This window comes from Ligilactobacillus sp. 110_WCHN (assembly GCF_030518115.1).
GTDB lineage: Bacteria > Bacillota > Bacilli > Lactobacillales > Lactobacillaceae > Ligilactobacillus > Ligilactobacillus aviarius_C.
In genome coordinates, this window is the sequence record NZ_JAULLI010000014.1 from 1 (window position 1) to 48,718 (window position 48,718).

Consider the following 48,718-nt stretch of genomic DNA (forward strand, 5'->3'; position numbering starts at 1 on the left):
GTGTTTATACTTAACCACAGCTAATGAGTAATAGTAATTTAATGCACGAAATCTAAATTCAATCATTACTCTTTCAATAGGATTTGCAACATATCGAAATAGACTATTTTGAGGGTGACGAAATCTAAAATATCTTAGGCTCAAATCTAACTGCCTTCTCCACCTGTTGTTCATTGTCCCCTATCCCTCTTTTCTATCTGCTTCAATATCATCAATAGTCTCTTTCAAAACCTCAAGATGATTTTTTAACAGCTTAATGTCTAATTCTTCTAAGTCCTTTTTGGCGTCCTCAATAAACTCTTTAACCGAACTTATTAAGTCATCATCATTTTTTTGTGTCGCCGACTTCTGGGTTAGAGTTTTCCTTTTGAAAATTTTCAATAAATCCCAACAAATTGTCCACAGCTTTTTCATTAGTCATTCCGCCACCAACACCTAATGTTTGAGTATCATTAATAGCAACTAAGAAAACATCTCCACTCGCTTTCAAAATGTTGTCTAAATCTTTCTTTGTTAACGTTGTTCCTTGTCCGCTATCGTCTAAAATAGCGTAATAACGTTCTTTAGTTCTGATATATCTAATATGTTCAACATTTACATAATCTCCGCTTTCCAGCTTCACAAATTTAGCCATTTTCTTCACTCGCTTTCTATAACCTTTTTAAAACGTCTTTTCCATTTCGAGTTTCATAATTAATGCCAACAATTTTTCTTTTGAAGAATTTCTTGAATAATCAATGCCTTTCTCATCAAGCCATTTATAAATTTCTTCAATCGGACTATCAGATGTTGGTATATCTTCTGAAACGTCATCGGTATCTGATTTAAATTTCATCGGCTCGTTAGCAACAAATAAGAAACCTTTTGAATTTGCTACTCCGCGTTCTTCGGTAGCCCATTTCAGATAAATTGCTTTGTGACAGAATCGGCATTTTGTAAATGTATTCGTTGAACGTTCTTTTGTGATATATGATTTCCCACAAAAAGGACACTCAACGTCTGTTTTCCAAAGATCATATTCAATATTTGGGCATGATTTTGCTTTTTCGCTAGGAATAATCATCTTATCTACATCATGAGTATTCTTTTCATCTTTACTTTCATTAGGTAAATCAACGTCATTTTTGATTTGAGAAAGTTTTCTAATTGAATTTAATTCCTCTGGCTTTCCTTCAAAAATAATTGTGTATTTTTCTGATTTGATCTTTAGTTTCATAAACGTGTTATTCCTCTTACTTTCTTAACTTTTGACCACATACTTCACAAAAGTTGAAATATGGTTTAACTTTTGCTCCACACTGATTGCAATATCTCTTCTCTTGTAATGATTCAATCTGTTCAATTAACCTAAAACATTCTTCGCGAACATCATTAACGGTCATCTCTTCACCTCTAAAATGTGCTGTATCAAATCCAATGACTTCGATATTTTCATCAAACGTTTCTAGTTGATCTAAATTACCAACAAAGGTTATTCCTCCGAAAACATCAAAATCTTCGCTGTCGTGTTCTGTGGTTGGATCGTATTCAACATAGCCGCAGTACCATTTATGAGGAAGTAAACTTAATTCTGGAAGTTCTTCTATTTCGTGTTTAGTAATCCAAAAGGTCCGTCCTTTATATGTGCCTTTCATAACAAGTTCAATCATTGCTATCACTCCATAAATTTGATTTTTTATCCGGATAACAGCCGCTCACGGAGTCGAACCGTGATAAACCAATGCGGCTACTCTTTTCGTTGGTCGATTTAAACCTGATTTGCGTTTCCCAATCGCTTGAGATTGCTAAAATGTAATACCCATGCTCCCAAGTCCGAGGAGCAATGACTTAACAGCCTGCGAAAGCTGCTAAGCCATGGAAGTTTATAATTTTTTTACAAAAGGAAATTTGAAAAGCGAATAGCGAAAAATCATAAGGTAAGTTGTTAATTTTGCGTTATTCATTTTTCAAAGAGCTAATTTAATTTCATGCTATATTTTCGTTTCTAAGAGATTTTAATTCATTTCAATGTAAATACACCCCATTTCTTTTAAAACGCCTATACGGTGAAAATATCCACCATATAGTTAAAGTCAACGTGTCAGAATGTATGAACCGATGTTGTTGAAAAAAACGGAAAGAAAGATTCCTACTTTCTTTATAAATTTGTATCAGCTTGAAACTAATCGGCTCACGTTGTTTCTCGCTGAATGACTTACTGACCTTTGGTAATCAGCAAGCCTGCTTGTTAAGAGAGTTTGAAGGGAGACAACCCTCTTGTGTTATATTTTCTGCGGTTTCCCGCAAAGGCTTGCTAGCCTTTGACAACTAGCAAGTCGAAAAAGACAAATAGGTTAGTATGAATAGGTTCCGAGAATCACTTCTCGGAATAACCTGCCAGCCTTTGACAACTAGCAGGCTCTCGTATCATTTTGAAAGTTTATTAAATTGTCGCTTGAGTGCTGATTAATATTGAAAAAGAGTTGTTTTTTCACTTCACTTTCATTTTCTGATTTCATTTCTTACGAAAAACTTGCACTCCTAAGCTTTTCGCCGGTTTAAAAGTTGATGACTCAATATCCGTTGTGGAATGCGATAAGAATAAGCACTTAAAGGAGATTTTTCATCTCTCTTCTGTATAAATTTTGGTTGTGGTTGCATTCCCTAACCACATGTATTAGACCGGTGTATTTTTTTAGCAGGTACACCTTAAACCTGCAAAGGCTCAACGACCTTTCACAGTCGTTAAGTCAGAGTGTAAATTTTTTGAATGAGATACAGCAAAGACTTTTTTGTGGAGATGAAATCATCTCCTAAATTTAAATTTCACAGCCCGTATCTCAAAGGCTGCAAAGCCCTGCCGGAGACTCGAACTCCGGAAACCATACAGGACTCTGTCAGATTAATTAACCGCGCTTGTATATCTTTCCTAAAACCAATAAAAAGAAGGTGAAATATGAACTACAATCTCTTCTGCCGTTCTGACAGCAACGACAACATCTAGCGGCGGAATCGAACCGCCAATACCAAACTAGATTAATCTTCAACGTATCCTTGAATTTTGAATAGATGAATCATTTCATTAATTGCCATTCTTGCCTTACAAGCGTCATCATACGCATTAACCGGCGAATCAATGTCCTGCTCAAAATCTTCCATATGTTCATCAATATTTTTCTTAAAAAACATGATTTGCTTTCGATCTTCGGCTTTCATCATCTCATCTCCTTAATGGCACATTCTGTTTTCTGCGTCATTAACGATTTCTAACGCACTAATTAAATCTGTTCGCATATCGCAAACTGTATTGTGCATGTTCAAATTGTCATTGCACATATAGAAACTGCGCACATCTTCGTTAAATTCGCTTAGTTCATTTAAGATTGCGTCTAAGCGATCAAGTTCTAATTTATTCATGAAATCATCTCCTAATCTTTCAATTCAGGGTATTCTTTGCCCAAAATCTCATACAATAAATCTCTGTTTTCTGGGATACTAGCCCATTTATCAAAATCTTTAATCATACTGTTATCTCCTTGCTATCCGCTTATCTTCCAAACTTTCAGGAAAGTTAAAGATATGCGCTGGATTCTTCGTCAGCAACCGACTTGTGATTTTCGGGTTATACATCTCTTGGAAATCACTACTACTGTTGTTTGTTGAGATAATCAGGCCTTTCGTTTGAATGATTTCGCCAATTTTGAAAAGCGTATCTTGGAAAGTTTGATTAGCTTCAACCACTTCACTTTTCAAACTTGTTTCCGAACCTAAATCGTCAAGTGCAATCACGTCAGCTTCTTTGACGTCGTTCATTAAGTGATATAGCCGGTCTTGTTTCTTCTTGATATTCTTATCCGAATCTTTGGCAAACTTGCTCATTACTAGGTCATACATGGCAGGCACTGAAACGAACAAACAACGCAAATAAGTTTCTTGGTTGAGCTTGTTAAGCATGCAAGATGTCAGCATTGTTTTCCCCGTCCCTGCTTTGCCCGTTAAAATGACCGTATACATATTTTGATTAACAAAGTCTCTAACTACATCTACTGACCTTTTAGCAAGCTCTCTGAACGTATCAGGGCTATTCTCGTCAATGCCTTTGTATTCACTTATCAGAGCATTTTCCTGATTAAACAGTGAGCGCTTTTTAAGAAAGTTCTTAGTTTCAAACTGATAATATTCAAGATTCTTTTGCCTTTCGTATTCCGCTTGGCGTCTAGCATTTTCTTCCGGTGTTTCCGCCTTAATGTCGCCTAAACGGAATCGTTTAATGATCTTACTGATTGTGTCAGCTACTGCTTCCATTCCTACCAACCTCCCCATTCTTCACTTGGCTTGCTTTGTCGCTTGACAGCTTTCTTCTTTGGTTTTTTCTTGGCTTGATGTTCTTTCTCTAATGCTTCGGCTTTTTCGACAGTATTTATTCCAAGCTGTTCGTACTTCATCAAAATTCTATTCAGATAATTAAAGCTCCGCTGTTCTGTTTGATTTGCCATTGCATTGATAGCAAACTTAACAACGTCGTCAGATAACTCACGAATGTATTCGCTCAAATTCTGACTTTGCATAGGTGTCAAAATTCCAACGACTATCTGATACAACTCAAAAGCATTCTGATCGGTTGTGGCTGTTGATGATGATTTATTAATTCTTGTATTATTAATACTTGTATTATTCTCTTTAACCTTTTTGTTAATAGGGCTATTAACTTTTTCATTAATAGGGGTATTAATCTTTTTGTTAATAGGGTCAACAACTGGAAACAAATGTCTTTCTTTTATTTCCTTTCCCTCTTTAATCATTTCAACTTTTATATATCCAAGTTCCTTTAAATGATTAATCCATTTTGAAACAGTAGGAGTAGCAACATCGTATAATTTTGAAAAATATTTATTTGTTGAGTAGCAATATCCTTTTATATTCGATAAAGCCGTGATTTCCCCAAATAACAACTTTTCATTAGGCTTTAACCGATTGTCATATCTCACTGTTGCAGGAGTTATTGAATAGTAATTAGGATATTCTTTCATCTTGAGTCCTCCTTTTTATAGAGGAAAAAGTCTGCAGGAGTTATATTTAAGCATTCGCAAAGTTTATTAAGAGTGCTATTTGAAACGTTACTGTAAGGATTATTTGCTATATTGCTAATTGTGTTTCTTGATAAGCTGGTATTTTGAGCAACGTCCTTTATCTTCAAACGCTTTTCAGCAAGAATAACTTTTAGTCTGTTTTCTATCATCGCTCATCACTTCTTCCTACAAGATAGTCGATTGAAACGTTAAAATAATCGGCTAGGTTTATTAATGCCTTTACGCCTGGCTCTCTTTCTCCGCGTTCATAAAAAGAAATACTTTGAAATGACATTTCCGTTTCCCTTGAAAGTTCTCTCTGAGTAATGCCTTTCGATTTTCTCAGTTCTTCCAATCTTGCTAAGTAATTAACTTTTCCTGCATTAATCAACTCATCACAGCTCACTTGAAATAAGGTTGCTAATTTATTGAGTTTATCCATACTTGGAACGGATTGACCTCTTTCCCAACTATTAACCGTTGACTTACTTCCTGCTCCGACAAACTGCGCTAAGTCGTTCATAGTCCAATGATTTTCAATTCTTAACGTGCGGATCTTGTTTCCAAGAGCTTTTTTATTCACTCCGTTCATCGTTTATCACTCCTTCCAACTAGATAATCGATTGAAACATGAAAAAAAGAAGCTAAATCTAAAGCCTTATATACATTTGGCTTTCTTGCACCGACTGCCCATTTTCTCAAAGCGTCAGGAGTTACGCTGATATTCTTTTCCTTTAGCCGGTCGGAAAGTTTTTGATATGTCAATTCATTTTCAATCATTAGTTCTCTAAGCCGTTTCATCGTTTGTTGCTCCTCACGAAAAAGTAATCTAGCGAGCAGCCAAAGTAATCGCAGATTTTTAAAACGATATCCAATCGAAACATTGAACAGCGTTCGTAATAGTATGATGTCAATGTGTTTCGTGATACTTTCAGTTCTTCAGACAGCTCCGAAATTTTCATTTTCTTTTCTGCTAGTAAGATCCGCAATCTATTCTTCATGGTTTTTTACCTTTCCTAAATGCAATTCATTAGCGATTTCTTTCGTAACTTTGATTGGCTTTAAATGATACGTATTCATAAAATTGTTAATTCCTATCTTGTGCTGCTCTGTATGATGCTCTCGACATAACGTCATGATGTACATTCCAACATGATTAATTTTGTTTCGGTTTCTTCCAGTTCCAACAGCATTGTAATGTGCAATATCAGCAGGCTTTCCACATATCACGCAACGCTTGTTTTTGATACATAACATTTGCTTAGGAAAGTCGTTTGGTATGCTGTCCCATGTTTTGGTTTTGAATGGTATATCATGCTGAAACAAAAATTCTAAAATCGTCAAAATCATGTAATTGCCTACTGTAACCGAGCAGTCAGACAAACTAAACTCATCAATTCCGAAAATCGTTTCAACCATGAATTTGAATTTTTCTTTCCAGTATTCGGGAACGTCCCCCGTATACTCGCAAAGGTCATTAATCAACGCGTATATCTTTTTCCGCTGACTTGGTGTGATTTTACGTCCGTCTGAAATATCAAGCTCTACGATTGGTTTTTTGCCACCTGACAGCCTTTGAACCTTGTACATGTCGATTTCATCGTCAAGCGTGATTAAAACTTGCTTTCCTTGAATTCTGTCTAACGTTCCAAACATTGCTAAACCTCGTCAGCGTGAGTAAGTTTTAAAATATGTTTAGTAGCTCTGCAATACTCACATTGTTCGCAGCGCTTAGGTTTCTCGTTGCCTTTAATCACGTTCCAAATATGCGGTTGCTTTTCGATGATGTCGTTCATCGACTCTTCAAGCAGTTCTTGCGATTTTTCAGTGTTGAAATCAATCAATGCTTTATCGGGTGGAGTTTGCTTTGAAACGGCGAAAATAAATGGCTGGCAATCAACGCCGAAAGTTTGCTTAATCAGCTCAATGTAAACTGCCATTTGATAGTAATATCCGTAAGCCTGAATGAAGTTTTCTTTCTGCCGTGTATCTTCATTCCAAATCTTTTGTCGAATATCACGAGTGGTTTTCAAATCGCAGAAAAAGCCCTGAACTTTCGATAAACTATCAATTTTACCTTTCCATGGATAACCGCCGATTTCACCAGTAACAATGACTTCTTTTTCTCCCGGTTCGTAAAATGATTTGAAAAGTTTTTCTTCCGAAAGACTGGCAATCATTTCATCAGCAATTTTGTAAGGTGCTTTAAGCTGACCGGTTGTTTTACCACGGGTTGAAAGCATTGCAGTTTTATTTTCTTCAATGAACTTGTTATGGCTTTCTTCACTCTCAAAATATGAATGAATGTAGTTGCCAACCAACAAAGCTGTTTTATCTTCTTCCGGCTTCCATTCATCGTTTAGCTTTGCTAAAGCGCAGGCTTCACATTTCAGAAAATCTTTGAATAAGGAAACAGACATATATTCCTTATCAGTTTCGTGAGTGTAATAATTATTCGCCGTCAATCGGCATTCCGAAATGGTCGAGCAATTCTCCTTGTTCACTGCCTTGTTCCTCCTTTTCTGAATTTTCTTCAACTTGTTTTTGTTCAGGTTCTTCGGCTTTAAGTGCCTGTTTTACAAGTTCTTGAGCTTTTTCTTCTTTAGGTGTTACATCTTTACGAATTTCAGTATCATCAAATTCATTGCTTGTTGTACGATTGATTGCATCCGTTAATAAATCACTGTCATCAGATGTGTTGATATACATTTTGGCTGCCCGATTTAACACCGTTCGTTTTGCCATTTCATCTCCAAAATTCTTTTGGACTTGGTTATTATGTTGACGTGTTTGAGACCAACTTTTATCGATTTGTTTCTTGGTCATAATCGTGTAATCCAATTGCCCGTCTGTTCGTTTGATAATGGCAAATGCTCCAACCAATTCGTTATCTAGGTTTTCAAACTTAGGAACAAATTTACTTACTACTGTTTCCATATCTTGATTAGATCCAATCTCAAACTCATCTCCTTTATGAATTACTTCAGCTTTGACATCAGCAATATCATTCAAGCGTTTAAGTACTGCGACTGTTCCAAAATATGAACGCTGCATTTGCAATTTAGTTCCATATGGAATGAAATAACATTGGTTCTTTGCTGGGCTTAGTCCTTGAGTAACCATATCCAACAAAGTATTAGCGATTGATGCTTTATCGCATGCAACAAGTACTGGTTTCTTATCTCTAGTCATTGTTTCGTTCAAAGTAAAGAACGCTGCTTTCAAAGCATTTTGAGCATTGTAATTTTTTGGCAATTGCAACCCCGTTTTTTCAAGTTCTGTAATCTTTGTACTTACCGTATCTGTAATATCTTTTTGAATTTGTACTAAATTATTTGTCATAGTTTTTACTCCGTCCTTTCTTGTATAATTGAGCTATCTCCTTATGAAAGGAGGTGAAGTTATGGCTACTAATCCACCGAAAAATAACAGCCGTAAAGGTGCTGTTCGACATCGGTCACAAGTCTTTAATCCTAAGACACAAAGATTTGTCAAACGTGACACATCGACCGGGAAATTTATGAGTGTCAAGAAAGATGGATCTAAGTACAAAGGGATCAGACAAGAGAAGCCTTAGTTTCTATTAACCTCGTCAAATAATTTGTCGAGGTTATTTTCTTTAATAAAGCTGTACAGAAATGGCGTTAATCTATCTACCATCTCTTCACTATGCTCAAGGTATCCCGCTTCAAAAAAGATTGCATGGAGAACTTCATGGATTAAAGTTTCTTCTTTTCTAGTTTTATTTAACGGACCCAATAACGTAATTAAACATCTTGGATAATCAACTTCTCCCATAACAACTCCTCGAGCTGCTGGATCAATAACTTGTAAATTTGCTACTACTTTGTATTTGGTTGCGCCAATTTTTATCTCACACATCTACCATCTTTCCTTTCTAAATACCAAACTGCGATATATGCATCTTGAAGCTGTCTTGCAAAGATTGCCATTTGTTTAACTTCAATCTTAGGTATCATCTTTTCTAACAACTCAATGCGTTGTTCTAAAGGTATTCTTCGCAGAATTAGCGGCAACTCTTTACGAAAGACTTGAATTTGATGGATTTTTTTGAAATAATTAACTTTGTTAAAGTTATTTGTCATGGTTTTTGCAAGCTCGGTTTTACCGGGCTTTTTTTGTGCGATCATTCAACATCTTCCTTTCTTTGACTTCGTCGTTGCTCTTCTTGCAAACGTGAATTAATGGTAAAACCATCGCCAACCACATAACCCAAGAAGCAACAAGCGAAGCATTCAAAAGACTTGTGATGATATAAACCCAAAGACCAACATCAACGACCAACCAATTTACTTTCATTTCGATACCTCCTAAAATTTTGCTGCGGTTAATGCAGCAGCTTTTCTTTCTTCATAATTTCGCCGTGATTTCTCAATCAAGAAATCTTGATACCGTCTTTCGTTGACAAAGATTTGATTGTAGTAAGGTTTGATAAACACGTCTGTGTAACCCATGTCCAAACAATCTTGTTTCTTACGAGCAAAAGCCTGTTTCTTTTCTTTCGTATTCGCAGGAATGTATTTCCTGATGAACTCTTCTTCTGTGATTAGTTCCAAGCTCATTCGAATCTTCCTTTCTGATATAATTTGCTTATTCCCTATGAAGGGAGGTGTTGAACTTGAGAATCAAATTAAAAAATTGCGCTATTATCGCTTCCCACAAAGCCATTGAAAGAACATGTAAAGAATTCAATTTTATTGGTGGAGAAGGTGATAAAGCTGTTGAAAATTCGATTGCTGAATTTATGAAAAAATATCATCTTGTCTTTGATAACGAATTAAGAAAAGTCATTGAAGATCAATTCAACGATCATTTTTCGAACAAGTAGAACTCGCAATTTCTTTTCCGTCTAACGTTAAGTCAATTATTTCTTTTCCAGTTGCCAAGTCGTTAATCAATGACTTGGCTTCTTTTAATGTTTCAACCAATTTATCGGCTTTACGTTGAAGTTCATCAATGTTCAATGTGATCTTCCTTTCTATTTAAGATTTAGAACTTCAAAAATCTTGCTACGAATTTCGATACTTCTTGGCGTGGTGTCGCCTTTAATAGCTCGATTTACCATTGCACGATTTTCTCCGATAAGATCAGAAAGTTTTTTCTGAGTCCAACCTCTTTCTAAAAGTTCAATCTTGATTCGCTTTTCAACCTCGTTTTTTTGAGTTTCGAGAAGTGCTTCTAATTCTGGCAACTTTCTCACTCTCCTTTCTAAATTTGTTACAAACTTATTGACGTTTTAACAGTGTAGCTGTAAAATCAAAACGTATAAAAACACTTACTTTACAATCTAGCGTTTCGATTTAATAAGTTTTAAAATAGTTATTAACTTGTTTACGTCTATTATAATAACAGCATAGCTGTAAAAAGTAAACAAAAAATACTGTAAAAACTGTAATTTTTTTTGTGAAAGAGTGAAAATTATTGATATGACAGCATTTGATAATATAAAAAAATACGCAACAATTCGTGGATATAGTCTACAAGAGGTAGCTGAAAAAGCTGGATTAAGTAAAAATATGATATATCAATATAAAAAAGTAAATCCAAAATTAGAGACTCTTAAAAAAATAGCAAACGTTCTAAATGTTTCGACTAACGACCTTATAGAATATAAAAGTAATCACAGTCAAGAACAAACCGTAGATATAAACGACGACGATGTCATTTTTACATATGAAGGAAGAAAAATTCCAAAAGAAGATATAGAACTAATGAGAAGATTATTACGTGGATCGAAGAAATAATACACGGAGTGATTTATTTGAACGAATACATCATTGAACAATTAATGCACATTACTAAGAAAATGAATATTAGAATTGAATGGTCTAATCTATTTGATTCGTACACTCCTTCTGGTGCTTCGGCTAAATATAATAGCATTGTGATTAATACTAATTGGCATAATCCAAAGGAGTTGCCTTTTCAGTTAGCGCATGAAATTGCGCACATTATGAATCATGATGATTGCGAAATGGCATTTTATCACGCTTCCTATTCATCACAAGAATTAATCGAAAAAGAAGCAAACGTTGAGGCAATCAAATTATTAATTCCTATATTTAAAGATATGGGATATGAAGACAATCCTGTGACGTTCATGCAAGTATTTAATGTGCCTAACTACTTGTTCGATAACGTTACTAAAATTATGAAATTGAGTAAGTGAAATAAAAACCGATTGGAGAAGCATTATGAATATTAATGATTTAATTACAAAAATCAAAAATATAAATAAAAACGAAATTTGTAAAAAGAAACGACTATTAAAACCATTATCTAATTTAATAAGTGACAATGAACAGATCATAGACATAATTTTAGGACAGCAAGGAGCTGCAATGGGTGGAATAAGCGTTATTGTTGCATGTACTAATAAAAAAATAATTATTTGCGGAACAACAACTAATAACGTTATTTTATTAGACAAATTAGATTCAATTTCCGGAAGCAAAGGTATCTTACATGACCAATTGATGATTACCAGTGGAAAATATCAAACATATATTATGAAAATAAAGAAAAATCAAATTGACAGTTTTATATCAAATGTTAGCAACGCACAAGTACAAAAGATTTAATTGTACGAAAATGTCGCAACATATTGACTAATCATCAAAGACATAAAAAGCTAAAGATTATATATTTAGGAGTGTTTATATATGACAATTATTGCTAACTTAGCAGGGTTCATAGCCTTTGTTTTATTTTTTAGGTTATTTTATCTGATTTTTAAATGCACGAAAACAAAAGACTGGTCATTATTCAAAAAGGATGGGATCATCTTTATAATTTGTTTTATCCTTACTGGCATTTTTGGCGATACCTCTTCAAATAAAAAAGACTCAACAAGTAAATCGAACAAGACTGAAAAGGTATCAAAGAAATCAAGTAGGTTATCCTCATCCTCTACAAAATCTAGCAAAGTATCAAGTAAAATTTCATCTAAAAATGATAGTTCGGCTAGTTCTTCATGTATCAGTAGTGAAACCAGCATAAATAATGACAACGGTGCACAAACTGATAATAACGATAATAATAATAATCAAACTGCTACCGATGATGGTATGGATCATACTGCACAAGCAGGAAAAGTCATTGGAGACGCCAAAACCCACATTTACCACACAGCAGACCAGCATAATTACAGAATCAGTCCTAAAAACGAAGTTGTGTTTGATAACGAACAACAAGCTATTAATGCAGGTTATCGAAAGGCTTTAAGATAGGAGAAGTATTATGAAATACGGAATTAGAAAGCCTAGCTTTAGAAAATCAATTTCAGCTAGAACAACTGGGAGAGCTAAACGCGCTGTAAAAAAAGCACTAATTCCCGGTTACGGAAAGAAAGGAACTGGAATAATCAAGAATCCCCAAAAGGCGCTATACAACAAGGTTTATCACAAGACAACTTTTTCGATTTTTGATTTATTCAAATAATAATTGCCCCACTTTCGGGGTTTTTATTTAGCAGCCAAAGCGAACGTATATTCTAGAAAGGAGAACTGGAGTTGTATATCAAAGAAAGAAATGGGAAATTCAGATATTTTCAAGATTATAAAGACCCACTGACAGAAAAACGTAAAACCGTGTCCTGCACCTTGAATTCCAAATCAAGAGCAGCACAGAAACAGGCCCGGATAATCTTAACAGAACGCATTGAAAAAGCATTAGAGAAAAGCACTCTTTCCCCTGTTCAAAAAACAATCAGGCTCGGAAATGCGGTTGATGAATGGGTAACGTTCTACAAGAAAATTGTTAAGTCGTCAACCTTTAACGGCTTGAAAAATGTTGGCGCTAAAAAAATAAAACAGTTCTTCGGCGAAAATGCCTTGCTCAATAAGATAACACCAAAATATATCGAAAACGTTGTTGACTGTATGCAGTACGACTCGGGATATAAGCTATCCACTGTTAAGACGCTCTATTCATATATTAGAGTGTTCTTCACGTGGTCGACCAAAAAGGGATACTTTGAACATAACCCAATCAATGACGTTTCAATTAGTTGGAAAAAGAACACCGGACCACGAAAAATCGAAAATAAATTCTTAGAAAATGATGAACTGGAAGCCGTATTGAGTTACGCATACAAACACGCCAAAAGAGTTGCACCCTTGATTGAATGGCTGTATCTAACCGGAATGAGATTAGGCGAAGCTGCTGCCCTCTCGTTTGATGATATAAAGCAAACTGACGGCGTATATATTGCCAGCATTACCGGTACACTTAATTATTTAGGTGTTCCAGCAAGTGAGAGAAAAAAATCATTATCTCCCAAAACTCAAGGTTCTTTCAGAAATATTGAGCTTTCAAATCGTGCTGTTGAAATCATCAATCATCAGAAGACTATTGAACATAGAACAAATTTCATTTTTGAAAATCGGTTTGGATATGCTTTTGTTCCGGAAAACGTGAACAAATCTTTGCAGGTCATTCAGCGAGAATTAAACTTGGACAAAAAATTGACATCGCATATATTCCGCCATACTCATATTTCCAAACTTGCAGAATTAGGCGTTCCGTTATATGTTATTCAACAAAGAGTCGGTCATACGTCCAAAGTTACCGAAGAAATATATCTTCATGTAACCAAGAAAGCCAAACGAAAAATGATTGACAAATTGGACGAATTGTAAAAGCATTGCGACCATTCGGCGACCATAACATATATTTAAGCGAACAAAAACCGCTAGAACGTTGATTCCTAGCGGTTAATTTTATACAAGTCGTAAATATACCACATGTTTCAGGTCTATCTTGGTAAGGATAAAATCACGGGTAAAGAAGTTAGAACCACACGGCGCGGTTTTAAAACTAAAAAAGAAGCACAGAAAGCCCTTCGTCAAGTTCAGGCAGATTTTGAAAGTGGAAAGTTTTCAAAACAATTAAACTCTCCTAAAACATTTGGAGAGTTGTTTGAACTCTGGTTCGATAATGTATACAAGCATAAAGTGAAAGAAGCCACACTAAGCACTGCTAAAGAAAGATATAAACTCTATTTGAAGAAATATGAGAACATGAATTTCAAGAAAATGGACGTTGCTTTTTGCCAGCAAATCACAAATCAGTTCGCCGAAAAATATGCCGGATATAAAGCAATCACAAAGTTTATTTCAATGCCACTAGACTATGCCGTTAAGCTTGAAATTATCGACAGCAATCCATTTAGGAAAATAACCTACCCTAAATCTCACGGAAACAGTCGACCAAGAAGAAATAAAGATAGCAACTTTTACAGTAAAAAAGAATTAAAAGAGTTTCTCAAAATTTTAGAAAACTATTCCAAAGATCGTACTTACTATCTTTACCCTTTCTGTCGGTTGCTTGCCTTTACTGGAATACGGATAGGAGAAGCTACCGCCTTAACATGGAGCGACATTGATTTCAAAAACAAGAAATTAGATATTTCTAAAGGAAAAATTTATATCGTAGAAACCAAAGAATACAAAATATCAGACCCTAAAACAAAAAAATCAAAACGGACGCTTTACCTTGATGACAAGACGTTGCATATTTTAAAAGAATGGCAAATCATGCAGCAAAAATTATTTTTTGCGAATGGAATTTCTCGTGATAGCACAAACTTAATGTTTACCAAACTAAGAAGCCCTAAGATTTTAAGTAACTCAAATATTGAGAATGATTTACATTATTTCTACAAAAAACACCCTAGTTTAAAAGAAATCTCTCCACATGGATTTAGACACACTCACGCTAGCTTACTTTTTGAAGCAGGAGCAACCTTAAAAGAAGTTCAAGAAAGATTAGGACACTCAAATTCCAAAACTACTTTAGAAATATATACTCACGTTACAAAATCTAAGCAAAAAGAAACACCTAAACTTTTTGCGAATTACATCGATTTATAACAAAACGTATTCAAACTCGTATTCACTTTTTATATCTTACTCAAAATTAAATTTGGAAGATTAATTTGAAAGTAAAACAAAAAAAGCCTATGAATATTGATTTCATAGACTTTATATACAACATTAAAGTATATCATCAAATAGATTTAGTTGATTTTCATCTGGCAAATCATCAAGTACGTGTTGTTCGTTCATAAATTCGATGATCGATTGGGAAACCTTTCCGCGCTTAGCTAAGTCTTCCTTTGAAAGGAAGGTTTTTTCTTCCCGCGCCGCGATGATTTGTTTAGCAACGTTTAATCCTAATCCTGGAATGGCTGAGAACGGTGCCAGCAAAGTCTTCCCGTCTTCCATGATCAACCAGTCAGAAGCATCCGACTTATTGATGTCGACCATCTTGAACTTGAAACCGCGTTCGAGCATTTCGTTCGCAATTTCAAGCACCGTCAACAGGTTCTTTTCCTTCGTTGAGGCATCCATTCCCTTGTCGTTAATTTCCTTCATCGCATTCTTAACGGCTTCTTTTCCATGAGCCATTGCGACCAGATCAAAGTCATCCGCCCGCACAGAGAAGTATGCAGCGTAGTAGATGATTGGGAAGTAAACCTTAAAGTACGCAATCCGCAACGCCATCAAAACGTAAGCTGCCGCGTGGGCCTTCGGGAACATGTACTTGATCTTCAAGCATGATCCAATGTACCAGTCAGGCACATCAGCTTCGCGCATTTCCTTTTGCCAATCATCTGGAATTCCGCGTCCTTTCCGCACGTGTTCCATGATCTGGAATGACGTTTCTGAATTTACGCCAAAGTGAATCAGATCCATCATGATATCATCACGACATCCGATAATTTCACTCATCTTCGCCGTGCCGTTTTCAATCAATTCTTCAGCATTGCCTAACCAAACATCCGTCCCGTGGGAAAGCCCTGAAATCTTCAGCAATTCCGCAAAGGTTGCGGGATGCGTCTTTTCAAGCATTCCCCGAACAAACCGCGTTCCAAATTCAGGAACCCCTAACGTTCCGGTTTTTGATTGAATTTGTTCCGGCGTAACACCTAAAACATCCGTTCCGGAGAACAGGGACATCACGCCGGGATCATCAGTTGGAATCGACTTCGGATCAATTCCGGAAAGATCTTGCAGCATCCGAATCATCGTCGGATCATCATGCCCCAGAATATCAAGTTTCAAAATGTTATCGTGAATCGAGTGGAAATCAAAGTGAGTCGTCCGCCATGGCGCATTCAGATCGTCCGCCGGGTATTGGATCGGTGAAAAATCATAAATTTCCATGTTATCCGGAACAACCAGAATTCCGGCCGGGTGCTGGCCCGTCGTCCGCTTAACGCCAGTTGCGCCCTTTGCTAAGCGGTCAACTTCAGCGCCGCGGAAGGTTTGTTCCGTATCCCGTTCATATGCTTTAACATATCCGTACGCCGTCTTGTCAGCAACCGTCCCAATCGTTCCGGCCCGATATACGTTATTTTCCCCGAACAAAACCTTCGTGTAATTGTGCCCGATTGGCTGGTAGTCTCCTGAGAAGTTCAAATCAATATCCGGAACCTTGTTTCCTTTAAATCCAAGGAACGTTTCAAACGGGATCTCTTGGCCGTCCTTGATCAACGGCGTGCCGCATTCAGGACAGTCCTTATCCGGCAAATCGTAGCCCGAACCGTATTCACCCTTTGTAAAGAACTCCGAGTACTTGCATTTTGGACACCGATAGTGCGGCGGCAACGGGTTAACTTCGGTGATCCCGGTCATCGTAGCAACAAAACTTGAACCAACGGATCCCCGGGAACCTACCAAGTACCCGTCTTTGTTTGACTTAAATACCAGTTTTTGGGCAATCAGGTAAATAACCGCAAACCCATTCCCGATAATGGACTTCAATTCCTTATCAAGCCGGGCCTGAACTAATTCCGGCAACGGATCACCGTACCATTCATGCGCTTTGTTCATCGCTAATTCGCGAATTTGGTCATTCGCTCCTGGCATATTTGGCGTATACAATTTATCCTTAACCGGTGAAATCTCATCGCACATTGCTGCAATCTTATTCGGATTGTCGACAACGATTTCTTTGGCCGTGTCTTCGCCTAAGAAATCAAAGGCTTCAAGCATTTCATCCGTTGTGCGGAAATGCGCATCCGGCAACTTGCGTAACCGGTTCAACGGGTTAGCCCCACCTTGCGAGTGGATCAGAATCTTGCGGTAGATTGCATCTTCCTTGTTCATGAAGTGCACATCGCCCGTAGCTGCAATCGGAATATTCAATTCATGCGCTAACTTCACCATGTCAGCAATAATTTCTTCAAGGTTGTGTTCATCTTTGACCAATTCCTGTTCGATCAACGGTGCATAAATGGCTTTTGGTTGAACTTCAAGATAGTCGTAATATTTTGCTTTTTCCTTCGCAACGCCATAGCCTTTTTGCATCATCGCCGTGAAGACTTCACCGTCAGCACATGCTGAACCAACCAGCAAGCCTTCACGGTATTTATCCAACACTGACCGCGGAATTCGCGCAACGCGGTAGAAGTACTTCGTCATTCCATCCGACATCAGCTTGAAAAGATTCTTCAATCCTGCTTGCGTTTGTGCTAGGATCGTTGCATGGAATGGGTGTTCATGCTTGTAGGCGTCATTTTGGCCCATGTACTGGTTAAATTGGTCATGGAATTTAATATCATACCGCTCTTCCGCATCCTTCAGCATTGCATAGTAGATATATCCGGTGGCTTCAGCATCGTAAATTGCCCGGTGGTGGTGTTCCAGGTTAACATCCAACTTCTTGGCCAAAGTATTTAACCGGAACCCCTTCATTTCAGGATACAGGAACCGCGCTAACGGCAACGTGTCGATCCATGGTTCGCTGATCAATGGCAAGCCATGCCGTTCGTAGCCGGTATTCATAAAGTCAACGTCAAACGTTGCGTTATGTCCGACGATCACACAGCCCTTGCAGAAGTCTTGGAACATCTTGAAGACTTCTTCTTCCGACTTTGATCCCCGAACCATATCGTCCGTAATACTTGTTAAATTGATCGTCGTTTCTGAAAGCGGGTGGCCCGGATCAATAAACTGTTCAAATTGATCGATGACCGTCCCGCTCTTCATCTTGACGGCCGCCAATTCAATGACCTTGTTATACCGAGCAGACAGCCCCGTTGTTTCGGTATCGAAGACAACATAGGTGGCATCTTTCAAATTAACGTGCTGTTCGTTGTATGCGATTGGAGTGCCATCTTCAACGATGTCCGCTTCAACGCCGTATAAAATCTTAACGTTGTTCTTTTGCCCCGCCGTGTGCGCTTCAGGGAAAGCTTGCAGGCCACCATGATCAGTAACCGCAATTGCCTTTTGGCCCCACTTAGCAGCTTGCGCCACGTAATCTGAAATGCTGTTGGTAGCATCCATTTGACTCATATTGGTGTGCAGGTGCAATTCGACCCGCTTCTGATCTTCCGGCGCAGTATCCTGGCGTTCTTCATGGTGAACTTCCATTATGTCATACGCATTGATCGTCAAATCCCGCATGTAAGTATCTTCTTGAACGCTTCCGCGCGCCTTGATCCACTTTCCCGGTTTCAGGGCGTCAAACAACGCTTCATCATTTTCATCCCGTGAAAACTTCTTGATAACAAATGATGAACTGTAGTCCGTAACTTTCAAAATCAGCAGTTTGCGTTCTGAACGCAGCTGCCGAATTTCACGGTCAAAAATATAACCTTGAACAACCACTGACCGTTCTTCTTCATTGATATCGATCATTTGCCGGACCGGAATGTCATCAGCAATTTTCCGTCCAATTACAACCGGGCCGTCAACTGGAGCGGCCTTTTGCGCAGCTTTCTTGCGCTTTTCATTTTGCTTTTGGATCGCTGCCATTGCTTTTTGCGCTAATTCAGCATCGCTTTTGGCTTTACGTTCCTTAAATTCGTTGATTTTTTCTTGAGATTTGGAATCATCAACGATCGTCGCAAACGTCATCTTTGGGAATCCCAGCCGTTGATATTCCTCTTCAATCGGTCCAAGGGCTTTCGTTGTCAAAAAGTCCTTAATAACCTCGTTTTCCGCAACGATTATTGGTCGTTTATGATCCAGGTATGGCACTTTGCCGCGAAAAACTTCGTGGATCATCGGTGAATGAACTTCACTGTGCGTCACCGCCCATTCCCAGTAATCCGCTAAATTGTGATCCGTAACTTCGGGATCCTCTGTTTCAACAATTAGCCGGGTTGCGGCAATTTCCTTAAAAGCAGCGGCAACATGGTTCGCTAAATCTTGATAGGCATTAAACGGCAAGATATCATTGACCTTTAAATGAAAATCCCACCGGTGCGAATTCACATGAACTTCAACCTGGTCGATGGCTGCATCCTTGAATGCTTCTTGAAATTCCGCATCCGGTTGCCAATCAACCTGTTCAAGCAACTTTTCAAATAATTCTTGTTTACTAAGTGCCACGCTTTTGGTCCTCCCTCGTATTTATGTGCTTGTTCTATCATAACAAAAATAAGACCGGGACAAAAGAACCCAGTCTTATCTTTCTTCAGTTTTTACCGGTTTGTAACGGTTTAAAAATTAATCGACATTCTTCAATAAAATTGCAAGCGAATCAACTAATTCGTCAACCTTAACTTCAACCGTTTCGCCAGATTTCCGTAATTTAATTTCAACAATACCGTCATCAGCCTTCTTGCCGACCGTGATCCGCACTGGCAAGCCCATCAAGTCTGAATCAGCAAACTTAACACCGGCCCGTTCCTTCCGATCGTCAAGTAAGACTTGGTAACCAGCATCTTGCAACAGCTTTTCAATATCTTCAGCCAATGTCCGCTGAGTTTCGTTCTTCACGTTAACCGGAACAACGTGGATATCAAATGGCGCAATGCTGCGTGGCCAAATCATTCCATTGTCGTCATGGTTTTGTTCAATGATTGCTGAAAGCAACCGTGAAATTCCGATTCCGTAGCATCCCATGATCATTGGAATTGAACGCCCGTTGGCATCTAAGACATTGGCACCCATCTTTTCTGAATAACGGGTTCCTAACTTAAAGATGTGGCCGATTTCGATTCCGCGAGTAAACTTCAACTTGCCTTCGCCGTCCGGAGAAGTGTCGCCTTCACGAACCGTCCGTAAATCAACGAATTGATCGACCTTAAAGTCACGATCAAGGTTAACGTTGATATAATGATGACCGTCTTCATTTGCACCGGCACTGGCATTGACCATGCCTTCAACATCAAGGTCAGCGTATACTTTCAAGTTTTCATCGATTCCGACTGGACCTAATGAACCAAAGCTTGCTCCTAAGTACTTTTGGGCTTCTTCTTCAACGGCTGGCCGTAAGCTGTCAGCCCCTAAGAAACTCTTCAATTTCGTTTCGTTTAATTCGTCATTTCCACGCATTAAAACTACGATTGGTTCGTCATCAGCGACAAACAACAACGTCTTGATTTCATCTTGCGGATCAACGCCTAAGAATTCAGCAACTTCGTCAATCGTCTTTGCATTCGGCGTTTCAACCTTCTTCAGTTCTTGTGGTGTTTCGTGTGACTTTTGAACCGTGCGCAGATTCGTTGCCTTTTCAATGTTAGCGGCGTAATCACTGCTGTCAGAGTAAACCACGGTGTCTTCCCCGATTGGAGCAATTGCCATAAATTCGTGGGAATCTTTTCCACCCATTGTTCCTGAATCCGCAATGATTTCCCGGAATGTCAATCCAACACGATTAAAGATGTTCCGGTAAGCATTTCCCATGTCATTGAAGACTTGGTCAAGGCTTTCGCGATCAGCATGGAATGAGTATCCGTCTTTCATAATGAATTCGCGGCCCCGCAATAAACCGAACCGTGGCCGGTTTTCATCGCGGTACTTTGGTTGAATTTGGTATAAAACCAACGGCAATTTCTTATATGATTTCACTGAATCCTTCACAACTTCCGTAAAGGTTTCTTCATGCGTTGGGCCTAAGATAAAGTCGCGGTCATGGCGATCCTTTAGCTTGAACAATGTTTGACCATAGGTGTCGTACCGGCCGGATTGTTGCCATAATTCGGCTGGAATTACAGCCGGCGCAAGCATTTCAACGGCGCCGATCTCATCCATTTCTTCGCGAACAATTGCTTCGATTTTTTGTAAAACGCGGTTCGCTAACGGTAAATATGTATACATCCCGGCTGAAATTTGCTTAATGTAGCCGCCCCGCAGCATCAGTTGGTGACTGACTGCTTCCGCGTCGCTCGGGACTTCCTTCATTGTCGGAATTAACATCCGTGTTTGTTTCATTAATATCCCTCTTCCTTCGAACGATTTATTTTAATTCTAAGTCTACCATAAACTTTTAAAAGAAGTAACGGCGAATATCATTCCAGGTAACCAGAACCATTAAGATCATCAAGAACGCAAAGCCAATCATCGTGATGACGACTTCCTTATTCGGATCCATCGGTTTCTTGCGGATTCCTTCAATGATATTCAGTAAGATTTTTCCACCATCAAGGGCTGGGATTGGTAACAAGTTCATGATTCCCAGGTTGACTGATAACAAGCCCATCAAATTGATAACGGTAATTGCCCCGTGGTGGGCCGCTTGCGCCGTCATCGAATACATTGCGACCGGGCCGCCCAAGTCATTCAGGCTGAACCCGTGAGTGATCATGTGTCCAATTGCACTAAAGACTAACATGGTGATATTCCACGTTTGGGTAAATCCAAATGCAAGGATCGCCCCAATTGAGTGATCGTTCTTAATTTTTTCAGTAATCCCAATTTGACCGGTCTTTTGCCCGTTTTGTTTGACCGTCTTCGGAGTTAGCTGAATTTCCTTAGTCTGCTTAGCCTGTTTCACTTTCAACGTAGTCTGCTTACCGCCGCGATCACTAAGATCACTTACAAGATCTTGCCAATTCGAAACTTGGTGACCATCGATGGCAACGATTTGGTCCCCCGCCTTTAAGCCGGCCTTCGCAGCAACGGAATCCTTTTGAACCGTTCCAATTACATTTGAATTTGTTGGAATCTGAACACCGCCTTGAAGCATTGCGACCAGGCCAAAGGCGATGATTGCTAAGATAAAGTTATTAAACGGACCAGCAAAGTTCGTCACGATTCGCTTTGGAACACTGACGGATTGATATTGAACGTCTAACGGTGCAACCTGAATTTCCGTTCCATCTTCTTCGGTGATCATTGCATCGCGTTTAACATTGAACCGTTTAACCTGACTTTCGTCACCATTTTCGTAACCTTCGATCCACATTTCCTTTTGCAGATCCCAGTCAGTTACGATCAACGGCAACCCGCCCTTTAACATTTTCTTTTGACTGGTGTTGATTTTAGTAACCTGGTCCTGCTTATCAAGCAACAAGGTTACCGGCGAACCCTTTTTTAGTGATTCTTCATCATCTTCAAGGCCGGCCATTCGCACGTAACCACCTAACGGCAACAACCGCCACGTATATGTCGTGCCGTTTTTATGATATGCAAAAAGTTTCGGCCCCATTCCGATCGAAAATTCACGTACCAAAATGCCGGATTTCTTTGCTGCATAAAAGTGACCAAATTCGTGAACAAACACCAGCACGCCAAAAACGATCACAAACGCAATAATTGTTACAATCATTGTTTTGGGTTTACCCCCTTCTTTTTAAAATTAAATCAAACCGGCAAAGTGCATTAACGGTAAGACAAATAATAATGAATCAAACCGGTCAAGAATGCCGCCGTGACCTGGAAGGATCTTACCTGAATCCTTTACACCGTAGTGCCGTTTAAAGGCTGATTCGATCAAATCGCCGAATTGACCCCCAATTGAAAAGACAAGAGTCAAAACAAGCATCAATGCGAAATTGTACTTGAAGTACGGCTTCATAAAGAAGACATATACCCCCACAATGACAACTGCGGCAAGCGTTCCGCCAATTGAGCCTTCCCAGGTTTTATTCGGACTGATTTTTGGAGCCAACTTATGCTTCCCGATTTTCCGGCCAATCAAGTATGCGCCGCTATCAGTGATCCAAACGATCAGTAAAGCATACAAAAGCATCCATAAACTTTCGGTCCGCGCTTGGATCATAAAGTGGAAGCCGAAACCGGCATAGACTGCCCCTAATACAAGCGCACCGGCATCGTCAAAGTTGAACATGTTCTTTGAAATCACACTGAATGCTAACAAGCACAGTAAGAAAACAAAGAAAAGATCCATGTAGCTTTCATCCTTGGGCAAAAACTTCAACCATGTCCGTGGAACCAGTAAACTGGCGATTGCAAAGTAACTAATAAATGCCGCTGGTGAAACGACAAATAATTTTTTCATTGAAACAAATTCAGTCATTGCAACGATTCCCATTGCAACAACTAAAATATTAAATGGTGTTCCGCCAATAATTAAAGGCGGAATAAAAATAATTAAAGCAATAATTGCGGTTGTCACGCGTTGCTTCATTTCGATTTTCCTCCCTTAGTATCCTTTACGCCACCGAAACGCCGGTCGCGTTGTTGGAATTCATAAATATCATGGACCAGATCATCTGGTTGATATTCCGGCCATAATTTATCGGTAAAGACTAATTCGCTATATGCAATTTGCCATAACAAGAAGTTTGAAATTCGTTCTTCACCGCTTGTCCGGATTAGCAAGTCTGGATCATTGTATGGCGCAACTTCTTCTGTCATCAAAGACTTCGAAAGCACCTCTTCATTGATCTCATCAACGGCTAAATCGCCATTTTGAACTTCAGTGGCGATTTTCTTTACCCCCGTGATGATTTCAGCCCGACTGCCGTAATTCAAGGCAAAGTTCAGCACCATTCCGGTATTATTTTTCGTTTGTTCGATTGCATCATTGACCGCCTTTTGCGTTTTTTTCGGTAAGTATTCCGTGTAACCCATTACGTTGACCCGGACATTGTTTTCGATCAATTCCGGAACAAACGTATCAAAAAATTTAACCGGCAGATCCATTAAAAAGCTGACTTCGCTTTCGGGGCGTTTCCAGTTTTCGGTTGAAAAGGCATAAAGCGTCAATACTTTGACTCCTAAGTCGCTTGCTGCTTTCGTAATATCCTTAACAACTTCCATTCCGCGTTTATGACCGGCAACCCGCGGTAATCCGCGGCGTTGAGCCCACCGGCCATTGCCATCCATAATAATGGCAATGTGTTGCGGCATCTTTGCGGGATCTAAGTTAACTTCTTCAGTTTCGCCCGCCGTTGTATTCTTAAATAAGTTCTTAAACATTGTTCTTCTCCATTCACTGATGACAATAAAAAAGGGTAAAAACAGCCACTGTCTGTTTTACCCCAAATCTGTTGATCTTAGCCTTCAAGAATTTCCTTTTCCTTGTCAGCAACAATTTCGTCAACCTTTTTTACTGCTTCGTCAGTAACTTGTTGTGCTTGATCTTCTAAATCATGTAATTCGTCTTCTGACATTTCGCCGTCTTTTTCAGCCTTTTTCAAAGCTTCGCGAATGTCACGCCGCGCATGCCGAACTGAGCCCTTGGCCTTTTCACCAACAGCTTTAACTTCCTTTGCCAATTCTTTCCGGCGTTCTTCAGTCAATTGCGGAATGACTAACCGAATAACGGTTCCGTCATTGACCGGATTCAATCCAAGATCTGAAGCCAATAATGCATGTTCAATATCATCCAATGATGACTTGTCGTATGGTGAAATCAACAATACCCGGGCTTCAGGAATTGAAATTTGAGCAATTTGATTCAATGGCGTTGGGGCGCCGTAGTAATCAACCGTTACCCGGTTAAGCAAGCTGGCATTGGCCCGGCCGGCCCGAATGCCGCCAAGTTCGTGTTGTAAGGCTTCTTCAGCCTTAACCATCTTTTCTTGGCCTTCTTTAATAATTTCATTTGTAATCTTCATGATTATTTTCCTTCCACTGTTGTTCCGATATTTTCACCTTGAACAACTTTCTTGATATTTCCACGTTTATTCATGTTGAAAACAACCAACGGAATGTCATTATCCATTGACAATGTTGAAGCCGTTGAGTCCATGACATGAAGACCCTTGTTGATGATGTCTAAGTGGGTCAATGTTTCAAACTTGATTGCACTTGCATCCTTCTTCGGGTCAGCTGAGTAAATTCCGTCGACCCCGTTCTTTGCCATTAAGATCACATCAGCGTTAATTTCTGATGCCCGCAAAGCAGCGGTTGTATCCGTTGAGAAGTATGGTGAACCAGTTCCGGCAGCAAAGATTACGATCCGGCCTTTTTCAAGGTGCCGAACTGCTTTCCGCCGAATATATGGTTCAGCAACTTGCCGCATTTCAATCGCGGTTTGAACCCGGGTTGGAACACCAAGTGATTCCAAGGTATCTTGCAATGCCAATGCGTTCATTACCGTTCCAAGCATTCCGATATAGTCTGCTTGAGCACGTTCGATTCCAAGTTGTTCACCGGTAACTCCGCGCCACATGTTACCACCGCCGACAACGATGGCAATTTCAACGCCAAGGTCATGAACGTCCTTGATTTCTTCAGCAACTTTCCGGATTTCAGGCGGGTTGATTCCCTTGCCTGCATCCCCTGCTAAAGCTTCGCCACTCAATTTTAATACGACACGTTTATACTTAATAGCCATGTGGACCCTCCTACTTGATTGAAAATGATACATTCATGTAATTAATCTCAATATATTCTATCATATTACAATCAATGTTACAAAAGGGATTATTCATTTAATGCGCATCGTTTTTTAATGTTGATGTGCAATCAATTCGATCACATCGTTGGTTGGAATTCCATTGAAGAACTTGTTCAAGTCAAATGATCGCAACACCTTGGTGATCGCATCAACGTCGTATGGCTTACCGATCAAGGCTTTTTCCAGCTGGTGGACATCTTCAACGCCAAAGAAATCGCCATAAATCTTCGCCATTTTAATTTTCCCGTCTTGAACCTCAAACCGTGCATCGATCGTTCCGGCATCAAAGTGCTTCCGCTTTTTGACTGTAAAGGCTGGCGATTGCCCAAAGACCCAATCCCAATCACGGTAACGCTCAGTTTCAATTTGGTGAATGGCTTGCTGATCCTTTGCCGTTAATTGATATTCATTAATTTGGGCCTGACTAAGGTCATCAACGTGATAAATGCGCTTGATCAGTTCATCTCGAAAACCAGCTGTATCAAGTTTTTGGAATTCCGGCTTCAAATACGGCTTTAAATTTGTAACCCGGCTGCGAACCGATTTGATCCCCTTGGATTCAATTTTATCCTTCGGAACCTTTAATGCTCCAGCAACCGCATTGGTATCAACATCAAACATCAGCGTTCCGTGACAGAAGGTTTTACCATTGCGGGTGTACATTGCATTCCCCGAAAACTTCTTCCCGTCGATCACGATGTCATTCCGGCCAGTGACTTCAGCCCTCGTTGCCCCCATTTCGTGCAACGCATCAACAATTGGCTGCACTAACGTCTTAAAATCGCCAAACCGCTGCCGGTCAGCCGGAACAATAAAACTAAAGCATAAATTGCCTAAATCTTGGTACATTGCGCCGCCACCGGACAACCGCCGCGTAATCGTAATTCCATGTTGGCGACAGTAATCTTCATTGATTTCTTCGACCGTATTCTGATTCCGCCCGACAATAATGCACGGCTTTTCAATGTAAAAAAGCATAAACGGCGGCGTCATGACTCCCGAATTCATTAAATATTCTTCAGTTGCCAGATTTGTTCGAATATCGTGAGTTTGCATTGCTAAGTATTGCATTTCTTCATCTCCATTTGAAAAAGAGGTTGCGACGATGATTGTCTCAGCCTCTTAAATAAAATTGTTAAATATTTGTTGGATATCCAATTGCGATATCGGCAGCATCCCAAACCGCCTCCGTCAGCGTTGGGTGCGGGTGAATCGTCAATGCTAAGTCGTCAACGGTGTTGCCCGATTCGATCGCCAATGTTAATTCACTGATCATATCCGCAGCATTTCCGCCGACAATTTGAGCACCGACTAAAATTCCTTCATCTTTTGTATATACTAACCGGACAAAGCCGTCAGTTACATTCATTGAAATTGCCCGTCCGTTTGCAAGGAATGGGAATTGAGCCGTCTTAACCGCTAATCCTTGTTGCGCAGCTTCTTTAGCTGTTAAACCAGTCGTTGCTAACGGAATATCGGTGTAGCAGACCGCTGGCATTGCATGATAATCAACGGTTGCCTTTTCTCCAGCGATGGCTTCAGCAGCAACTTTACCTTCATATTCGGCTTTATGAGCAAGTGAAAAGCCTGGCACAACATCCCCGATCGCATAAATGTTTGGAATCGTGGTCCGACCTTGGTTATCAACCTTGATCAAGCCATGTGAATCAAGTTGGATTCCTGCATGTTGCAAGCCGATGCCCTTCGTATTTGGACGCCGACCAACTGAAACTAAGCAATAATCTGCAACTAACTGCTTTTCTTCACCGTCAACTTCAAAGGTTACCTTGACGCTTTGATCGTCCTGTTCAGCCTTTTTGGCCATTGCATTCGTATAAATGTCAACGCCTTGTGAACTGAAATGTTTTTGAATGACACGAACCATGTCGGCTTCATAGTTTGAAAGGATCTGGCCCGTTCCTTCGATAATTGAAACGTGCGCGCCAAGGTTTGCATAAACAGATGCCAATTCACAACCAATATAACCGCCACCGACAACGATCAAGTGTTTCGGAACTTTCTTCAAATCAAGGGCGCCAGTCGAATCAATTACGCGGCCTTCATACTTGAAGTTGGGAATTTCGATTGGGTGGCTTCCGGTTGCGATAATCAAGTTCTTAAACGTATACGTTTGAGCCTGATCATCCTTAATAACCCGTAAAGTGTGGTCATCTTTAACATAAGCACTGCCCCAGATCACGTCAATGTGATGTTTCTTAAACAGGCTGGCAACACCGCCCGTTAACTTATCAACTACACTTTGTTTCCAAATTTGAGTTTGTTGAAAGTCAAGTTGGGCAGCCGTTACTTGCAATCCCATTTTTTGTGAATTCATCGCACTTTGATAATGATGAGCCGCTTCAACAAGTGCTTTTGATGGAATACAGCCAATGTTAAGGCAGACTCCTCCAATAAATTCACGTTCAATGACCGTTACCTTTTGTCCTAATTCAGCCGCCCGAATCGCAGCAACATAGCCGCCGGGGCCGCTGCCGATGACAACCGTATCTAAATCAATTGCAAAATCACCAACAACCATTACTATCCCTCCATTAATAAGAGTTCTGGATTACCTAAAAGTTCCTTCAACCGGTTAAGGGCTTTTTGAGCAGTTGCCCCATCAATTGCCCGATGATCAACTGAAAGTGATAACTTCAAGACTTTTCCAACCGTGACACTTTCATGATCTTTTGGATCAATGATCGGTTGATCAGTAATGCGGCCAATTCCTAAAATCGCAACTTCCGGGTAATTGATAATTGGGGTAAAGTATCCGCCACCGATCGAGCCGATATTCGTGATCGCAATCGTGCCGTTTTGAGCCGTTGCCGGATCAAGACTACCATCTGCAATCTTTTGCGTGTGATCTTCAATCTGTTTAGCAATTTCAAACATGCTTAACCGATCGGCGTTTTTAATATTCGGCATGAATAATCCGCGTTCCGTATCAGTTGCAATTCCCACGTTAATGTCGTTTTTATATACAATCTCGTGTTGATCCATATCAAGCGATGCGTTGAAAATCGGGAATTCTTTGGCAACCACTGCCAATGCTTTCACAACATACGGCATAAACGTTAAATGGATTCCCTTATCAGCCGCCATCTTCTTGAATTTGTTTCGGTGATTCCATAACTGATCCACCACGACTTCATCAAATAACGTAACGTGCGGAATTTCTTGAACCGAACGACTGACTGACTTGGCCGTTGCCAACCGAACGGAACTCATCTTTTCCCGTCGTTCGCCACCGGATACCGACTGACTTGAACTTGATGAAATTGATTGATTTTCGCGTAAATCTTGTTGCGGAACGATCTTTGATGCCGTTCCGTTTTGATTACTCAAGAAGAGATCAACATCGGCCTTCAGAATTTGACCGTGATTTCCGGTTCCCTTGATCTGCGTTAAATCAACCTGCTTTTCACGTGCATATGCCCGGACTGATGGCATTGCCAACACTGGCAAACTGTGATCTTGCGGGGTCATTTGCCGTGGAGCTTGTGCTGATTGTGAACTTGATTGTGAAGTCGACGTTGATGCAGCCTTCGCTGGTTTGGATTCAGCTTTTGAATCCGTTGGTGCTGGTTGGGCATCTTCCGGAACGTCACCTGCAGTCTCGATTTCGATTAATGGATCGCCAACGTTGGCGGTATCGCCTTCTTGAACAATGATCTTTTTAATTTTCCCCGTGACTGGTGAAGTTAGATCTTCAACTGACTTATCATTTTCAATTTGGACTAAGTCAGCATCCTTTTTGATTGAATCGCCTTCATGAACATACCATTTCCCAATTGTTCCTTCGGCCATTCCTTCACCGACATCGGGAAGTTTAAATGCATAAACACCCATTAATTTTTCCTCCTAAAAATTAACAATTTCCTTGGCTTTCGCTACAATGTCGTCCTTCGTTGGCAGCCAGCGTTCTTCGGCTTCACTAAATGCGTAAACCGTATCAGGCGCACTGACCCGTGCAACCGGAGCATCCAAGCTTAAAATTGCCTTTTCAGCAATCAATGATGCGACTTGATTACCAACGCCGGCCATATTTTGGGCTTCTTGAACGATAGCAACTTTCCCTGTCTTTTTTACACTTTCAAGAATCGTCTTTTCATCTAACGGTGAAACGGTTCGTAAATCAACGACTTCTGCATTGATGCCTTCTTTATCAAGTTCATCAGCGGCCTTCAAGCATTCTTGAACCATGTACCCGTATGAAATCAACGTGATATCCGTTCCTTCACGCTTAATGTCAGCCTTATCCAATGGCAAAGTGTATTCCTGTTCCGGAACTTCTTCCCGCATTGAACGGTAAAGCTTCATGTGTTCCAAGAAGACAACCGGATCATCAGACCGAATTGAAGAAATTAATAATCCCTTTGCGTCATACGGTGAGCCCGGAATTACGACCCGTAATCCTGGAACTTGACCAACGATTCCTTCAAGACTGTCAGAGTGCATTTCAGGAGTATGCACCCCGCCACCGAATGCTGACCGAATCGTGATCGGCATTTTCTTTGTTCCGCCAGTCCGGTAGTATTCACGGGCAATTTGGCCGACAATTTCGTCCATTGCTTCATATAAGAAACCAAAGAATTGGATTTCTGGCACTGGCCGGAAGCCTTCATATGCAAGCCCGGCAGCTAACCCGGCAATTCCGGATTCAGCTAACGGAGTGTCAAAAACTTGATCTTCACCGACATCAGCTTGTAAACCATCCGTTGCCCGGAAAACACCGCCGTTTTTTCCAACATCCTCACCGAAAACTAGCACTTTCGGGTCACGTTTCAATTCTTGGTCAAGCGCTTGGTTGATCGCCTTGATCATTGTTAATTGTGCCATGTTACTTTCCCTCCTTTTCACATTCATCAATCTTTGCTTGAATTGATTCTGGAATTTCTGAGTAGCTTAATTTATAGAAATCACTAACTTTTTGTTGCGGGGCATTTTCAGCCTTTTCCATTGCAGCATCGATTTCCTTATTGACCGCTTCTTCCCAATTCTTTTCCATGTCTTCATTCCATAAGCCTTTGTGATCCAAGTATGTTCTGAACCGAATCAACGGATCTTTCTTCCGCCATTCCTCTTCTTCGTCAGCTGTCCGGTAACGTTTTGGATCATCACCTGATAATGTGTGCGGGCCATACCGGTAAGTTAACGTTTCAATTAAAACCGGCCCATTTCCGGCAACTGCCCATTCACGGGCTGCCTTGGCAACCGTGTAAACGGCTAAGGCATCCATTCCGTCGACTTGAATCCCAGGAATTCCAACAGCAACGCCTTTTTGGGCTAACGTTTGGGCTGCGGTTTGCTTGCGCCGTGGAACTGAAATTGCATAGCCATTATTTTGAACAAAGAACAACGCTGGAACTTTAAATTCACCCGCAAAGTTGATTCCTTCATAGAAATCACCCTCAGATGTTCCGCCATCACCCGTGTATGTATATGCAACGGTTGATGATTTCTTCTTCTTCAAACCCAATGCAACGCCGGCTGTTTGAACGGTTGCGGATGCAACAACGATTTGCGGCGTCGTTGCGTGGACATCATCTGGAATTTGACCGCCCATATAGTGTCCAATTGACCATAAGAATGCACGGTCTAATGGAAATCCATGTTGAATTAACTGTGGAATATCCCGATAAGCTGGTAAAAGGAAATCTTCCTTTTCCATTGCGTAACTTGATCCCATTTCACTGGCTTCTTCACCTGCTGTTGGAGCATAGAATCCTAAACGTCCTTGACGGTTTAATTTCGTTGACCGTTCATTTAAAATCCGTTCCCATAACATTTTTTTAAACAGATCAACTAATTGGTCATCCGTTAAACCTGGAAATAGATCCTGATTTACAATTTCACCTTTTTCATTCATTACTTGAATTGGTTTCATATTCGGTTGATTCATATAATTATTAAAATCAATTTTCGTCATCAATGTCCCCTCCTTCTGAGACTGCTTCGATATATCGCTTACACTCTTTATTCTACTTAATTTGTCATTGATTGTTAATTGATATGGTATGCGGGATTTTGCTTATGATTTGACTACTCCGGAAGTTTTTAATGATAAATTAATTTGGAAAGGATTTCATTCGTACTAATATTATTCTTTTATCATTTTTAGAAAAAAGCATCATAAATTATATTAGAATAATTTAGTACTTTAATATTCAATTCTAGATATGTACAAAATGGGTACAACATAGATACAAGATTTGAGGAACTAATTAAGCCCCTCTTTTTGTTTATAAAAAAAAACCTACCTAAACCTACTTCAGCATCAAATGATGGCACAAAAAGTAAGGTTGAAACAAAATAATTAATTAGAGATTAAAAGAGGTTGTGGCCTATGTTATGCCACAACCTCTTCATTTTTAATTTATTCAATTTGGTAATAAAAAAATAAGACTTTCCCCAAAGCCTTATCCCTAACGAAAACTAATTTTTAACACTTAGTCCTTTTCTCTCTAACACTTACAAGTTTATACTACTCCGTGACAGAAATAGCGGACTAAAGTTTCCTCAATCATGGATTTTCATTCCTGAATGAAAATAAATGTTGTACACAATTTATATTCAAAATACAAAAAAAACAGCTGTGTCATAACACAACTGTTCTTTTATTATTTACGACGACGTTCTGGAATACGTGCAGCCTTACCTTGACGATCACGTAAGTAGTACAACTTAGCACGACGAACGCGTCCTTGACGTACAACTTCAATCTTTTCAACCCGAGGTGTGTGAACTGGGAAAGTCCGTTCAACCCCTACACCGTTACTGATCTTACGAACAGTGTAAGTTTCTGAAACGCCTTCGCCGCGACGTTTGATAACAACACCTTCAAAGATTTGAATACGTTCACGCTTACCTTCAACGATCCGTGCGTGAACCCGTACTGTATCCCCAGCACGGAAATCTGGAATATCATCACGTAATTGTGATTCAGTGATTTTCTTGATCAATGGATTTACTGACATGTTTTTCTTCCTTTCCCCGATATTCATGTCCAGTTGCAGCGGAATACCGTTAATATGGCAACTAAGCCAAGTAAAATATTATCATATCTGCTATTAGTTTGTAAAGCTATTTTTGAGTTTTAAATTCTCGCAGCCACTTTCGATCTTGATCTGTCAGCGGAAAATCTTGAAGCAGATCTGGTCGCCGTTCAAATGTCCGCCGTAATGATTCTTTCCGGCGCCACTCAGCAATCTTTTGGTGATTACCGCTCGTTAAAACTTCAGGAACCTTCATTCCGCGAAAATCAGCAGGCCGCGTATATTGCGGATATTCAAGCAATCCGGTTGAAAATGAATCACCAACCGCTGACTCATCATTTCCAAGAACGTTTGGTAATAACCGCACCGTTGCATCAATGATGACCATCGTTGCTAATTCGCCCCCGGTCAACACATAATCTCCCAGCGAGATTTCATCCGTTACCCGGGTCCGAATTCGTTCATCATACCCTTCGTAGTGACCGCAAATAAAGGTTAAATGTTTTTCTTGGGCCAACTCTTCCGCAACTTTTTGATTGAATTGCCGTCCAGCCGGATCAAGCAAAATCACTTTCCCCGGTTCCGGATGTTTTTCCTGAACCGCATCAAGCGCATCAAAAATCGGTTGGGCCTGCAATAGCATTCCAGCACCGCCACCATACGGCGTATCATCCACGTGGTGCTGCTTATTGGTCGTGTAATCCCGAAAATCCGTGACATCAATGTTTAAAATTCCGTTTTCCTGAGCTTTACCGATCATTGAGGAATTCATCGGGCCATCGAACATTTCGGGAAAAAGGCTTAAAATATCAATTTGCATTAGTCATCCAACCCATCTAACATATCAATAATCACTTGCTGGTTTTCAATCTGAACGTCCTTTACAACGTCCTTAATTGCTGGAATCAGCAAATCTTTCTTGCCTGCGCGTTGAATTACCCAGACATCATTGGCACCCGATTCCATAATTTCCTTGATCTTGCCGATCGAATTTCCGTCCAAATCAACAACGTTTAATCCCACAATCTGATGGTAATAGTATTCACCATCTGCCAAATCATCTTGCTGGTCTTCAGCAATTTTTAAATCCGCCTGCTTTAACGGTTCAACCAAATTAATGTCTTCCATTCCTTCAAAGCTTAACAAATCAAATTGTTTGTGCTTGCGGTGACTTTTAACCGTTAATGCGACTGGATCCTTTCCCTTTTGAAAAGCATAAACCGTTGCTCCCGGTGCAAACCGTTTTTCAGGAAAGTCCGTAATTGCCTGAACGCGAACTTCGCCTTTAATTCCATGAGTATTAACAATTTTTCCAATTTGGTAATAATTCATGCTTATCCCTTTCTAATAAAAAAACCTCCACAAAACATCTCTGCTTTATTGGAGGTTCGTTAAATAGTCAGTCAATAACGTTCAATTTAATCCGACGATCATCGTCAATGCGAATTCCATAGATCAATGACCGAATTGCTTGAACGACCGTTCCATTTTTTCCAATAACCCGGCCGACGTCCTGCGAAGCCACTTTCAAATTAAAGTTCACAAACTGATCGTCATTTGCCACTTCAATTGAAACTTCATCAGGGGTCATAACCAACGCTTTGACAATCGTTAATAACAATTGCTTAACCGTTTCTTTTGTCATTGAACTTTACCCTGCTTATTTCTTTGAGTATTTTGCTTCGTGGAACTTCTTCATTACGCCTTGACGTGAAAGAATGTTACGAACTGTGTCTGATGGTTGAGCACCATTGTTTAACCACTTCATAATTTCTTCTTCCTTAAGGGTAACCGTTTCTGGGTTTGTTAATGGGTTGTATGTTCCAACATTGGCGATGAAACGACCATCACGTGGTGAACGTGAGTCAGCAACAACGATCCGGTAGAATGGACGCTTCTTTGAACCCATACGCTTTAAACGAATTTTTACTGACATGTTTGCACCTCCTATTAATCTATCAACATTAATAATATACCAAGTTTTGAATTAGCTGTAAAGGAAAATTTCTTGACAGTTAATATTTTTTATCGTTTCCGTCTTCTGCGGGCTTTTTGAAGCTTCCGGAGCTTTTTCTTTTTATTCTTCCGAACCATCTTCGACATTGACATCTTAGCTAACTTACCGCCCATGCCGTTGCCAAAGAGGCCTTCCATGCCAGAAAAGTCGCCGTTTGAAACTTTGCCCATCATGTCACGCATTTGCTTAAATTGCTTGATCATCCGGTTAACGTCTTGAATCTTGACCCCGCATCCGGCTGAAATCCGGCGGCGCCGACTTGGGTTCAAAATATCTGGATTTTCCCGTTCTTCCGGCGTCATTGAATAAACGATCGCCTTTGTCCGTTCAATATCCCGCGGATCAACTTGCACGTTCTTCAATGCTGGGTTGTTGGCCATTCCTGGAATCATCTTGATCAAATCTTCCATCGGCCCCATCTTTTGAACTTGAGCTAATTGTTCAAGAAAATCGTTAAAGTCAAACGAGTTGGCCTTCATTTTTTCTTGAAGTTCAACGGCTTTTTGTTCATCGTAATCTTGTTGAGCCTTTTCAATTAAGGTCAGCATATCCCCCATCCCAAGGATTCGGGAAGCCATCCGATCTGGGTAGAAGACATCTAAGTCCGTTAACTTTTCACCTTGACCGATAAATTTGATCGGTTTGCCAGTCACTGCACGAATTGAAAGGGCAGCCCCACCACGGGTATCCCCATCTAACTTCGTCAAAACAACCCCAGTTACGTCAAGTTGATCGTTAAATCCTTTTGCAACTTCAACGGCATTTTGACCAGTCATGGCATCAACGGTCAAAAGAATTTCATCTGGATGAGTAAGTTCCTTGATTTGAGCCAATTCATCCATTAATTTTTCATCGATCTGTAACCGGCCGGCCGTATCAATCAAAACATAGTCGTTCTTTTGTTCTTGGGCTTTAGCCATCCCTTGGCGAACGATTTCGACCGGATCAACGTCCGTTCCCATTTCAAAGACCGGAACGTCAATTTGTTCACCTAAGATCTTTAACTGATCAACGGCAGCAGGACGGTATACGTCGGCTGCAATCATTAACGGGCGGGCCTTTTGTTCATTTTTTAACTTTAAGGCTAATTTCCCCGCCGTAGTTGTTTTTCCGGCCCCTTGAAGCCCAACCATCATGATGACGGTTGGAATCTTCGCCGATTTATTTAATGGGACTGCTTTTTCACCCATCACTTTAACTAATTCTTCGTTAACGATCTTAACAATTTGTTGTGCCGGTGTTAAACTTTCAAGAACTTCAGCCCCGACTGCCCGTTCACGGACTGTCTTGATAAAGTCCTTTACAACACCATAGTTTACGTCGGCTTCCAGCAATGCCAGTCGGATCTCACGCATTGACTCCTTAACATCATTTTCCGTGATCTTCCCTTTGCGTTGTAAACTATGAATTGCATTTTGAATTCTTTCTGTTAACCCTTCAAAGGCCATTTGATTTCACCAACCTATTCTTCAATACTTTCCAATTTTTCTGCAAGTTCAAGTAACCGCTCATCATGCGGATAACGTTGCTGAATGTAATCGATCAACGCATCTAAATGAGCCGCATTTTTCAGAAAATCAGCATACAAATGCAACTTTGATTCGTATTCTTCAAGGATTTTCTCTGTCCGTTTTATATTATCATAAACTGCCTGCCGCGACACATTATAATTTTCCGCAATCTCGCCAAGCGAAAAATCATCCCGGTAATACTGGGCCAAATATTCCATCTGTTTTTTGGTCAACAGCGGCTCATAAAATTCGAATAACGCATTGATTCGATTTGTTTTTGCAATTTCCATTTAAATCACCCTAGTCTTCGCGGGGAGTAATCAATCCCTTAAATAATCCGTATGCAAAGTCTTCGGTATTAAAGTCGCGCAAGTCATCAACTTGTTCACCAAGACCGACAAGTTTAACGGGAATGTGCAGTTCGTTCCGAATTGCCAGCACAATTCCGCCTCGCGCCGTTCCATCCAACTTGGTCAAAATAATTCCCGTTACATTGGTTGCATCCTTAAATTGCTTTGCTTGGGATAATGCATTTTGACCCGTCGTTGCATCAAGTGCCAGTAAAACTTCATGCGGAGCTTCTGGAATTTCGCGAGTAATTACCCGTTGAATCTTTTCAAGCTCATTCATCAAGTTGACCTTGTTTTGCAACCGGCCGGCGGTATCGACAAGCAAGATATCATAATTTTCTTTCTTTGCCTTCGTAACCGCATCATAAACAACGGAAGCCGGGTCGCTCTTTTCAGGCTTCTTAACAATCGTCACGCCCACGCGTTGAGCCCACTCATCTAATTGTTGAATTGCTCCGGCCCGGAACGTATCCCCGGCAACAACCATGACTTTTTTGCCCTCATCTTTATAACGTTTAGCAAGTTTGCCGATCGTGGTTGTTTTACCAACTCCATTGACCCCGACAAAGAGGAAGACAGTTGGCCCTTCTTCAGCAAAATGCAATTCTTCATCCTGATCCTTGCCAGCTTCTTCATACAAGTCAACCAGTTTTTCAACAATGACTTCTGAAACCTCTGCCTTGCTCTTCGCGTTTTGGAACTTAACTTCATCCCGCAATTCATCACTGATCTTCATTGCGGCTTCGAAACCAACATCAGATCCGATCAGCATTTCTTCGAGATCTTCAAAGAAATCTTCATCAACGTGACGGAAGTTAGCTAACAATGCATTAATGCGTCCCTTGAAGCCTGTCCGGGTCTTCTTCAAACCGTGGGTGTAGCGGCTGGCTTCGGATTTCGTTTGCGCCTGCTTTTCAACTTGTTCAGCTTCTTCCTCATGCTCAGCAACATCTTCAGCCGCTTCTGTTTCTTCTTCGGCTGTCTTCTCAGTAGTTTCTGCCAGTGATTCTTCAGGTTCAACCGAGACTGATTGTTCAGCAGCGTCCTCTCTTTCTGTTTCAGCGGCCTGATCTGCATTTTGCGTGGTCATTTCCCAGCCGTCATTCCCCGCTGTTTCTGTTTCTGTTTCTGTTTCTGTTTCTGTTTCTGTTTCTGTTTCTGTTTCTGTTTCTGTTTCTGTTTCTGTTTCTGTTTCTGTTTCTGTTTCTGTTTTAGAATCGGCTGCCAGTTGATTTTTGTCAAGTTCGGTATCTTGCGCTACCTTTTCATCTTCGATCGAAGTTGTTACTGGTTGCTTTTCAACAACTGACTGTTCCTTTTCTTCTTCAACAGTTTCAATTGATGCATTTTCATCAACCGGTGATTCCCCAACTTCGGCAGTTTCATCATCTGAAATTGATTGTTTTTCATCAGCAGCTTGATTTTCTTCAGCCGTTTTCGATGACTGATCTTTTGTTTCAGGGTGAGCCTCATTTTCAGTTTCATTTGCTGAAGATGCCTCTTCGGCTTGTTCTACTTGAGGATTTTTATCTTCATCCTCAGCTTGATCGGTTGAATTTTCAACCTTTTCATCCTGTTTGACTTTTTCATCATCATCGCTGGTAAAGCCAAACGCTTTCTTTAACTTGTCAAATAATCCCATTCAGTCTCAATCCTTTCTAAATTACGTCCGCAAGCGATACGGAAACCATCTTGGAAACTCCAGATTCCTGCATCGTTACTCCATAAAGAACATCGGCCTGCATCATTGTTCCCTTCCGGTGAGTAATCACGATAAATTGCGTTTCATCATCAAAGTTCTTCAAATATTGCGAGTACCGGGCAACATTTGCATCATCCAATGCGGCTTCCGCTTCGTCAAGCACCGCAAACGGAACTGGGCGAACCTTCAAAAGCGCAAACAACAAGGTGATTGCCGTCAATGACCGTTCACCCCCGGAAAGCAAACTCAGTCGTTGGGCTTTCTTGCCCGGTGGCTGAGCGGTAATTTCAATTCCGGTATGCAAAAGATCATCTGGGGCAGTTAACGTTAAGTACGCTTTTCCGCCACCAAAGATCTGCGGGAATAACGACGCAAAGGCCGTTGCTACCTGATCAAAGGTTTCTTTAAACCGGGTCTTAACCTCATTATCCATTTCATCCATACTTTGAATCAATGTTTCCTTCGCGTTGTTCAGGTCATTTTGCTGCGTATTTAAGAATTCAAACCGTTCGTTGACCCGTTCAAATTCATCAATAGCACCTAAGTTAACTTCACCAAGCTCATCAATGCCCCGTTTCAAAAGTTTCAAATGGCGTTGAACTTCATTCAAATCAGTTTCCTGAGCTTCTTGAGCCGCCTTTTCAAACGTCATTTCATATGTATCGGTCAATTCTTGAAGGTGCTGTTCAAGTTTCGACGTTAACCGGCCAAGTTGCAAACTCGCCTTGCGCTGATCGTCATTTGATGCCTGCTGCAATTCATTCGCCCGCCGTAAGCGGCTTTCCGCATCGGCAACTTGATCGTGCAGCTCATCCCGTTGAGTCCGCATTTGGTTAACCTTGGCGGTGTATTCTGCATGTTGCTTTTCAATCTCAGCTTGCTTTTTGGCCAATTCATCCCCATGCATATCATTTAAGGATTGCTGGCTTTGAATTCGCTCTAGAGACTGCTTTCCTTGATCAAGTGCCCGGTTAAGCTGATTAATTTGCGTTTGATATTCATTAGCCTGCAACTGGGCATTGGTCAGCCGTTCATTGACAAGCATTAATTGCTGCTTAAATTCATTTAACTTCGCTGAACTTGCCCGTTGCGTTGACCGCGCATCCTCACTGAACCGTTTTTTATCATCCAATTCAGTCTGCAATTCTGCAATTGACGCTGTTAATGATTCAACTTGCCTTTTCAATTCTGTTTGACGGGCAGCGGCTTTTGTTCCATCCAAATCCTGTAATTGCCGTTGCAGTTGTTCTTGACGATGGTGCTGTTCATCAAATTGTTGTTGAATTGCAGCCAGTTTCTTCTGCATTGTCGTCAATTGCTGATGCAAATCATTGACCTGCGTTGCATTTTGTTGGTCTTTCGTGATCACATCCGCCAGTTGACGTTTAAGCTGTTTTCCGTGTTCTTCAAGCTCGCCAAGTTTGACCTGCATCGTCTTTAATTGTTCTTTTAAAACCGTGCTTTCCTGTTTCTTTTGAAGCAAGCCATTGCGTTGAGTCCGATTTGCACCCCCGGTCATTGAGCCGCCAGGATTTACAACTTCACCCTTTAACGTGACCAGTTTTACGCGGTGATTGACTGCCCGCGCAATCCGGGTTGCTGCATCAATATCCTTGACGATCAAAGTCGTCCCCAGCAAATACTGAATCACATTGCGGTTGGAAGCATCAAAGGTTACCAAATCACCTGCAATTCCAATCATTCCGGAATCATTTTGAGCTTGCTGAAGCAGTCGCGGATCAATGGACCGAACCCGCATCGTCGTTTGCGGCAAAAATGTTGCCCGTCCTAACCGTTTCTGGGTTAAGAACCGAATTCCCGCCTTCGCTGCATTTTCGTCCTTCACAATGATGTTTTGCAGCTGACTTCCAAGCGTGGTTTCGATTGCTTGAGAATATTGTTGGTCAACGTTGATTGCTTCCGCAACCGAACCAACGATTCCCTGCAATTGGTCCCGTTGTTTCAAAATCTCACGAACCCCTTGGTAATAACCAGAGTAATTATGAGCAACACTTTCCAATGCTTCAAGCCGTGCTTGGGCCTTTTGCATGACTTCACTTGCTTGATACCAGCTTTGTCGCTGTTGGTCGATCTGCGCATTTAACTTTGTCCGCTTTTCGCGATACTCTTCAGCTTGATGTTCAGCATTCTCAAGATTCGCTTGGCATTCAGCAGTTTGTTCCTTGACCACCGTTAATTGATCTTGAAGCGGCTTCGTTTCTGCTTGAGCCGTTGCTAATTGCTTTTGAACCAGCGCCAATTCTGATTGGCGCTGGGTTTCGCTTTGCTCTAATACATGAATTTCATTTTCGGCCTGCATCTTTTGCTGGGTTTGCTGATTAATTTGATCAGTAAGCTTTGCAATTGCATGTTCAAGCTCTTCGGGCGCAAGCTTTTGATCAGCACTCAAACTTTTAATTTGATGTTGCAGTTTGTGCTTTTCACCCTTCAATTCTTCGATCCGCTTTTGAGCCGTTGCCAACTTTTCCTGGATTTTCGCTAAATCATGTTGGTTTTCATCGATCTGCTTTGTCAGACTTTCGATTTTTTCAATTTGGAATTGCCGTTGCTGTTCGGAAATATCTTTCTTTCCGGCAAGGCGTTCGCGTTGCTGAGTTAAAATAACTAATTGTGTTTGAACTTGATCCAGTTGGTTTTCAATTGTTTGCTGTTGCTCGTGCAACTGGGTTGTATGTTCTTCTTGATCAAGCGCCGCCTGCTTATACTTGGCTAATAGTTCCTTGGCTTGCTTTAATTGCTGATCAAGTTCAGCTTTTTGCTTTCGACCCTGTTGAATTTCGAGAACCAGTTCATTTAAGTGATAATAATCAAACTGCTTCTTTTGTTCAACATAATCCTTCGCAATGCTGGCCTGTTCTTCAAGGGGTTCCCGTTGCCGCTTCAATTCCGTTAAAATATCAACAACGCGGTCTAAATGGTCCGTGGTTTCCTTTAATTCCTTTTCGGCCCGTTCCTTTTCTTTCTTATACTTCAAAACCCCCGCGGTTTCTTCGATCAAAACCCGGCGATCTTCAGGCTTACTGTTAAAAATTGATTCCACTCTACCTTGAGAAATAACCGAAAACGATTCTTTTCCCAAGCCGGTATCCATGAAAAGGTTGACGATATCCTTTAACCGCACCTTTTTCCCATTCAAAAGAAATTCACTTTCGCCGCTGCGATAAATTCGTCGGGTGATGCGCAACTCATCTGGCTGGTCAGGCAAAAAGCGGTCAGAATTATCAAATTCGATTTCAACTTCCGCCCGGTTCAACGGCGCGCGGGTTACTGAGCCAGCAAAAATGACGTCCGGCATCTTGCTTCCCCGAAGGCTTTTAGCCGACTGTTCCCCTAAAACCCACCGGAGCGATTCAATAATGTTACTCTTGCCACTTCCGTTCGGACCGACGATTCCCGTAATTCCAGGCTGAAAGTCAATTTCAGTTTTATCTGCAAATGATTTAAAACCATTGATCGTTAATGATTTTAATTTCAACGCATTTCCTCCATCTCATCTATTTGACTTGGAATTTTTTTAACGCTTCAAAAGCTGCTGCTTGTTCGGCAGCTTTTTTCGTATGGCCAATTCCTTCACCGATTTCATCGCCGTTATACAAAACTTTCATCTTGTAAGTCCGATCGTTATCCGGTCCCTTACTCCAAATTTCTTGATATTGAATATCACATTGGCCGTCCTTTTGTAAGTATTCTTGCAACGCCGTCTTGTGATCAAAGAAGGTGTTGAACCATCCCATATCAAGTTTAGGAAAGACAACTTCACTGATAAACTTAACAACAGTTGGTTTGCCTTGGTCAAGATACAATGCTCCGATAAAAGCTTCAAAGATATCACATAGAAGTGATGGCCGTTGCCGTGCATTGTTTTTCTCTTCACCTTTTCCAAGTCGAATAAATTCATCAAAGTGGCATTCCTTGGCAAATTTACTAAAACTGTCTTCGCAAACCATTGCTGCCCGCAAGCGAGATAATTTTCCTTCCGGCATTTCTGGAAATCGCTTAAAAAGGTATTCTGAAACGCAAAGCTGCATTACTGCATCGCCTAAAAACTCGGTTCGTTCATAGTAATCAAGTTTTTCTTTTGGATGTTCATTGACATATGATTTATGCGTAAATGCAGCATCATAATAATCCATGTTTTTAATCGTAATTCCGTAGTTTTCTTTTAAATGTTGAGCTAAACCGATTATCATAATTTCTCCTTATCTTTTCTAATTATCGACAATTACTCCAATGGTACATTATACCATATCAATGTCCGTTTCAAATTCAATCATCCGGATACAAGAAAAGAGGCTGCGATCCTAATCACAACCTCCTTTCTAAATCTGCATAATCGGGTTCCAAAACAAACGAGCTGCGACGCGAAGCTAGCCTCCGAATCTACGCTGACGCGATTTGTTCGCTTTTCTGTTTCCACCACGCTCGTTTTGAACGTTTTGTTACACCTTGCAATTTATTCCATATTTTCCTTGATGTATTGAACTGCATCGCCGACGGTATTCAGCTTTTCAGCTTCTTCGTCAGGAATTTCAGCGCCAAATGCATCTTCCAAGTCAAGGATGAATTCAACAAAGTCAATTGAGTCAGCATCCAAGTCCTTCTTAAAGTTTAATTCATTTGTAATTTTATCTTTTGCAATTTCAAAGTGGTCCGCCATAATGCCGGCGATTTTATCAAAAATTTCTTGTTCGCTCATGAACATCCCTCTTTTCTACTAATTTATGAAATATAATTTAACACTTTTAATTCAATTTTGAAAGAATTAATTTTGCTCTTCATCTTGCGTTTGAAATGCCGTTTCAAACTTGCTCAATAAGTTTTCATTCAAAATTGTTCGAATCTGCTTCATTGTATAGTAAACCGTTTGAGCATCACTTGACCCATGGGCCTTAACAACGGGAGCCTTGACTCCCAGCAAAACCGCACCGCCATACCGTGACGGATTGACCCGGTCCTTGATCTTCATTAAGTTCGGCTTGAACATCATTGCGCCCAATTTACCGAAGACATTGGCATCCTTTACACTGTCTTTTACCAGGTGCATTACCGCCGAAGCCGTTCCTTCGATTGCTTTAAGAACCGCATTGCCGGTAAATCCATCCGCAACCGCAACATCGCATACCCCATTCGTTAAATCGCGGGATTCAACATTGCCCACAAAATTCAATGATGGATCTTCGCTGATCAATTGGTATGCGGCTTGCGTTAATTTGCTTCCCTTGTGGGGCTCGGTCCCGTTGTTCAAAAGTCCAATCCGGGGATTTTCAATTCCGCGAACCGTTTGGGCATAGAACTTTCCCATCACGGCAAATTGATGCAAGTATTCCGGCTTGTTATCCGCATTTGCCCCACTGTCAAGCAGGTTAAAGCCCCCTTGAGCAGCTGAAACAACTGGTAAAGTTGAAAGCAAACCTGGCCGTTCAACGCCCTTGATCCGCCCAATTAAAAGCAAACCGGCAGCAAGCAAAGCTCCGGTGTTTCCGCATGAAAACAACGCATCTGCTCGGTCTTCCTTAACCGCTTTAGCAGCTAAAACTAATGATGATTGTTTCTTGCGTCGAATTGCTTTTACCGGTTCATCGTTCATCACGATCACCTCATCAGCCTGTTCAAAACTGATTCGGGTTTGATCCTTCACTAACGGTTTAACTTCGTCAATCTTTCCAAATAGTACAAATTCCATGTCTTCAAAGGCATCGCGAGCTTTTTCGACCCCTTCAACAACACTTTGCGGGGCGTTGTCGCCGCCCATCGCATCAACTGCAATTTTCATCTTCTAATCTCCTCCACTTCTAATCCAAATTATCACCTTGGTTGCGATGATGATTTAAATAACGAATCAACTCTTGGTTCTCTTCCCGAGTTTCAAAATCCGGTTCATTGATTATCCGGTGCGCCTCTTCCTGCGCAATCTGCAAAATCTTTAAGTCCGCAACCGGATCGCCGACTTTAAATTCTGGCAGTCCAGCTTGAGCAGTTCCAAGAACGTCTCCTGGTCCCCGAAGTTCAAGGTCGCGTTGCGCAATTACGAACCCGTCCGTCGTTGAAACCATCGTCTTCATTCGTTCTTTGCCATAATCACTATTCGGATCAGCAATCAAAAAACAATATGATTTCCGTTTACCCCGGCCGACCCGCCCGCGCAACTGGTGCAACTGTGCCAGTCCAAACCGGTCAGCGTCAAGGATCATCATGATCGACGCGTTCGGGACATCAACCCCGACTTCAACGACGGTCGTTGAAACTAGAATATCGTATTCATGATCCTTGAACTTTTGCATGACCATTTCCTTTTCATCCGGTTTCAAGCGTCCATGCAACAGTCCAATCTTAAACCGTCCATTGAAATAGTCCTGAAGTTTTTGGTAAACTTCTTCGGCATTTTGCAGATCCAGCATTTCGGATTCTTCAATTAATGGCGACACAACGTATGCTTGGGCGCCATCATTTAGCTGCCGTTCCATGAACTTCAACGCTTCATTCGTTTGCTTTTTCCGTAACCACGTTGTTTCGATCGGCTGCCGACCTTGTGGCAATTCATCAATGATTGAAACGTCCATTTCGCCATACGTGGTAATCGCCAACGTCCGCGGAATCGGGGTCGCCGTCATTGCCAATACATCCGGATTATGTCCCTTTTCCCGGAGTTTCTTCCGTTGATTAACCCCAAAACGGTGCTGTTCGTCCGTAATCACTAACCCTAAATTCTCAAAAACAACATCGTCCTGAATCAACGCATGGGTTCCAACCACAATTTGAAGGTCATTATTCGCCAAATGTTTCAACATTTCACGCCGGGCGGTTACTTTGCTGACCGTTGTTCCCGTCATTAAACCGACGTTAATTCCCAGCGGGGCAAATAACTTACTTAATTTTTCAGCATGCTGCTGGGCCAAAATTTCAGTTGGCGCCATTAATGCTGTCTGAAAGCCCGCCGTTACCGCTGCATACATCGCAATGGCCGCAACTATTGTTTTCCCAGAACCAACATCTCCCTGTAACAGGCGATTCATCTTCAACGGTTCACGCATGTTGCGACAAATTTCATTAACAACCCGCTTTTGCGCATTCGTTAACTCAAATGGTAACCGGCCGATAAAATGCTTCAATTTTTGATTATCATAATTGATCGCAATTCCTTGATTTTGGCGATCTTCCTTTTTCAGCATCTGCAACCCGGCCTGAAAGCGGAAAAACTCTTCAAAAATCGCGGATCGCCGAGCCAGATCAGCTTGCCTTTTATTGGTTGGAAAATGCATATCATGAATGATCTGCTGCCGCGGTTCCAACCGGTATTTATTGCGCAACGAAAGCGGCACAAGGTCGCAAATCACATCATGATACTGGTCATATGCAAGCTCTACCAATTTTTGCACTTGGTTGGCTTTCAATTCTTTTGAAGCCCGGTAAACACCCTTAAAATCATTTTGCTGCCCGACTGGAATGATCTTCATTCCTGTAAAACTTTGTCGTTTAGCATTATACCGGCCATAAACCGCAAGCGAAGCACCCAACTGAACCTTTGATTTCAAGTATGGTTGATTGAAAAAAGTTACCATAATCACTTGATGTTCCACTAACAAACGGAAATTCAATCGGTTACGGCGCCGACCAAACCGAATCACAGTCGGTTCCGAAGCCACCGTTCCCTTTAAGGTCACCTTTTCCTGTTCACTAATTTCAGATAGATCCTTAACTGCCAAATCATCGTAACGAAACGGATAATCAGTAAGAAGGTCATCGATCGTTGAAATGCCGAGTTTATTCAATGCGACTGCCTTTTTAGGACCAACGCCTTTTAACATTGTCACCGGATCATTTAAACTGCGCGCCATTCTGCTGATTCCTCCTTTCCGTTCCTGAATATGGAAGGAGGCTGTCCAATCGTCCAGCCTCCACTTGAATTTTTAAATTTTATTATTCAACCGAAATCAAATATGGGTAAACCGGTTGATCACCTTCATGAATTTCGATTTCATAATCTTCATCCCATGATTGGATCTCATCGGCAATTGCTTGGGCTTCGGTTTGATCAGCGTCTGCACCGTAGATGATCGTGATCACCTCACTATCATCATCAAGCATTGCTTTCACCATTTCAAGCGTTGCTTTCTTGCGGTCCGGATCAGTGACCTTGATCGAGCCATCAACAATTCCCATATAGTTATCTTTCTTGATTTCTTGACCATCGATTGTTGTATCGCGGACCGCAACCGTTACTTGACCAGAAATTACATCATCAAGGGCTTCTTCCATTGCAGCCACATTTTCATCAATGTCAACTTCTTTATTGAAGTTGATCATTGCGCTCAATCCTTGAGTAATTGACCGGGTATGAACAACCTTCACGTTTGCATCCGCAACATCGGCTGCTTGTTCAGCTGCTAAGAAAATGTTCTTGTTGTTCGGTAAAACGATTACCTTATCCTTGCCCGTCGCATTAATGGCATCCACAATGTCCTTTGTACTTGGATTCATCGTTTGCCCGCCTTGAATAATTTGGGTCACCCCAACGCTGTGGAATAATTGGGCAAGGCCATCGCCTGAAGCAACGGCAATAATGCCATAATCGCCGGCAATTTGATTAATTTCAGCCTGTTGTTCTTCTTCAGCTTCTTTATCCTGTTCAAGGATCGTTTCGTGTTGAAGCCGCATGTTATCAACCTTAACCTTGATCAATGAACCAAATTTTTGGCCATACGAAAGAACTTTCCCCGGTTGTTCAGTATGCACGTGGACCTTAACCACTTCATCATCCGCAATTACCAAAAGTGAATTTCCAATTTCTGAAAGATAGCCGCGGAAAGTATCATAATCGAACTTTTCATCAACTAACCGGCCAGCACCTAATTTCACCATAATTTCAGTACAGTAACCGTATTGAATATCTTCCGTGTTCAATTGACTTTGGACACTCTTATGGTGTTCAGCACTCACCATGTCATCCATGTCAGCCGGAGTTGGATGATATTCCTGTTCGTCCCGGACGTTTCCTGATAAAGCATCAAAGAATCCTTGGTAAACAAAAGTCAATCCTTGACCACCAGAATCAACAACGCCGACTTCTTTTAAGACTGGTAATAAGTCAGGGGTCGTCTTCAATGCAGCTTCAGCAGCTTCATAGGCCGCTTCCATGACTTCTACACAGTCATCCGATGTTTTGGCGGTCTTCGTTGCAGCTTCGGCAGCTTTCCGGGCAACCGTTAAAATCGTTCCTTCTTGCGGTTTCATAACGGCTTTATATGCCGTTTGAACTCCCGCAACAAGAGCATCAGCTAAGTCTGCGGGGGTCAATTCCGTTTTGGCTGCAGCGTTCTTGCTGAATCCGCGAAAGACTTGTGAAAGAATAACGCCTGAATTTCCGCGGGCGCCCATCAGCAATCCCTTTGCAAGGGCTTGTGAAAGTTCGCCAACACTTGATGATGTCGATTCTGAAACGTACTTTGCACCGCTTGCAAATGAAAGACTCATGTTAGTCCCAGTGTCACCATCCGGAACTGGAAAGACATTTAATGAATTAATAAATTCCGCATTATTATTTAACCGATTTGAACTAACCGCAATCATCTTGCGGAATTCATTTTCAGTAATTTTTGAAATTTTCAACCTTCAAAATCCTCCTTGGTACCCACAACGTTAATCTTCAATAACCTTTACGCCTTGAACGATCACGTTAACTGCCTTGGCTGTTACCCCAAGCATTGAGTCCAGATTATACTTAACTTTTTCTTGAACATTTCGGCAAACTTCTGAAATCTTCGTTCCGTAACCGACAATAATATAAACATCGATTACGATCCCGTCGTCTGTTTGACGAACAACAACTCCCTTTGAGTAGTTATCCCGTTTTAAAATTTCGTTTAAATTATCCCGAATTTGATTTTTACTTGCCATGCCGACAATTCCAAAAATTTCAGTTGCAGCTCCACCGACAACAGTTGCGATTACATCGTTACTAATATCAATTTTACCGAGTTGGTTTTGAATCTTCACTGCCATTCGAATTTGCCTCCTTATTTATGACAATAATCGTTATCGCCATTGTATCATACGCAATTTTGAAAAAAAAGCCAATTAAACACCATTCAGGATATTTAAATAAGCACTATATTATCATAGCACAAAAATCGATTTTAGCTGACAAGTTAATTTACTTTACAGAAAAATCTTGCAATCATACTTTATGTATGATAATTTAGTCTAGTGAATAAAGAATCTTTATTTTTAAGATCGTAAAGGTAAAGGAGGGAAATCAAAATGGCTAAAGATTTTGTAACCGGTCGGAAGACAACTTTCGGCAAGAAGCGTTCACACGCTTTGAACCAAACAAACCGTAGCTGGAAGCCAAACTTGCAAAAGGTTCGCATCTTAGTTGATGGTAAGCCAAAGAAGGTTTGGGTTTCTGCTCGTGCCTTGAAATCAGGTAAGGTTACTCGTGTTTAATTAAAGACGAAAAAACAGGATGGACAATGTTGTCCATCCTGTTTTTTTTACGAAGTT

57 protein-coding genes are annotated in these 48,718 nt (G+C 40.8%); 10 read left to right on the forward strand and 47 right to left on the reverse strand.

Features of this window, described 5'->3' with window-relative positions; all coding sequences use genetic code 11:
* Positions 1-325 precede the first annotated feature (325 nt).
* The 14 genes from Q3C15_RS05865 to Q3C15_RS05920 all read right to left on the reverse strand — a co-directional run bounded on the left by Q3C15_RS05865 (position 326) and on the right by Q3C15_RS05920 (position 8,390).
* On the reverse strand, positions 326-634 hold the full coding sequence (locus Q3C15_RS05865; RefSeq protein WP_302704619.1) for a hypothetical protein: 309 nt from the start codon (positions 632-634) through the stop codon (positions 326-328).
* 27 nt (positions 635-661) lie between these two features.
* Positions 662-1,216, reverse strand: coding sequence for a hypothetical protein (locus Q3C15_RS05870; RefSeq protein ID WP_302704620.1), 555 nt, complete (start codon positions 1,214-1,216; stop codon positions 662-664).
* 16 nt (positions 1,217-1,232) lie between these two features.
* Entirely contained in the window at positions 1,233-1,649 is a 417-nt protein-coding gene (locus Q3C15_RS05875; protein WP_302704621.1) for a hypothetical protein, read from the reverse strand.
* Between the two features lie 1,366 nt (positions 1,650-3,015).
* Entirely contained in the window at positions 3,016-3,198 is a 183-nt protein-coding gene (locus Q3C15_RS05880) for a hypothetical protein (protein WP_302704622.1), read from the reverse strand.
* A gap of 9 nt (positions 3,199-3,207) precedes the next feature.
* Complete coding sequence (locus Q3C15_RS05885; RefSeq protein WP_302704623.1) at positions 3,208-3,396, reverse strand: hypothetical protein; 189 nt, start codon at positions 3,394-3,396, stop codon at positions 3,208-3,210.
* Positions 3,397-3,507: 111 nt separating this feature from the next.
* A complete protein-coding gene (locus tag Q3C15_RS05890; RefSeq protein ID WP_302704624.1) occupies positions 3,508-4,284 on the reverse strand; it encodes an AAA family ATPase in 777 nt (258 codons plus the stop codon).
* A 2-nt stretch (positions 4,285-4,286) separates the two neighbouring features.
* Positions 4,287-5,009 carry a DnaD domain protein gene (locus Q3C15_RS05895; RefSeq protein WP_302704625.1) on the reverse strand — a complete coding sequence of 241 codons (723 nt, stop codon included), beginning with the start codon at positions 5,007-5,009 and terminating at the stop codon, positions 4,287-4,289.
* Entirely contained in the window at positions 5,006-5,218 is a 213-nt protein-coding gene (locus tag Q3C15_RS08685; RefSeq protein WP_368045394.1) for a helix-turn-helix domain-containing protein, read from the reverse strand. Before Q3C15_RS08685 ends, Q3C15_RS05895 begins: the two co-directional genes overlap by 4 nt.
* Positions 5,215-5,640 (reverse strand): helix-turn-helix domain-containing protein, encoded by a 426-nt coding sequence (locus tag Q3C15_RS05900; RefSeq protein ID WP_302704626.1) that lies wholly within the window; start codon positions 5,638-5,640, stop codon positions 5,215-5,217. The genes Q3C15_RS08685 and Q3C15_RS05900 overlap by 4 nt, the downstream gene beginning before the upstream one ends.
* On the reverse strand, positions 5,637-5,849 hold the full coding sequence (locus Q3C15_RS05905; protein WP_302704627.1) for a helix-turn-helix domain-containing protein: 213 nt from the start codon (positions 5,847-5,849) through the stop codon (positions 5,637-5,639). Before Q3C15_RS05905 ends, Q3C15_RS05900 begins: the two co-directional genes overlap by 4 nt.
* Positions 5,846-6,049: a helix-turn-helix domain-containing protein gene (locus Q3C15_RS08690; protein ID WP_368045395.1), complete on the reverse strand. Its 204-nt coding sequence runs from the start codon at positions 6,047-6,049 to the stop codon at positions 5,846-5,848. The genes Q3C15_RS05905 and Q3C15_RS08690 overlap by 4 nt, the downstream gene beginning before the upstream one ends.
* On the reverse strand, positions 6,039-6,704 hold the full coding sequence (locus Q3C15_RS05910) for a putative HNHc nuclease (RefSeq protein WP_302704628.1): 666 nt from the start codon (positions 6,702-6,704) through the stop codon (positions 6,039-6,041). Before Q3C15_RS05910 ends, Q3C15_RS08690 begins: the two co-directional genes overlap by 11 nt.
* Positions 6,705-6,706: 2 nt before the next feature.
* Positions 6,707-7,552, reverse strand: a complete 846-nt coding sequence (locus Q3C15_RS05915; RefSeq protein WP_302704629.1) for a PD-(D/E)XK nuclease-like domain-containing protein — start codon at positions 7,550-7,552, stop codon at positions 6,707-6,709.
* On the reverse strand, positions 7,500-8,390 hold the full coding sequence (locus Q3C15_RS05920; RefSeq protein ID WP_302704630.1) for a recombinase RecT: 891 nt from the start codon (positions 8,388-8,390) through the stop codon (positions 7,500-7,502). Before Q3C15_RS05920 ends, Q3C15_RS05915 begins: the two co-directional genes overlap by 53 nt.
* Positions 8,391-8,451: 61 nt before the next feature.
* Here Q3C15_RS05920 and Q3C15_RS05925 point away from each other — a divergent pair, with 61 nt between their 5' ends.
* Positions 8,452-8,625, forward strand: a complete 174-nt coding sequence (locus Q3C15_RS05925; RefSeq protein ID WP_302704631.1) for a hypothetical protein — start codon at positions 8,452-8,454, stop codon at positions 8,623-8,625.
* Here Q3C15_RS05925 and Q3C15_RS05930 read toward each other — a convergent pair.
* The 4 genes from Q3C15_RS05930 to Q3C15_RS05945 are packed head-to-tail and all read right to left on the reverse strand — an operon-like array spanning position 8,622 to position 9,631.
* Positions 8,622-8,930 carry a hypothetical protein gene (locus Q3C15_RS05930; protein ID WP_302704632.1) on the reverse strand — a complete coding sequence of 103 codons (309 nt, stop codon included), beginning with the start codon at positions 8,928-8,930 and terminating at the stop codon, positions 8,622-8,624. The genes Q3C15_RS05925 and Q3C15_RS05930 overlap by 4 nt on opposite strands.
* Positions 8,918-9,199, reverse strand: a complete 282-nt coding sequence (locus tag Q3C15_RS05935) for a hypothetical protein (protein WP_302704633.1) — start codon at positions 9,197-9,199, stop codon at positions 8,918-8,920. Before Q3C15_RS05935 ends, Q3C15_RS05930 begins: the two co-directional genes overlap by 13 nt.
* Positions 9,174-9,368, reverse strand: coding sequence for a hypothetical protein (locus tag Q3C15_RS05940; RefSeq protein ID WP_302704634.1), 195 nt, complete (start codon positions 9,366-9,368; stop codon positions 9,174-9,176). Before Q3C15_RS05940 ends, Q3C15_RS05935 begins: the two co-directional genes overlap by 26 nt.
* Before the next feature lie 11 nt (positions 9,369-9,379).
* Entirely contained in the window at positions 9,380-9,631 is a 252-nt protein-coding gene (locus tag Q3C15_RS05945; RefSeq protein WP_302704635.1) for a hypothetical protein, read from the reverse strand.
* Positions 9,632-9,687: 56 nt separating this feature from the next.
* On the opposite strand from Q3C15_RS05945, the gene Q3C15_RS05950 reads away from it, so the two are divergent.
* The gene (locus Q3C15_RS05950; protein ID WP_302704636.1) at positions 9,688-9,897 is read left to right on the forward strand and encodes a hypothetical protein; all 210 of its coding nucleotides are present in this window, start codon (positions 9,688-9,690) and stop codon (positions 9,895-9,897) included.
* On the opposite strand, the gene Q3C15_RS05955 is transcribed toward Q3C15_RS05950, so the two are convergent.
* Together Q3C15_RS05955 and Q3C15_RS05960 are read right to left on the reverse strand one after the other, a co-directional pair.
* Entirely contained in the window at positions 9,872-10,033 is a 162-nt protein-coding gene (locus Q3C15_RS05955; RefSeq protein WP_302704637.1) for a hypothetical protein, read from the reverse strand. The two genes, Q3C15_RS05950 and Q3C15_RS05955, sit on opposite strands and share 26 nt — an antisense overlap.
* 14 nt (positions 10,034-10,047) lie before the next feature.
* On the reverse strand, positions 10,048-10,260 hold the full coding sequence (locus Q3C15_RS05960; protein ID WP_302704638.1) for a helix-turn-helix transcriptional regulator: 213 nt from the start codon (positions 10,258-10,260) through the stop codon (positions 10,048-10,050).
* 235 nt (positions 10,261-10,495) lie between these two features.
* Between Q3C15_RS05960 and Q3C15_RS05965 the strand changes: the two genes are divergently transcribed.
* The 7 genes from Q3C15_RS05965 (at position 10,496) to Q3C15_RS05995 (ending at position 14,941) form a co-directional block, all read left to right on the forward strand.
* Positions 10,496-10,813 (forward strand): helix-turn-helix domain-containing protein, encoded by a 318-nt coding sequence (locus Q3C15_RS05965; RefSeq protein ID WP_302704639.1) that lies wholly within the window; start codon positions 10,496-10,498, stop codon positions 10,811-10,813.
* Positions 10,814-10,830: 17 nt separating this feature from the next.
* Positions 10,831-11,238 carry an ImmA/IrrE family metallo-endopeptidase gene (locus tag Q3C15_RS05970; RefSeq protein WP_302704640.1) on the forward strand — a complete coding sequence of 136 codons (408 nt, stop codon included), beginning with the start codon at positions 10,831-10,833 and terminating at the stop codon, positions 11,236-11,238.
* A gap of 25 nt (positions 11,239-11,263) precedes the next feature.
* Positions 11,264-11,650, forward strand: coding sequence for a PH domain-containing protein (locus Q3C15_RS05975; protein ID WP_302704641.1), 387 nt, complete (start codon positions 11,264-11,266; stop codon positions 11,648-11,650).
* A gap of 81 nt (positions 11,651-11,731) precedes the next feature.
* Positions 11,732-12,298 carry a hypothetical protein gene (locus Q3C15_RS05980; RefSeq protein WP_302704642.1) on the forward strand — a complete coding sequence of 189 codons (567 nt, stop codon included), beginning with the start codon at positions 11,732-11,734 and terminating at the stop codon, positions 12,296-12,298.
* A 10-nt stretch (positions 12,299-12,308) separates the two neighbouring features.
* Positions 12,309-12,509: a hypothetical protein gene (locus tag Q3C15_RS05985; RefSeq protein WP_302704643.1), complete on the forward strand. Its 201-nt coding sequence runs from the start codon at positions 12,309-12,311 to the stop codon at positions 12,507-12,509.
* A 71-nt stretch (positions 12,510-12,580) separates the two neighbouring features.
* Positions 12,581-13,708, forward strand: coding sequence for a site-specific integrase (locus Q3C15_RS05990; RefSeq protein WP_302704644.1), 1,128 nt, complete (start codon positions 12,581-12,583; stop codon positions 13,706-13,708).
* A gap of 105 nt (positions 13,709-13,813) precedes the next feature.
* Positions 13,814-14,941 carry a site-specific integrase gene (locus Q3C15_RS05995; RefSeq protein WP_302704645.1) on the forward strand — a complete coding sequence of 376 codons (1,128 nt, stop codon included), beginning with the start codon at positions 13,814-13,816 and terminating at the stop codon, positions 14,939-14,941.
* A gap of 123 nt (positions 14,942-15,064) precedes the next feature.
* On the opposite strand, the gene Q3C15_RS06000 is transcribed toward Q3C15_RS05995, so the two are convergent.
* The 27 genes from Q3C15_RS06000 to Q3C15_RS06130 form a co-directional block, all read right to left on the reverse strand.
* A complete protein-coding gene (locus tag Q3C15_RS06000) occupies positions 15,065-19,414 on the reverse strand; it encodes a PolC-type DNA polymerase III (RefSeq protein WP_302704646.1) in 4,350 nt (1,449 codons plus the stop codon).
* Positions 19,415-19,531: 117 nt separating this feature from the next.
* The gene (locus tag Q3C15_RS06005; protein ID WP_302704647.1) at positions 19,532-21,241 is read right to left on the reverse strand and encodes a proline--tRNA ligase; all 1,710 of its coding nucleotides are present in this window, start codon (positions 21,239-21,241) and stop codon (positions 19,532-19,534) included.
* 55 nt (positions 21,242-21,296) lie between these two features.
* Positions 21,297-22,577 carry an RIP metalloprotease RseP gene (rseP, locus tag Q3C15_RS06010; RefSeq protein WP_302704648.1) on the reverse strand — a complete coding sequence of 427 codons (1,281 nt, stop codon included), beginning with the start codon at positions 22,575-22,577 and terminating at the stop codon, positions 21,297-21,299.
* 30 nt (positions 22,578-22,607) lie between these two features.
* Entirely contained in the window at positions 22,608-23,399 is a 792-nt protein-coding gene (locus Q3C15_RS06015) for a phosphatidate cytidylyltransferase (RefSeq protein ID WP_302704649.1), read from the reverse strand.
* Positions 23,396-24,193: an isoprenyl transferase gene (locus Q3C15_RS06020; protein ID WP_064207673.1), complete on the reverse strand. Its 798-nt coding sequence runs from the start codon at positions 24,191-24,193 to the stop codon at positions 23,396-23,398. Before Q3C15_RS06020 ends, Q3C15_RS06015 begins: the two co-directional genes overlap by 4 nt.
* Positions 24,194-24,270: 77 nt before the next feature.
* Entirely contained in the window at positions 24,271-24,834 is a 564-nt protein-coding gene (gene frr, locus Q3C15_RS06025; protein ID WP_057827945.1) for a ribosome recycling factor, read from the reverse strand.
* A gap of 2 nt (positions 24,835-24,836) precedes the next feature.
* Positions 24,837-25,556 carry a UMP kinase gene (gene pyrH / locus Q3C15_RS06030; RefSeq protein WP_057827944.1) on the reverse strand — a complete coding sequence of 240 codons (720 nt, stop codon included), beginning with the start codon at positions 25,554-25,556 and terminating at the stop codon, positions 24,837-24,839.
* A 114-nt stretch (positions 25,557-25,670) separates the two neighbouring features.
* Positions 25,671-26,690: a lipoate--protein ligase gene (locus Q3C15_RS06035; RefSeq protein ID WP_302704650.1), complete on the reverse strand. Its 1,020-nt coding sequence runs from the start codon at positions 26,688-26,690 to the stop codon at positions 25,671-25,673.
* Positions 26,691-26,754: 64 nt separating this feature from the next.
* Entirely contained in the window at positions 26,755-28,158 is a 1,404-nt protein-coding gene (gene lpdA / locus Q3C15_RS06040; protein WP_302704651.1) for a dihydrolipoyl dehydrogenase, read from the reverse strand.
* 2 nt (positions 28,159-28,160) lie between these two features.
* A complete protein-coding gene (locus Q3C15_RS06045) occupies positions 28,161-29,471 on the reverse strand; it encodes a dihydrolipoamide acetyltransferase family protein (RefSeq protein ID WP_283601146.1) in 1,311 nt (436 codons plus the stop codon).
* 12 nt (positions 29,472-29,483) lie between these two features.
* Positions 29,484-30,461, reverse strand: coding sequence for an alpha-ketoacid dehydrogenase subunit beta (locus Q3C15_RS06050; RefSeq protein ID WP_057827941.1), 978 nt, complete (start codon positions 30,459-30,461; stop codon positions 29,484-29,486).
* 1 nt (position 30,462) lies between these two features.
* Entirely contained in the window at positions 30,463-31,551 is a 1,089-nt protein-coding gene (gene pdhA / locus Q3C15_RS06055) for a pyruvate dehydrogenase (acetyl-transferring) E1 component subunit alpha (RefSeq protein ID WP_302704652.1), read from the reverse strand.
* Between the two features lie 691 nt (positions 31,552-32,242).
* On the reverse strand, positions 32,243-32,599 hold the full coding sequence (rplS, locus tag Q3C15_RS06060; RefSeq protein ID WP_057827939.1) for a 50S ribosomal protein L19: 357 nt from the start codon (positions 32,597-32,599) through the stop codon (positions 32,243-32,245).
* 106 nt (positions 32,600-32,705) lie between these two features.
* Complete coding sequence (gene trmD / locus Q3C15_RS06065; protein ID WP_283601853.1) at positions 32,706-33,437, reverse strand: tRNA (guanosine(37)-N1)-methyltransferase TrmD; 732 nt, start codon at positions 33,435-33,437, stop codon at positions 32,706-32,708.
* Positions 33,437-33,949 carry a ribosome maturation factor RimM gene (gene rimM / locus Q3C15_RS06070; protein WP_057827937.1) on the reverse strand — a complete coding sequence of 171 codons (513 nt, stop codon included), beginning with the start codon at positions 33,947-33,949 and terminating at the stop codon, positions 33,437-33,439. The genes trmD and rimM overlap by 1 nt, the downstream gene beginning before the upstream one ends.
* A gap of 67 nt (positions 33,950-34,016) precedes the next feature.
* Positions 34,017-34,262, reverse strand: coding sequence for a KH domain-containing protein (locus Q3C15_RS06075; RefSeq protein WP_204779508.1), 246 nt, complete (start codon positions 34,260-34,262; stop codon positions 34,017-34,019).
* Positions 34,263-34,277: 15 nt separating this feature from the next.
* A complete protein-coding gene (rpsP, locus tag Q3C15_RS06080) occupies positions 34,278-34,553 on the reverse strand; it encodes a 30S ribosomal protein S16 (protein WP_057827935.1) in 276 nt (91 codons plus the stop codon).
* An 89-nt stretch (positions 34,554-34,642) separates the two neighbouring features.
* On the reverse strand, positions 34,643-36,082 hold the full coding sequence (ffh, locus tag Q3C15_RS06085) for a signal recognition particle protein (protein ID WP_204779510.1): 1,440 nt from the start codon (positions 36,080-36,082) through the stop codon (positions 34,643-34,645).
* A 14-nt stretch (positions 36,083-36,096) separates the two neighbouring features.
* Positions 36,097-36,435 (reverse strand): putative DNA-binding protein, encoded by a 339-nt coding sequence (locus Q3C15_RS06090; RefSeq protein ID WP_057827933.1) that lies wholly within the window; start codon positions 36,433-36,435, stop codon positions 36,097-36,099.
* Between the two features lie 10 nt (positions 36,436-36,445).
* Positions 36,446-37,891 (reverse strand): signal recognition particle-docking protein FtsY, encoded by a 1,446-nt coding sequence (ftsY, locus tag Q3C15_RS06095; RefSeq protein ID WP_302704656.1) that lies wholly within the window; start codon positions 37,889-37,891, stop codon positions 36,446-36,448.
* Between the two features lie 262 nt (positions 37,892-38,153).
* Positions 38,154-41,693, reverse strand: a complete 3,540-nt coding sequence (gene smc, locus Q3C15_RS06100; RefSeq protein WP_302704653.1) for a chromosome segregation protein SMC — start codon at positions 41,691-41,693, stop codon at positions 38,154-38,156.
* A 19-nt stretch (positions 41,694-41,712) separates the two neighbouring features.
* Positions 41,713-42,408, reverse strand: a complete 696-nt coding sequence (gene rnc, locus Q3C15_RS06105) for a ribonuclease III (protein ID WP_204779576.1) — start codon at positions 42,406-42,408, stop codon at positions 41,713-41,715.
* A 263-nt stretch (positions 42,409-42,671) separates the two neighbouring features.
* Positions 42,672-42,914 (reverse strand): acyl carrier protein, encoded by a 243-nt coding sequence (gene acpP, locus Q3C15_RS06110; RefSeq protein ID WP_057827930.1) that lies wholly within the window; start codon positions 42,912-42,914, stop codon positions 42,672-42,674.
* 66 nt (positions 42,915-42,980) lie between these two features.
* Entirely contained in the window at positions 42,981-43,991 is a 1,011-nt protein-coding gene (gene plsX / locus Q3C15_RS06115; RefSeq protein ID WP_302704654.1) for a phosphate acyltransferase PlsX, read from the reverse strand.
* Positions 43,992-44,010: 19 nt separating this feature from the next.
* On the reverse strand, positions 44,011-46,053 hold the full coding sequence (gene recG, locus Q3C15_RS06120; protein WP_302704655.1) for an ATP-dependent DNA helicase RecG: 2,043 nt from the start codon (positions 46,051-46,053) through the stop codon (positions 44,011-44,013).
* 82 nt (positions 46,054-46,135) lie between these two features.
* Complete coding sequence (locus tag Q3C15_RS06125; RefSeq protein WP_283601139.1) at positions 46,136-47,824, reverse strand: DAK2 domain-containing protein; 1,689 nt, start codon at positions 47,822-47,824, stop codon at positions 46,136-46,138.
* 30 nt (positions 47,825-47,854) lie between these two features.
* Positions 47,855-48,217, reverse strand: coding sequence for an Asp23/Gls24 family envelope stress response protein (locus Q3C15_RS06130; protein ID WP_057827926.1), 363 nt, complete (start codon positions 48,215-48,217; stop codon positions 47,855-47,857).
* 258 nt (positions 48,218-48,475) lie between these two features.
* Between Q3C15_RS06130 and rpmB the strand changes: the two genes are divergently transcribed.
* A complete protein-coding gene (gene rpmB, locus Q3C15_RS06135) occupies positions 48,476-48,661 on the forward strand; it encodes a 50S ribosomal protein L28 (protein WP_004047397.1) in 186 nt (61 codons plus the stop codon).
* Positions 48,662-48,718 lie beyond the last annotated feature (57 nt).

Coding starts and splice junctions, on each gene's coding strand:
- Q3C15_RS05865 (WP_302704619.1), bottom strand. CDS start 634: ATGGCTAAATTTGTGAAGCTGGAAAGCGGAGATTATGTAAATGTTGAA.
- Q3C15_RS05870 (WP_302704620.1), bottom strand. CDS start 1,216: ATGAAACTAAAGATCAAATCAGAAAAATACACAATTATTTTTGAAGGA.
- Q3C15_RS05875 (WP_302704621.1), bottom strand. CDS start 1,649: ATGATTGAACTTGTTATGAAAGGCACATATAAAGGACGGACCTTTTGG.
- Q3C15_RS05880 (WP_302704622.1), bottom strand. CDS start 3,198: ATGATGAAAGCCGAAGATCGAAAGCAAATCATGTTTTTTAAGAAAAAT.
- Q3C15_RS05885 (WP_302704623.1), bottom strand. CDS start 3,396: ATGAATAAATTAGAACTTGATCGCTTAGACGCAATCTTAAATGAACTA.
- Q3C15_RS05890 (WP_302704624.1), bottom strand. CDS start 4,284: ATGGAAGCAGTAGCTGACACAATCAGTAAGATCATTAAACGATTCCGT.
- Q3C15_RS05895 (WP_302704625.1), bottom strand. CDS start 5,009: ATGAAAGAATATCCTAATTACTATTCAATAACTCCTGCAACAGTGAGA.
- Q3C15_RS08685 (WP_368045394.1), bottom strand. CDS start 5,218: ATGATAGAAAACAGACTAAAAGTTATTCTTGCTGAAAAGCGTTTGAAG.
- Q3C15_RS05900 (WP_302704626.1), bottom strand. CDS start 5,640: ATGAACGGAGTGAATAAAAAAGCTCTTGGAAACAAGATCCGCACGTTA.
- Q3C15_RS05905 (WP_302704627.1), bottom strand. CDS start 5,849: ATGAAACGGCTTAGAGAACTAATGATTGAAAATGAATTGACATATCAA.
- Q3C15_RS08690 (WP_368045395.1), bottom strand. CDS start 6,049: ATGAAGAATAGATTGCGGATCTTACTAGCAGAAAAGAAAATGAAAATT.
- Q3C15_RS05910 (WP_302704628.1), bottom strand. CDS start 6,704: ATGTTTGGAACGTTAGACAGAATTCAAGGAAAGCAAGTTTTAATCACG.
- Q3C15_RS05920 (WP_302704630.1), bottom strand. CDS start 8,390: ATGACAAATAATTTAGTACAAATTCAAAAAGATATTACAGATACGGTA.
- Q3C15_RS05925 (WP_302704631.1), top strand. CDS start 8,452: ATGGCTACTAATCCACCGAAAAATAACAGCCGTAAAGGTGCTGTTCGA.
- Q3C15_RS05930 (WP_302704632.1), bottom strand. CDS start 8,930: ATGTGTGAGATAAAAATTGGCGCAACCAAATACAAAGTAGTAGCAAAT.
- Q3C15_RS05935 (WP_302704633.1), bottom strand. CDS start 9,199: ATGATCGCACAAAAAAAGCCCGGTAAAACCGAGCTTGCAAAAACCATG.
- Q3C15_RS05940 (WP_302704634.1), bottom strand. CDS start 9,368: ATGAAAGTAAATTGGTTGGTCGTTGATGTTGGTCTTTGGGTTTATATC.
- Q3C15_RS05945 (WP_302704635.1), bottom strand. CDS start 9,631: ATGAGCTTGGAACTAATCACAGAAGAAGAGTTCATCAGGAAATACATT.
- Q3C15_RS05965 (WP_302704639.1), top strand. CDS start 10,496: ATGACAGCATTTGATAATATAAAAAAATACGCAACAATTCGTGGATAT.
- Q3C15_RS05975 (WP_302704641.1), top strand. CDS start 11,264: ATGAATATTAATGATTTAATTACAAAAATCAAAAATATAAATAAAAAC.
- Q3C15_RS05980 (WP_302704642.1), top strand. CDS start 11,732: ATGACAATTATTGCTAACTTAGCAGGGTTCATAGCCTTTGTTTTATTT.
- Q3C15_RS05985 (WP_302704643.1), top strand. CDS start 12,309: ATGAAATACGGAATTAGAAAGCCTAGCTTTAGAAAATCAATTTCAGCT.
- Q3C15_RS05995 (WP_302704645.1), top strand. CDS start 13,814: ATGTTTCAGGTCTATCTTGGTAAGGATAAAATCACGGGTAAAGAAGTT.
- Q3C15_RS06005 (WP_302704647.1), bottom strand. CDS start 21,241: ATGAAACAAACACGGATGTTAATTCCGACAATGAAGGAAGTCCCGAGC.
- rseP (WP_302704648.1), bottom strand. CDS start 22,577: ATGATTGTAACAATTATTGCGTTTGTGATCGTTTTTGGCGTGCTGGTG.
- Q3C15_RS06015 (WP_302704649.1), bottom strand. CDS start 23,399: ATGAAGCAACGCGTGACAACCGCAATTATTGCTTTAATTATTTTTATT.
- Q3C15_RS06020 (WP_064207673.1), bottom strand. CDS start 24,193: ATGTTTAAGAACTTATTTAAGAATACAACGGCGGGCGAAACTGAAGAA.
- frr (WP_057827945.1), bottom strand. CDS start 24,834: ATGAAGATTACAAATGAAATTATTAAAGAAGGCCAAGAAAAGATGGTT.
- pyrH (WP_057827944.1), bottom strand. CDS start 25,556: ATGGCTATTAAGTATAAACGTGTCGTATTAAAATTGAGTGGCGAAGCT.
- Q3C15_RS06035 (WP_302704650.1), bottom strand. CDS start 26,690: ATGCAATACTTAGCAATGCAAACTCACGATATTCGAACAAATCTGGCA.
- lpdA (WP_302704651.1), bottom strand. CDS start 28,158: ATGGTTGTTGGTGATTTTGCAATTGATTTAGATACGGTTGTCATCGGC.
- Q3C15_RS06045 (WP_283601146.1), bottom strand. CDS start 29,471: ATGGGTGTTTATGCATTTAAACTTCCCGATGTCGGTGAAGGAATGGCC.
- Q3C15_RS06050 (WP_057827941.1), bottom strand. CDS start 30,461: ATGGCACAATTAACAATGATCAAGGCGATCAACCAAGCGCTTGACCAA.
- pdhA (WP_302704652.1), bottom strand. CDS start 31,551: ATGACGAAAATTGATTTTAATAATTATATGAATCAACCGAATATGAAA.
- rplS (WP_057827939.1), bottom strand. CDS start 32,599: ATGTCAGTAAATCCATTGATCAAGAAAATCACTGAATCACAATTACGT.
- trmD (WP_283601853.1), bottom strand. CDS start 33,437: ATGCAAATTGATATTTTAAGCCTTTTTCCCGAAATGTTCGATGGCCCG.
- rimM (WP_057827937.1), bottom strand. CDS start 33,949: ATGAATTATTACCAAATTGGAAAAATTGTTAATACTCATGGAATTAAA.
- Q3C15_RS06075 (WP_204779508.1), bottom strand. CDS start 34,262: ATGACAAAAGAAACGGTTAAGCAATTGTTATTAACGATTGTCAAAGCG.
- rpsP (WP_057827935.1), bottom strand. CDS start 34,553: ATGTCAGTAAAAATTCGTTTAAAGCGTATGGGTTCAAAGAAGCGTCCA.
- ffh (WP_204779510.1), bottom strand. CDS start 36,082: ATGGCCTTTGAAGGGTTAACAGAAAGAATTCAAAATGCAATTCATAGT.
- Q3C15_RS06090 (WP_057827933.1), bottom strand. CDS start 36,435: ATGGAAATTGCAAAAACAAATCGAATCAATGCGTTATTCGAATTTTAT.
- rnc (WP_204779576.1), bottom strand. CDS start 42,408: ATGATAATCGGTTTAGCTCAACATTTAAAAGAAAACTACGGAATTACG.
- acpP (WP_057827930.1), bottom strand. CDS start 42,914: ATGAGCGAACAAGAAATTTTTGATAAAATCGCCGGCATTATGGCGGAC.
- plsX (WP_302704654.1), bottom strand. CDS start 43,991: ATGAAAATTGCAGTTGATGCGATGGGCGGCGACAACGCCCCGCAAAGT.
- recG (WP_302704655.1), bottom strand. CDS start 46,053: ATGGCGCGCAGTTTAAATGATCCGGTGACAATGTTAAAAGGCGTTGGT.
- Q3C15_RS06130 (WP_057827926.1), bottom strand. CDS start 48,217: ATGGCAGTGAAGATTCAAAACCAACTCGGTAAAATTGATATTAGTAAC.
- rpmB (WP_004047397.1), top strand. CDS start 48,476: ATGGCTAAAGATTTTGTAACCGGTCGGAAGACAACTTTCGGCAAGAAG.